Origin of the sequence: Streptococcus sp. 27098_8_186 (genome assembly GCF_041432055.1) — a bacterium.
Classification (GTDB): Bacteria; Bacillota; Bacilli; order Lactobacillales; family Streptococcaceae; genus Streptococcus; species Streptococcus dentalis.
Map to the genome: position 1 here is coordinate 1 of NZ_JAPVYV010000005.1, position 57,671 is coordinate 57,671.

The 57,671-nt window shown below is 40.5% G+C and carries 58 protein-coding genes and 1 other annotated feature (1 of these 59 running past the window's edge); of the genes, 50 read left to right on the top strand and 8 right to left on the bottom strand.

Going from position 1 to position 57,671, the window contains the following annotated elements; all coding sequences use genetic code 11:
- On the bottom strand, nucleotides 1-456 hold a 456-nt coding region (locus O3602_RS05745), incomplete at its 3' end, for a cation diffusion facilitator family transporter (RefSeq protein WP_371611323.1).
- Nucleotides 457-654: 198 nt separating this feature from the next.
- On the opposite strand from O3602_RS05745, the gene pcrA reads away from it, so the two are divergent.
- The 3 genes from pcrA (at nucleotide 655) to O3602_RS05760 (ending at nucleotide 5,355) form a co-directional block, all read left to right on the top strand.
- The gene (gene pcrA, locus O3602_RS05750; protein WP_371611324.1) at nucleotides 655-2,940 is read left to right on the top strand and encodes a DNA helicase PcrA; all 2,286 of its coding nucleotides are present in this window, start codon (nucleotides 655-657) and stop codon (nucleotides 2,938-2,940) included.
- A 336-nt stretch (nucleotides 2,941-3,276) separates the two neighbouring features.
- Complete coding sequence (locus O3602_RS05755; protein ID WP_371611325.1) at nucleotides 3,277-4,551, top strand: DUF2130 domain-containing protein; 1,275 nt, start codon at nucleotides 3,277-3,279, stop codon at nucleotides 4,549-4,551.
- A 3-nt stretch (nucleotides 4,552-4,554) separates the two neighbouring features.
- Nucleotides 4,555-5,355, top strand: a complete 801-nt coding sequence (locus tag O3602_RS05760; RefSeq protein ID WP_371611326.1) for an alpha/beta fold hydrolase — start codon at nucleotides 4,555-4,557, stop codon at nucleotides 5,353-5,355.
- A 37-nt stretch (nucleotides 5,356-5,392) separates the two neighbouring features.
- Here the strand turns inward: O3602_RS05760 and O3602_RS05765 are convergent, their stop codons facing one another.
- Complete coding sequence (locus O3602_RS05765) at nucleotides 5,393-6,709, bottom strand: FAD-containing oxidoreductase (protein ID WP_371611327.1); 1,317 nt, start codon at nucleotides 6,707-6,709, stop codon at nucleotides 5,393-5,395.
- 180 nt (nucleotides 6,710-6,889) lie between these two features.
- Between O3602_RS05765 and truB the strand changes: the two genes are divergently transcribed.
- The 13 genes from truB (at nucleotide 6,890) to O3602_RS05830 (ending at nucleotide 19,358) form a co-directional block, all read left to right on the top strand.
- Nucleotides 6,890-7,786, top strand: a complete 897-nt coding sequence (gene truB / locus O3602_RS05770; RefSeq protein WP_371611328.1) for a tRNA pseudouridine(55) synthase TruB — start codon at nucleotides 6,890-6,892, stop codon at nucleotides 7,784-7,786.
- A gap of 4 nt (nucleotides 7,787-7,790) precedes the next feature.
- Complete coding sequence (locus O3602_RS05775; RefSeq protein WP_003011981.1) at nucleotides 7,791-8,711, top strand: bifunctional riboflavin kinase/FAD synthetase; 921 nt, start codon at nucleotides 7,791-7,793, stop codon at nucleotides 8,709-8,711.
- A gap of 171 nt (nucleotides 8,712-8,882) precedes the next feature.
- Nucleotides 8,883-9,284 carry a Spx/MgsR family RNA polymerase-binding regulatory protein gene (locus tag O3602_RS05780; RefSeq protein WP_021152971.1) on the top strand — a complete coding sequence of 134 codons (402 nt, stop codon included), beginning with the start codon at nucleotides 8,883-8,885 and terminating at the stop codon, nucleotides 9,282-9,284.
- A gap of 12 nt (nucleotides 9,285-9,296) precedes the next feature.
- Nucleotides 9,297-9,575 carry a UPF0223 family protein gene (locus O3602_RS05785; protein ID WP_003003480.1) on the top strand — a complete coding sequence of 93 codons (279 nt, stop codon included), beginning with the start codon at nucleotides 9,297-9,299 and terminating at the stop codon, nucleotides 9,573-9,575.
- Nucleotides 9,565-10,335 (top strand): inositol monophosphatase family protein, encoded by a 771-nt coding sequence (locus O3602_RS05790; protein WP_371611329.1) that lies wholly within the window; start codon nucleotides 9,565-9,567, stop codon nucleotides 10,333-10,335. Before O3602_RS05785 ends, O3602_RS05790 begins: the two co-directional genes overlap by 11 nt.
- Nucleotides 10,336-11,640, top strand: coding sequence for an RsmF rRNA methyltransferase first C-terminal domain-containing protein (locus O3602_RS05795; protein WP_371611330.1), 1,305 nt, complete (start codon nucleotides 10,336-10,338; stop codon nucleotides 11,638-11,640).
- Between the two features lie 107 nt (nucleotides 11,641-11,747).
- On the top strand, nucleotides 11,748-12,614 hold the full coding sequence (locus tag O3602_RS05800) for a phosphate ABC transporter substrate-binding protein PstS family protein (RefSeq protein WP_003011620.1): 867 nt from the start codon (nucleotides 11,748-11,750) through the stop codon (nucleotides 12,612-12,614).
- A gap of 16 nt (nucleotides 12,615-12,630) precedes the next feature.
- Nucleotides 12,631-13,542, top strand: a complete 912-nt coding sequence (gene pstC, locus O3602_RS05805) for a phosphate ABC transporter permease subunit PstC (RefSeq protein WP_003003307.1) — start codon at nucleotides 12,631-12,633, stop codon at nucleotides 13,540-13,542.
- Nucleotides 13,532-14,416 carry a phosphate ABC transporter permease PstA gene (gene pstA / locus O3602_RS05810; protein WP_003006597.1) on the top strand — a complete coding sequence of 295 codons (885 nt, stop codon included), beginning with the start codon at nucleotides 13,532-13,534 and terminating at the stop codon, nucleotides 14,414-14,416. Before pstC ends, pstA begins: the two co-directional genes overlap by 11 nt.
- A gap of 10 nt (nucleotides 14,417-14,426) precedes the next feature.
- Nucleotides 14,427-15,230: a phosphate ABC transporter ATP-binding protein PstB gene (pstB, locus tag O3602_RS05815; RefSeq protein WP_003006600.1), complete on the top strand. Its 804-nt coding sequence runs from the start codon at nucleotides 14,427-14,429 to the stop codon at nucleotides 15,228-15,230.
- A 29-nt stretch (nucleotides 15,231-15,259) separates the two neighbouring features.
- Nucleotides 15,260-16,018, top strand: coding sequence for a phosphate ABC transporter ATP-binding protein PstB (pstB, locus tag O3602_RS05820; protein ID WP_003003393.1), 759 nt, complete (start codon nucleotides 15,260-15,262; stop codon nucleotides 16,016-16,018).
- Nucleotides 16,019-16,030: 12 nt separating this feature from the next.
- On the top strand, nucleotides 16,031-16,684 hold the full coding sequence (phoU, locus tag O3602_RS05825; protein WP_003006603.1) for a phosphate signaling complex protein PhoU: 654 nt from the start codon (nucleotides 16,031-16,033) through the stop codon (nucleotides 16,682-16,684).
- Nucleotides 16,685-16,814: 130 nt separating this feature from the next.
- A complete protein-coding gene (locus tag O3602_RS05830) occupies nucleotides 16,815-19,358 on the top strand; it encodes a M1 family metallopeptidase (RefSeq protein WP_371611331.1) in 2,544 nt (847 codons plus the stop codon).
- 97 nt (nucleotides 19,359-19,455) lie between these two features.
- Here O3602_RS05830 and O3602_RS05835 read toward each other — a convergent pair whose 3' ends face one another.
- Both O3602_RS05835 and O3602_RS05840 read right to left on the bottom strand, forming a co-directional pair.
- Nucleotides 19,456-20,733 (bottom strand): sensor histidine kinase, encoded by a 1,278-nt coding sequence (locus O3602_RS05835; RefSeq protein WP_371611332.1) that lies wholly within the window; start codon nucleotides 20,731-20,733, stop codon nucleotides 19,456-19,458.
- Complete coding sequence (locus O3602_RS05840) at nucleotides 20,733-21,443, bottom strand: LytR/AlgR family response regulator transcription factor (protein WP_371611333.1); 711 nt, start codon at nucleotides 21,441-21,443, stop codon at nucleotides 20,733-20,735. Before O3602_RS05840 ends, O3602_RS05835 begins: the two co-directional genes overlap by 1 nt.
- Before the next feature lie 147 nt (nucleotides 21,444-21,590).
- On the opposite strand from O3602_RS05840, the gene O3602_RS05845 reads away from it, so the two are divergent.
- Both O3602_RS05845 and O3602_RS05850 read left to right on the top strand, forming a co-directional pair.
- Nucleotides 21,591-22,505, top strand: coding sequence for an ABC transporter ATP-binding protein (locus tag O3602_RS05845; RefSeq protein WP_371611334.1), 915 nt, complete (start codon nucleotides 21,591-21,593; stop codon nucleotides 22,503-22,505).
- A 1-nt stretch (nucleotide 22,506) separates the two neighbouring features.
- Nucleotides 22,507-23,229: an ABC transporter permease gene (locus O3602_RS05850; RefSeq protein ID WP_347101861.1), complete on the top strand. Its 723-nt coding sequence runs from the start codon at nucleotides 22,507-22,509 to the stop codon at nucleotides 23,227-23,229.
- Nucleotides 23,230-23,383: 154 nt separating this feature from the next.
- Here the strand turns inward: O3602_RS05850 and O3602_RS05855 are convergent, their stop codons facing one another.
- A complete protein-coding gene (locus O3602_RS05855; RefSeq protein ID WP_129824198.1) occupies nucleotides 23,384-23,917 on the bottom strand; it encodes a biotin transporter BioY in 534 nt (177 codons plus the stop codon).
- A gap of 205 nt (nucleotides 23,918-24,122) precedes the next feature.
- Between O3602_RS05855 and O3602_RS05860 the strand changes: the two genes are divergently transcribed.
- From O3602_RS05860 to O3602_RS05880, 5 genes are all read left to right on the top strand, one after another.
- Nucleotides 24,123-24,662 carry a hypothetical protein gene (locus tag O3602_RS05860; RefSeq protein ID WP_371611335.1) on the top strand — a complete coding sequence of 180 codons (540 nt, stop codon included), beginning with the start codon at nucleotides 24,123-24,125 and terminating at the stop codon, nucleotides 24,660-24,662.
- 135 nt (nucleotides 24,663-24,797) lie between these two features.
- On the top strand, nucleotides 24,798-25,478 hold the full coding sequence (locus tag O3602_RS05865; RefSeq protein WP_003011876.1) for a response regulator transcription factor: 681 nt from the start codon (nucleotides 24,798-24,800) through the stop codon (nucleotides 25,476-25,478).
- On the top strand, nucleotides 25,462-26,823 hold the full coding sequence (locus tag O3602_RS05870; RefSeq protein WP_118228283.1) for a cell wall metabolism sensor histidine kinase WalK: 1,362 nt from the start codon (nucleotides 25,462-25,464) through the stop codon (nucleotides 26,821-26,823). Before O3602_RS05865 ends, O3602_RS05870 begins: the two co-directional genes overlap by 17 nt.
- 29 nt (nucleotides 26,824-26,852) lie before the next feature.
- Nucleotides 26,853-27,233, top strand: a complete 381-nt coding sequence (locus O3602_RS05875; RefSeq protein WP_003006623.1) for a VOC family protein — start codon at nucleotides 26,853-26,855, stop codon at nucleotides 27,231-27,233.
- A 109-nt stretch (nucleotides 27,234-27,342) separates the two neighbouring features.
- On the top strand, nucleotides 27,343-28,725 hold the full coding sequence (locus O3602_RS05880; RefSeq protein WP_003011911.1) for a polysaccharide deacetylase family protein: 1,383 nt from the start codon (nucleotides 27,343-27,345) through the stop codon (nucleotides 28,723-28,725).
- Nucleotides 28,726-28,767: 42 nt separating this feature from the next.
- On the opposite strand, the gene O3602_RS05885 is transcribed toward O3602_RS05880, so the two are convergent.
- Together O3602_RS05885 and O3602_RS05890 are read right to left on the bottom strand one after the other, a co-directional pair.
- Nucleotides 28,768-29,853, bottom strand: a complete 1,086-nt coding sequence (locus O3602_RS05885) for a DEAD/DEAH box helicase (RefSeq protein WP_371611336.1) — start codon at nucleotides 29,851-29,853, stop codon at nucleotides 28,768-28,770.
- Nucleotides 29,850-30,830: a Gfo/Idh/MocA family protein gene (locus O3602_RS05890; protein ID WP_371611337.1), complete on the bottom strand. Its 981-nt coding sequence runs from the start codon at nucleotides 30,828-30,830 to the stop codon at nucleotides 29,850-29,852. Before O3602_RS05890 ends, O3602_RS05885 begins: the two co-directional genes overlap by 4 nt.
- Nucleotides 30,831-30,969: 139 nt before the next feature.
- Here O3602_RS05890 and galE point away from each other — a divergent pair, with 139 nt between their 5' ends.
- The 16 genes from galE (at nucleotide 30,970) to O3602_RS05970 (ending at nucleotide 49,767) form a co-directional block, all read left to right on the top strand.
- Nucleotides 30,970-31,986, top strand: coding sequence for a UDP-glucose 4-epimerase GalE (galE, locus tag O3602_RS05895; RefSeq protein WP_371611383.1), 1,017 nt, complete (start codon nucleotides 30,970-30,972; stop codon nucleotides 31,984-31,986).
- A gap of 161 nt (nucleotides 31,987-32,147) precedes the next feature.
- Nucleotides 32,148-32,846, top strand: coding sequence for a glycosyltransferase family 2 protein (locus O3602_RS05900; protein ID WP_003012036.1), 699 nt, complete (start codon nucleotides 32,148-32,150; stop codon nucleotides 32,844-32,846).
- A gap of 1 nt (nucleotide 32,847) precedes the next feature.
- Nucleotides 32,848-33,189, top strand: a complete 342-nt coding sequence (locus O3602_RS05905; RefSeq protein ID WP_003011836.1) for a DUF2304 domain-containing protein — start codon at nucleotides 32,848-32,850, stop codon at nucleotides 33,187-33,189.
- A complete protein-coding gene (locus tag O3602_RS05910; RefSeq protein WP_371611338.1) occupies nucleotides 33,182-34,441 on the top strand; it encodes a lipopolysaccharide biosynthesis protein in 1,260 nt (419 codons plus the stop codon). The genes O3602_RS05905 and O3602_RS05910 overlap by 8 nt, the downstream gene beginning before the upstream one ends.
- Before the next feature lie 3 nt (nucleotides 34,442-34,444).
- On the top strand, nucleotides 34,445-35,599 hold the full coding sequence (locus tag O3602_RS05915) for a glycosyltransferase (RefSeq protein ID WP_151379025.1): 1,155 nt from the start codon (nucleotides 34,445-34,447) through the stop codon (nucleotides 35,597-35,599).
- Nucleotides 35,596-37,110: a DUF2142 domain-containing protein gene (locus O3602_RS05920; RefSeq protein ID WP_003011937.1), complete on the top strand. Its 1,515-nt coding sequence runs from the start codon at nucleotides 35,596-35,598 to the stop codon at nucleotides 37,108-37,110. The genes O3602_RS05915 and O3602_RS05920 overlap by 4 nt, the downstream gene beginning before the upstream one ends.
- A 90-nt stretch (nucleotides 37,111-37,200) precedes the next feature.
- A complete protein-coding gene (locus O3602_RS05925; protein WP_155125735.1) occupies nucleotides 37,201-38,127 on the top strand; it encodes a glycosyltransferase family 2 protein in 927 nt (308 codons plus the stop codon).
- 65 nt (nucleotides 38,128-38,192) lie between these two features.
- Nucleotides 38,193-39,044, top strand: a complete 852-nt coding sequence (rfbD, locus tag O3602_RS05930; RefSeq protein ID WP_003012326.1) for a dTDP-4-dehydrorhamnose reductase — start codon at nucleotides 38,193-38,195, stop codon at nucleotides 39,042-39,044.
- Between the two features lie 107 nt (nucleotides 39,045-39,151).
- Nucleotides 39,152-40,300, top strand: a complete 1,149-nt coding sequence (gene cps2T / locus O3602_RS05935; RefSeq protein ID WP_037606594.1) for a beta 1-4 rhamnosyltransferase Cps2T — start codon at nucleotides 39,152-39,154, stop codon at nucleotides 40,298-40,300.
- Nucleotides 40,297-41,238, top strand: a complete 942-nt coding sequence (locus O3602_RS05940) for a glycosyltransferase family 2 protein (protein ID WP_003011992.1) — start codon at nucleotides 40,297-40,299, stop codon at nucleotides 41,236-41,238. The genes cps2T and O3602_RS05940 overlap by 4 nt, the downstream gene beginning before the upstream one ends.
- A complete protein-coding gene (locus O3602_RS05945; protein ID WP_003003247.1) occupies nucleotides 41,238-42,044 on the top strand; it encodes an ABC transporter permease in 807 nt (268 codons plus the stop codon). The genes O3602_RS05940 and O3602_RS05945 overlap by 1 nt, the downstream gene beginning before the upstream one ends.
- Nucleotides 42,044-43,246 (top strand): ABC transporter ATP-binding protein, encoded by a 1,203-nt coding sequence (locus tag O3602_RS05950; RefSeq protein WP_003011803.1) that lies wholly within the window; start codon nucleotides 42,044-42,046, stop codon nucleotides 43,244-43,246. The genes O3602_RS05945 and O3602_RS05950 overlap by 1 nt, the downstream gene beginning before the upstream one ends.
- Nucleotides 43,247-43,263: 17 nt before the next feature.
- Nucleotides 43,264-44,922, top strand: coding sequence for a glycosyltransferase family 4 protein (locus O3602_RS05955; protein WP_371611339.1), 1,659 nt, complete (start codon nucleotides 43,264-43,266; stop codon nucleotides 44,920-44,922).
- A gap of 1 nt (nucleotide 44,923) precedes the next feature.
- Nucleotides 44,924-46,672 (top strand): rhamnan synthesis F family protein, encoded by a 1,749-nt coding sequence (locus O3602_RS05960; RefSeq protein WP_270298563.1) that lies wholly within the window; start codon nucleotides 44,924-44,926, stop codon nucleotides 46,670-46,672.
- Nucleotides 46,672-49,197, top strand: coding sequence for an LTA synthase family protein (locus O3602_RS05965; RefSeq protein ID WP_270298561.1), 2,526 nt, complete (start codon nucleotides 46,672-46,674; stop codon nucleotides 49,195-49,197). The genes O3602_RS05960 and O3602_RS05965 overlap by 1 nt, the downstream gene beginning before the upstream one ends.
- A gap of 93 nt (nucleotides 49,198-49,290) precedes the next feature.
- Nucleotides 49,291-49,767, top strand: coding sequence for an EbsA family protein (locus O3602_RS05970; protein ID WP_003003650.1), 477 nt, complete (start codon nucleotides 49,291-49,293; stop codon nucleotides 49,765-49,767).
- Between the two features lie 9 nt (nucleotides 49,768-49,776).
- Here the strand turns inward: O3602_RS05970 and O3602_RS05975 are convergent, their stop codons facing one another.
- Complete coding sequence (locus tag O3602_RS05975) at nucleotides 49,777-49,977, bottom strand: ferredoxin (protein WP_371611340.1); 201 nt, start codon at nucleotides 49,975-49,977, stop codon at nucleotides 49,777-49,779.
- Between the two features lie 45 nt (nucleotides 49,978-50,022).
- Between O3602_RS05975 and O3602_RS05980 the strand changes: the two genes are divergently transcribed.
- From O3602_RS05980 to O3602_RS06030, 11 genes are all read left to right on the top strand, one after another.
- Nucleotides 50,023-50,478: an SAG1386/EF1546 family surface-associated protein gene (locus O3602_RS05980; RefSeq protein WP_003003714.1), complete on the top strand. Its 456-nt coding sequence runs from the start codon at nucleotides 50,023-50,025 to the stop codon at nucleotides 50,476-50,478.
- A gap of 14 nt (nucleotides 50,479-50,492) precedes the next feature.
- Complete coding sequence (gene cmk, locus O3602_RS05985) at nucleotides 50,493-51,173, top strand: (d)CMP kinase (RefSeq protein ID WP_003012065.1); 681 nt, start codon at nucleotides 50,493-50,495, stop codon at nucleotides 51,171-51,173.
- 23 nt (nucleotides 51,174-51,196) lie between these two features.
- Nucleotides 51,197-51,325, top strand: a sequence feature (ribosomal protein L20 leader region).
- Nucleotides 51,326-51,341: 16 nt separating this feature from the next.
- The gene (gene infC / locus O3602_RS05990; RefSeq protein WP_003003721.1) at nucleotides 51,342-51,872 is read left to right on the top strand and encodes a translation initiation factor IF-3; all 531 of its coding nucleotides are present in this window, start codon (nucleotides 51,342-51,344) and stop codon (nucleotides 51,870-51,872) included.
- Between the two features lie 33 nt (nucleotides 51,873-51,905).
- A complete protein-coding gene (rpmI, locus tag O3602_RS05995; RefSeq protein ID WP_003003453.1) occupies nucleotides 51,906-52,106 on the top strand; it encodes a 50S ribosomal protein L35 in 201 nt (66 codons plus the stop codon).
- 49 nt (nucleotides 52,107-52,155) lie between these two features.
- Nucleotides 52,156-52,515, top strand: a complete 360-nt coding sequence (rplT, locus tag O3602_RS06000; protein WP_270298554.1) for a 50S ribosomal protein L20 — start codon at nucleotides 52,156-52,158, stop codon at nucleotides 52,513-52,515.
- Nucleotides 52,516-52,619: 104 nt separating this feature from the next.
- Nucleotides 52,620-53,087 carry a deaminase gene (locus O3602_RS06005; RefSeq protein WP_049490930.1) on the top strand — a complete coding sequence of 156 codons (468 nt, stop codon included), beginning with the start codon at nucleotides 52,620-52,622 and terminating at the stop codon, nucleotides 53,085-53,087.
- A gap of 170 nt (nucleotides 53,088-53,257) precedes the next feature.
- A complete protein-coding gene (locus tag O3602_RS06010; protein WP_003003531.1) occupies nucleotides 53,258-53,698 on the top strand; it encodes a hypothetical protein in 441 nt (146 codons plus the stop codon).
- Between the two features lie 135 nt (nucleotides 53,699-53,833).
- The gene (locus O3602_RS06015; RefSeq protein ID WP_003003750.1) at nucleotides 53,834-54,265 is read left to right on the top strand and encodes a hypothetical protein; all 432 of its coding nucleotides are present in this window, start codon (nucleotides 53,834-53,836) and stop codon (nucleotides 54,263-54,265) included.
- A 389-nt stretch (nucleotides 54,266-54,654) separates the two neighbouring features.
- The gene (gene metK, locus O3602_RS06020; RefSeq protein WP_151379013.1) at nucleotides 54,655-55,845 is read left to right on the top strand and encodes a methionine adenosyltransferase; all 1,191 of its coding nucleotides are present in this window, start codon (nucleotides 54,655-54,657) and stop codon (nucleotides 55,843-55,845) included.
- A 191-nt stretch (nucleotides 55,846-56,036) separates the two neighbouring features.
- Nucleotides 56,037-57,296 carry a UDP-N-acetylglucosamine 1-carboxyvinyltransferase gene (locus O3602_RS06025; RefSeq protein WP_003003362.1) on the top strand — a complete coding sequence of 420 codons (1,260 nt, stop codon included), beginning with the start codon at nucleotides 56,037-56,039 and terminating at the stop codon, nucleotides 57,294-57,296.
- Between the two features lie 56 nt (nucleotides 57,297-57,352).
- A protein-coding gene (locus O3602_RS06030; RefSeq protein WP_371611341.1) for a GNAT family N-acetyltransferase crosses the window boundary here: on the top strand, nucleotides 57,353-57,671 show its 5' portion. 233 nt of this gene lie beyond the right edge of the window; the window shows 319 of its 552 coding nt (coding positions 1-319); the start codon lies at nucleotides 57,353-57,355; its stop codon lies beyond the right edge, outside the window.

Genomic DNA, 57,671 nt, shown 5'->3' on the forward strand with positions numbered 1-57,671 from the left:
AGCTGCCTTGAGGGCCTTGGATTGGGCTTTCTTAGCTAAGGTGCGGTTGTAAAGATAGACTGCAAACATGACAAGGGCTGAGCCAACTCCGACAATAGCTCCTAAAGGATCAATGACAGTTGTTTCTCTACTGAGGATTTTCTGAACGGTATCTCGTAGGACATCGAAGCCCACATAAAACATGATGATGGAAGTTACCAGGCTAGCTAGATCTTCAATCTTCCAATGACCAAATCGGTGGTCGCGGTCAGCTGGCTGGCGGGCCATGCGAATGCCAATGAGAAGGGCGACATTACTGATAATATCTGATAAGTTATTAAAACCATCGGCGACCAAACTGGAGGAGTGAAGGAGATGTCCCGTTGCTAATTTAGCTGCGGAAAGAATCAGGTAGGCGACAATACTGATCAGGGCTCCACGTTCGGCTAGTTTTAAATTACTTTGTGATTGATTCACTGATAACTCCTCCAGACTTCTGTAGATTTCCTCCTAAGCGAAAAACTTAGATCGTTGTTGATGAGGAAATATTCGTTCTTCTTAAGCCTTTATTATAGCCTTTTTGAGTGCAAAATTCAAATGATGCCAACTGTTTCCAGAAGGAGAAAGGGCGAAAATATGGTATAATAGAACGATTGAATGAATGAGGAGTATGAGATGAATCCTTTATTGAATGGTATGAATGATCGCCAAGCAGAGGCGGTCCAAACGACAGAAGGTCCCCTCTTGATCATGGCGGGGGCCGGTTCTGGTAAGACACGTGTCTTGACCCACCGTATCGCTTACTTGATCGATGAAAAAATGGTCAATCCTTGGAATATTTTGGCCATTACCTTTACCAATAAAGCTGCTCGGGAGATGAAGGAGAGGGCTTATCAATTGAATCCAGCAACCCAAGACTGCTTGATTGCCACCTTCCACTCCATGTGTGTGCGTATCCTCCGTCGAGATGCGGATCATATTGGATACAATCGTAACTTCACCATTGTCGATCCAGGTGAGCAACGGACCTTGATGAAGCGGATCTTGAAGTCCTTGAATTTGGATCCTAAGAAATGGAATGAACGGACCATCTTAGGGACTATTTCCAATGCTAAAAATGACCTGATCGATGAAGTAGCCTATGCTGCCCAGGCGGGAGATATGTACACCCAGATCGTCGCCAAGTGTTATGAGGCTTACCAAAAGGAACTCCGTCAGTCAGAAGCAGTGGACTTTGATGATTTGATTATGCTGACCTTGCGTCTTTTTGATCAGCATCCAGATGTGCTGACCTATTACCAGCAGAAGTTCCAATACATCCACGTAGACGAGTATCAAGATACCAACCATGCCCAATACCAGTTGGTCAAACTCTTGGCTTCACGTTTTAAAAATATCTGTGTCGTTGGGGATGCGGACCAGTCTATTTATGGCTGGCGGGGAGCAGATATGCAGAATATCCTGGACTTTGAGAAGGATTATCCTGATGCCAAGGTCGTTTTGTTAGAGGAAAATTATCGTTCTACTAAAACTATCCTGCAAGCAGCCAATGATGTCATCAAAAACAATCGCCACCGCCGTCCGAAAAATCTCTGGACACAAAATGAAGACGGGGAAGAGATTGTCTATTACCGGGCTAATGACGAGCAGGATGAAGCGGTCTTTGTTGCTAAAACCATTGAAGAGCTGAGTCGCGAAGCTGGCTACAAACACCGTGATTTTGCAGTTCTCTACCGGACCAATGCCCAGTCCCGGACCATTGAAGAAGCCCTGCTCAAGTCCAACATTCCCTACACCATGGTAGGGGGAACCAAGTTCTACAGCCGGAAGGAAATTCGGGATGTCATTGCTTATCTGAACTTGATTGCCAACCTCAGTGACAATATCAGTTTTGAACGCATTATCAATGAACCCAAGCGGGGAATCGGGCCAGGTACAGTGGATAAGATTCGTGCCTTTGCTCAAATGCAAGAGTCCTCACTCCTGGATGCTTCAGCCAATATCATGCTCTCTGGCATCAAAGGAAAGGCTGCCCAAGCCATCTGGGACTTTGCCAATCTCATTCTTGATTTGAGAGAAAGATTGGACCAGCTGACCATTACAGAGTTGGTCGAAGAAGTCCTTGACAAGACGGGCTATATGACGGCCCTAACCAATCAGGGAAATTTGGAAAGTCAGGCCCGCATCGAGAATATCCAAGAGTTCCTATCTGTTACCAAGAATTTTGATGAAAATGGAGAGACCGTCGAAGACGAATCAGGTGTGGAAACCTTGAGTCGTTTCTTGAACGATTTGGCTTTGATTGCCGATACAGATGATGGGGCCCAAGAAACTTCAGAAGTCACCTTGATGACTCTTCATGCAGCAAAGGGATTGGAGTTCCCAGTCGTCTTCTTGATTGGAATGGAAGAAAATGTCTTTCCTCTTACTCGTGCAGCAGAGGATCCAGATGAGTTGGAAGAAGAGCGTCGCTTGGCTTATGTAGGGATCACGCGGGCAGAGAAGGTTCTCATCTTGACCAATGCCAACTCTCGTTTGCTCTTTGGACGGACCAGCTACAACCGGCCGACGCGTTTCATCAATGAAATTAGCTCGGATTTATTGACCTACCAAGGATTAGCCCGTCCAGTCAACACTAGCTTTAAGGCTTCTTATAGCAATGGAGGCGGAACGACCTTTGGAAAAGGAATGAGCCTGTCACAAGCCCTTCAAGAGCGCAAGAGACAAGCAGCTCCAAGTACTCTCACATCATCAAGTCTCCCCTTTGGCAATAGCAACCGTTCTAGCGCTAAAGAAAGCATTGCTTGGTCCATTGGCGACATTGCCATTCACAAGAAGTGGGGCGAAGGAACTGTGCTTGAAGTATCTGGTAGTGGTAGTACCCAAGAACTCAAGATCAACTTCCCAGAAGTGGGTCTCAAAAAACTCTTAGCCAGTGTCGCTCCGATTGAAAAGAAATAAACTGAAACCAGTAAGCCTAGCTTGCTGGTTTTGTCCTTTTATCAACTTCCCTTTGGTGAGGACGGACGGTAGCGACTCCCTTTGGGATTCCATACCTTAGATTTGAGCCTTCCGTCTCAAATCTACCGAGCAGGAGAAATAGATTTGTTTCTCCTGCTTTTCTCACGGCGGGAAGTTTTAATGGTCATCGTTCTGTTTTTCAAATCCTCTCACTTACTCTATTCACAGTCATTAACTAAATTGTGAAGGGAAATAGTAGGAGCAAGCCTCGTTTGTTGGTTTTGATTTTACTGGTGGCATGATATAATATACTAAGAATAGAGAAAGAGGCATGCTATGAACGAAATCAAGTGCCCCAACTGTGGGGAAGTCTTTACAGTCAATGAAAGTCAATACAGCGAACTCTTGTCACAGGTACGGACAGCAGAGTTTGACAAAGAAATTCATGAGCGAATTCGGCAGGAGTTGGCTTTAGCTGAACAAAAGGCCCTTAATGAGCAGCAAGAGAAGTTAGCTAAGAAGGACCAAGAAATTGCCCGGTTACAAAACCAGATTCAACAGTTTGATACTGAAAAAGAATTGGCTAAAAAAGAGGTGGAGCAAACAGCTAGCCAAAGCTTGCTAGAGAAAGAAAAAGAAGTGCAAGCACTGGAGAATCAATTGGCCACCTTGCGCTTGGAGCATGAGAATCAGCTTCAAAAAACACTGTCTGATCTAGAGAAAGAAAGAGATCAGGTCAAAAATCAGCTCCTATTACAAGAAAAAGAAAACGAGCTTTCTCTGACTTCTGTTAAGCAAAACTATGAAGCCCAGCTTAAAGCGGCTAATGAACAGGTCGAGTTCTACAAGAATTTTAAGGCCCAACAGTCGACCAAGGCCATCGGGGAAAGTCTGGAACAGTATGCGGAAAGTGAATTCAACAAGGTTCGCAGTTTTGCCTTCCCAAATGCCTATTTTGAAAAGGACAACAAGGTCTCTGCACGTGGGTCTAAAGGCGACTTTATTTTCCGCGAGTGCGATGAAAATGGGGTGGAGATTATCTCCATTATGTTCGAGATGAAGAATGAAGCTGACGGGACAGAGAAGAAGCATAAGAATGCGGATTTCTACAAGGAATTGGACAAGGATCGTCGAGAAAAGAACTGTGAATATGCGGTTTTAGTGACCATGCTTGAGGCAGATAACGACTACTTCAATACAGGGATTGTCGATGTTAGCCACGAGTATGAGAAGATGTATGTTGTGCGTCCTCAATTCTTTATCCAATTGATTGGTCTCTTGCGCAATGCGGCCCTTAATTCCCTTAAATACAAGCAGGAATTGGCGCTTGTCCGTGAACAAAATATTGATATTACCCACTTTGAAGAAGACCTAGACGCCTTCAAGGTTGCCTTTGCTAAGAACTACAATTCAGCCTCAGTCAACTTTGGCAAGGCCATCGATGAAATCGACAAAGCCATCAAACGCATGGAAGAGGTCAAGAAATTCTTGACCACATCAGAAAATCAACTCCGACTTGCCAATAACAAGCTGGATGATGTTTCTGTTAAAAAATTGACTCGGAAGAATCCGACCATGAAGGCTAAGTTTGATGCCTTGAAGGGGGAATAACCTTTGTATTCAGCTAAGAACGCTACCTTGTCCATGAATGGGAAAACCATGGACTATGTGACATTTGGAAAAGGAAAGAAGCCTCTCGTTATCATACCAGGCTTGGGGGATGGGGTGCAGACGGTTAAAGGAAAGGCCCAGCTCTTTTCCCTCTCTTATCGTCTACTTGCTAAGCGCTATAAAATCTATGTTTTTTCTCGAATTAATGAGTTGAGGCAGGGTTATACGACACGGGATATGGCAGCAGATCTAGCAGAAGCAATGGAGACACTAAACCTCGATACCGCTTATGTTATGGGGATTTCACAAGGTGGAATGATTGCTCAATGGTTAGCTGTAGATTTTCCAGGAAGGGTTCAAAGGCTCATCCTAGCTGTGACAACAGCGGAGCCTAGTCAACTTGCTAGAGAACGAATTGAGCATTGGCAAAAACTCAGTCAATCTGGAAATTTTAAGCATCTCATGCTGGATATTGCAAAGCATTCCTATACGCAAAAGAGCTATCAAAAGTCGCGGTTGCTTTATAATATCATGGGTCGCTTGGGACGAATCAAAGATGAAAAACGAATTGCTATTCAGTCTCAATCATGCCTTACTCACGATAGCCTTGAGGTCTTAAAGGAAATTCATTGTCCGACCCTGATCCTTGGTGCCCTTGAAGATGATGTGGTCGGTGTGGACGGATCTAAGGAACTAGCAAAAGCGATTTCAGGTTGTCAACTCCTCATTCTTAAGCACTCTGGTCATGCTCTTTATGAAGAAAATAAAGTATTTCAAGAGGCTGTCTGTGAATTCTTAAACTAAAAAACGCTGGAAAAATTTTCCAGCGTTTTTATTCTATTTAAATCGCAAAGAGATCGTTTAGGTTTTCTGCCATGGTTGGGTGGGTAAAGATTTGTTGTGCGATGTAAGTATAAGGGATCTTGTTGTCCATGGCCATGGTGATCTGGTTGATGATTTCGCCTGCAGCTTCTCCAAAGAGCGTCACTCCAAGGATTTCTTTGGTTTCTGGGTTGACCACGGCTTTGAAAGCACCTCGAAGGTCTGCATTGACGTGTCCGCGTGGCATGGCAGCAACTGGCAATTCTTTAACAGCAACTGGAAGTCCTTTGTCACGTGCTTCTTGCTCGGTCAAGCCGACTTGGGCAAGTGGAGGAGCAATAAAGAGTGTTGTTGCATAATTTCTACGAGTCTCGAGATTGTAGCTACCATCACCTGTAAGGTAGTTGAAGACAATGCGGAAGTCATCGAGTGACATGTAGGTGAATTGAGGACCACCATTGACATCCCCAACTGCAAAGACACCAGGGACGCTGGTTTCCAAATGACGGTTGACTTGAATCGCTCCACGATCAGTGACTTGGATGTCTGTGTTTTCAAGACCAAGTCCAGCTGTGTTTGGCTTCCGTCCTGTTGCGTAGAGAAGGATATCGAACTCAAAGTCTCCCTTATCTGTGACAACCGTTAAGCTGTTTTGGCCATCTTTGATTTCTTGGGTATGAACGCCTTGCAAGAATTGAATACCGTCTTCTTCAAGGTAGCTTTTTGCAAGAGCTGCAATACTTGGCTCGATCCGTGGCAAGAATGTTTCAGAAGCATCCAGCACCGTTACTTGGCTACCCAAGGTATTATAGAGATGAGCAAATTCCAATCCGATTGGTCCACCACCAAGGACGCCGAGGCGTTTAGGTAGATTTTCCAAACGTTGAATACCGGTTGAATCCACAGCAAATTTACTTTCAGCCAAACCTGGGATCGGAAGGACATTTGGCACTGCACCAGTATTAATAATAATGGTTTCAGCTGTCAATTCTTCCTTTTCATCTCCAGCTTGAATTTCGATGACCTTGTTAGAAACGAAACGAGCCGTCGCGTCGATAATGTCTACACCAGTTCCAGCAATGGTTGCGTAGTTCTTGCCATTGAGACGAGTAGTGACTGCATTTTTCTCATTCATGGCTTGCTCAAAATCCAAGCCTTTTTCTGCTGCAACAATCAAGGTCTTGGTGGGAATACAAGCGATATTGATACAAGTACCACCGTACATAGATTTGCTCTTTTCAATCAGAGCGACTTTTTTTCCTTGGCTTGATAATTTCGCTGCGAGTGTTTTACCAGCTTTACCAAATCCAATCACAATAACATCATACATTAACATATGTTACACCTTCTTTCGGTTTCTATTGTATCAAACCCATTTTAAAAAGTCTGAAATCTGCTACGGGATTTTTTAGGAGCTCATGGGAAGGGGGAAAGAGGGACAAGAAGTCTTGTTTCGTGGTATAATAAAGGGTCGGTGACCCGGATGGTTACACAAGAGTTAGAAAGAGCAAATCAGATGGACGGAATTATCAATGTTAAAAAAGAAGCAGGCATGACCTCACATGATGTGGTCTTTAAACTGCGGAAAATCCTAGGTACCAAGAAGATTGGCCATGGGGGAACGCTGGATCCAGATGTGGTGGGAGTGCTTCCGATTGCAGTTGGCAAGGCGACACGGATGGTCGAATTCATGCAAGATGAAGGCAAGGTCTATGAAGGAGAAATCACTCTGGGATTTTCTACCACGACGGAGGATGCCAGTGGGGAAGTCGTAGAGCGGACTCCAGTGGAAGCCCCTTTAGATGCAACAGAGGTGGACCGCATGATTGCGCAGATGGTGGGAGAAATGGAGCAGGTACCGCCTATGTACTCAGCGGTCAAGGTCAATGGACGTAAGCTCTATGAATATGCACGGGCTGGAGAAGAAGTGGAACGCCCTGTCCGACAGGTAACCATTTATGAATTCACGCGCACCAGTGAGATTAGCTATGAAGAAAGTCTAGCCCGTTTTCGTTTCCGGGTTAAATGCAGTAAGGGCACCTATATCCGGACCTTGTCGGTGGATTTGGGTCAAAAACTGGGCTACGCAGCCCATATGTCTCATCTGACACGGACCAGTGCTGCCGGTTTGTCACTGGAAGAGGCTCTGACCTTAGAAGAAGTGGCTGAAAAAGTAGCCCAAGGAGATTTGAGCTTCCTTTACCCACTTGAAATTGGCACCGGAGATCTTGAAAAAGTAGAGCTGACAGTCGAAGAGGTTGGCGAAGTCCAAGTGGGACGCTTTATTCCAGTTGAGAGTGACTCCAAAGAGTTAGCTGCTTTTTACCAAGGAAAATTAGTGGCCATTTTAGAAAAAAGAGAAGAACTTTACAAACCTCGAAAAGTTTTTCTCACAGAAAGTGTGTTACAATAAATTCATGAATATTCGTACGATAACTACTGCTAACCAGATCCATTTGGAGAATGAGACAGTTTTGGTTCTGGGCTACTTTGATGGCCTGCATCTGGGGCATCAAGAACTCTTTAAGAAGGCGCGTCAGATAGCGGATGAAAAAGGCTTGAAGGTTGCTTTGTTAACCTTCCCTGAATCTCCTAAGTTAGCCTTTGTTCGCTACCAACCAGAATTACTACTTCATTTGCAGAGCCCTGAGGATCGGTTCCAAAAATTAAACGAACTAGGTGTGGATGAGCTCTTCCTCATTGATTTTACGACCGATTTTGCTTCTAAAACCGCCAAAGAATTTGTCGATCAATTTGTCAAAGCCTTGAGGGCCCGAGTTTTAATTGCTGGATTTGATTATAGTTTTGGCTCTGATAAGAAAAATGCCTCTGACTTAGCTGTTTATTTTGATGGTCAAGTGGAAGTCATTTCTCCTGTATTGGATCAGGGGGAAAAGATTAGTTCAACCCGCATTCGTCAGGCTGTCCTGGAAGGACGCGTCAAAGAAGCTGCACGTCTACTTGGTCACCCTTTATCCAGTCGGGGAATCGTCGTGCATGGGGATGCGCGTGGCCGCACCATTGGCTATCCTACCGCCAATCTAGCACCGATTGACCGGACCTATCTCCCATCAGATGGGGTTTATGTAGTCGATGTCGATTTTAAAGGGCAGACCTACCGTGGGATGGCTTCTGTCGGGAAAAATGTCACCTTTGATGGAAAAGAGCTTCGTTTCGAAGTCAATCTCTTTGATTTTACTGGAGATATCTACGGTCATACCCTGACCATTCATTGGTTAGATAAGATTCGAGAAATGGTCAAATTCGATGGGATCGATCAACTAGTGGCGCAACTAGAAGAAGATGAAGCAGTTTCACGAAACTGGAACGAGGATTAGGAGCTTTCCTAATCCTTTTTTTGGTGCCTCTTCTTGGGAAAAATGAAAGGGATTTCTTTTTTCCACTGAAATTCAGAAAAATCGTCGAGAAATCAAAAAAGCGCTTTTCAAGCACCTAATTTTTTTGTATAATAGAGTCAGATAGTTATATATAAAAAAGAAGTGAACCACATGATTACATTATTTTTATCACCGAGTTGTACATCATGTCGAAAAGCTCGGGCTTGGTTAAAAAAGCACGATGTTCCATTTAAAGAACACAATATTATGACAAGTCCTTTGAGCAAACAGGAGTTGACAAGTATATTGGCCTTGACTGAAAACGGAACAGACGACATTATTTCAACTCGTTCAAAAATTTTTCAAAAATTGGATGTTGATGTTGAAGATTTATCCATCTCAGCCTTGATCCGTCTGATTGAGGAAAATCCAAGTCTCTTGCGGAGACCGATTATTTTAGATAACAAACGCATGCAGATTGGCTTTAACGAAGATGAAATTCGGGCCTTCTTGCCACGGAGTTATCGCAAACAAGAGTTACGCTCTGCCACTCTAAGAGCAGAAATAAACTAAGAAGTATGTCGAATGCAAAAAAATTATAGTTACCCACTGGACTTATCGTGGAGCACTGAAGAGCTTGCTTCAGTGCTTTCTTTTTTCAATAAAGTTGAAGAAGCCTATGAAAGTAAGGTAGAGGCCAAAGAATACATGGAAGCCTACCGCGCTTTTAAGAAGGTCGTGCCTAGTATCGGAGAAGAAAAGCGTCTTGGACGGGAGTTCGAAGAAGTGAGCGGTTATTCTCTCTATCGTGCGACCCAGGCTGCAAAGCAAAAAGAGGAAGGATGGTTTTCTCTTGAAGAATAAATTAGAGTTTGCTAAACAAATCGTTTTAGAGGCTGGAGACTATTTGCGTCTTCATCTCCATGATGACTTGATGATCTCAAAAAAGACTGGGCCGACAGATTTAGTAACCCAGATGGACCAACATGTTCAAAAGGATTTGGTTGAAAAAATCACAAATCGCTACCCAGAAGATCGGATTTTTGCGGAGGAAGATGGCCTTCGTTCACCGATTTCAGAAGGATCCGTTTGGGTGATTGATCCCATTGATGGGACAAATAATTTTGTGACCCAAAAGGAAGATTTTGCGGTGATGGTGGCCTATTTTGAAGACGGAATTGGTCAGTTTGGCCTGATCTACGATGTGATGCGGGATCACCTTTTTTACGGGGGTGGAGAATTCCCTGTTTATCGCAATGAGGTTGAACTGACCCCCTTTGTGGACCAACCTCTGGAAAACTTTTTGATTGCTTCAAATGTCGGCATGCTTGAGAAAAATGACTGGGGCATGGCCGATCTTGGCATGGATTCTCTTGGAATTCGGGTTTACGGTAGTGCCGGTATTAGTTTTTCAAAAATTCTCTCAGGTGGGATTCTAGCTTATTTTAGCTACATCTGGCCATGGGATTATGCTGCAGCTGCGATCATGGGGGAACAGTTGGGCTATACCGTTTTAAATCTAAATGGAGATAAACCTAATTACCAGTCAGTGGAACCCATTATGATGGTTCCAAAAGTGAAGTTAACAGAAATTCAAACCTATCTTAAGAAAGGGAGAAGTTAAATGAATTTTCCCAATGGTTTTAAAGAAAAATACCAGCATCTTCTAGGTGAGGATGCTGCTGCTTTTTTTGCGACTTTTGAACAAGAAGCAGTATCGGCCTTTCGCACTAATCCCTTGAAAGAAGCTCAAAAAGCATTTGATGATCCGATTCCCAATACTCCTTGGGGACATTATGGAAAGGTCTCAGGAAAATCCATCGAGCACGCAACGGGTTTGGTCTATTCGCAAGAGCCAGCTGCACAGATAGTGGCCCAAGTCGCTCAGCCGAAGCCAGGGATGAAGGTCTTAGACTTGGCCGCAGCTCCTGGCGGAAAGACCACCCAACTCTTGTCTTATTTGGACAATCAGGGACTCTTGGTCTCCAATGAGATCCACAAGGGCCGCTCGAAAATTCTTGTAGAGAATGTCGAACGCTTTGGTGCGCGAAATGTGCTAGTAACCAATGAGTCTGCCGATCGTCTGGCCAAAGTTTTCTCAGGCTTTTTTGATCTGATTGTACTAGACGCCCCGTGTTCAGGTGAGGGGATGTTTCGCAAGCAACCAGATGCCATGGACTATTGGTCTGTCGATTATCCTCGAGAGTGTAGTCTCCTTCAAAGAGAGATTCTAGAGGATGCTCTCAAGATGTTGCTTCCAGGTGGTTACTTGGTTTATTCAACCTGTACCTGGGCTCCTGAGGAAAATGAAGAGATTGTATCCTGGCTTTTGGAAAACTATGAGCTGGAATTGGAAACGATCGAGAAGATCAATGGTATGGCAGAAGGCATTGACCATCCAGAAACGGCGCGCATGTATCCTCATCTCTTTAAAGGGGAGGGCCAATTTGTTGCTAAGTTCCGTTATCTAGGAGAGAACCGACCTGCCAAAATCCCTTCCAAAAAGGACCAATTATCTGCAGAACAAAAGAAATGGTGGCAGGAGTTTGCTAAGAAACACTTGAAGATCACTCTAGAAGGTGTCCTCGAAACCTTTGGAGATGAACTCTACTTGGTTCCACTTGGTTTACCAGATTTGCGCAAAGTAAAAATCGCCCGAAATGGCTTGCACCTAGGGACCTTCAAGAAAAATCGATTTGAACCTAGTTTTGCCCTTGGTCTAGCATTGAGACCGAGTGAAGTCAAAGAGACCGTTTCGATCACGCCTGAGGACTTTGTTCATTATGTGGCGGGAGAGACGGTTCAATTGAAGGAAACGCATCCAAATGGATGGTACCAGGTCCTTGTTGAAGGCAATGGTTTGGGCTTTGCCAAAGTGACCGGACAGACCCTGAAAAATTTCTATCCAAAGGGGCTTCGTTTTAGGTAAAATGCTGGGCAAAGAACCCGTTCTATGATATAGTGGAAGTACAGGTTTTTTTGAAAAAAACTTGTCAAAATCATAAGTGAAATAGTGAAATATCAAGGAGACATGATTTGAAAAAGTCTAAAAAGCTGATCCTAGGACTAGCGACGATCGCATTAGCAGGAAGTTTATCTGCTTGTGCTTCTTGGATCAATCGCGGAGAATCCATCACTGCTGTTGGATCGACTGCCTTGCAACCCTTGGTTGAAGGAGTAGTAGATCGCTACATTGAAGAACATCCTGGTAAGATTGTGAATGTACAAGGAGGAGGTTCTGGTACAGGACTTTCACAAGTTCAATCAGGCGCTGTGGATATTGGGAATAGTGACCTTTTTGCAGAGGAAAAATCTGGAATTGATGCCTCTAGTCTGGTCGACCATCAGGTAGCCGTAGCAGGGACAGCCATCATTGCCAATAAAAATATCTCAATCGACAATTTGACAACAGAGCAATTGCGAAAGATCTTTACGGGTGAATATACCAACTGGAAGCAATTGGGAGGTCCAGATCTTGAAATCACGATTGTGAACCGGGCAGTTGGTTCTGGTAGCCGAGCTGTCTTTGATGCCATTATCATGGATGGCAAACAACCCAAGCAGGCTCAAGAGCAAGACTCAAACGGAATGGTGAAAAATATTGTTTCTCAAACGCCAGGAGCCATCTCTTATCTTGCCTTTACCTACTTGGACAGCAGTGTCAAAACCATGAAGCTCAATGGCTATCAACCAACCAAATCCAATGTCGTCAACAATAACTGGCCGATCTGGTCTTACGAACACATGTATACGAAAGGGAAACCCAATGAGTTATCTAAAAAATTCATTGACTACATGATGACCGATGAGGTTCAGCAAAAGGTTGTTGGCAAGATGGGTTATATCCCGATCAATGACATGAAAGTCACCCGTGATTTAAAAGGGAATGTGTCAAAAAAATAAAAGAATTAGGTAAAAAATGAACGAAGTAGCAAAAAAAATGCTGACGAAATCAAAAAACTCCCGCCTAGAAAAATTTGGGAAAACCATTACCTTTCTATGCATGAGTTTGATTGTCGTGGTCGTTGCCATGATTTTGATTTTCGTGGCCCAAAAAGGTTTATCGACTTTCTTTGTCAATAAAGTCAATATCTTTAGTTTTCTATTTGGGAGTACTTGGAATCCTGCTGCAAAGGAATTCGGAGCCCTACCAATGATTCTAGGTTCCTTTATTGTAACCTTGCTTTCTGCCCTCTTGGCAACGCCGTTTGCCATTGGTGCAGCAGTTTTCATGACAGAAGTCTCTCCTAAAGGAGCTCGTTTCTTGCAACCAGCCATTGAGCTCCTAGTGGGGATTCCTTCAGTTGTTTATGGATTCATTGGCCTTCAAGTGGTCGTCCCATTTACGCGTAGTCTCTTTGGAGGGACTGGTTTTGGGATTCTCTCAGGGGTCTTTGTCCTCTTTGTTATGATCCTGCCAACTGTCACCTTTATGACGACCGATAGCCTCCGAGCTGTTCCCCGTCATTACCGGGAAGCTAGTATGGCCATGGGTGCGACACGCTGGCAAACCATTTGGCATGTCACACTCAAGGCAGCCCGCTCAGGAATTTTTACAGCGGTTGTCTTTGGTATGGCGCGTGCCTTCGGGGAAGCCTTGGCTATTCAGATGGTGGTCGGAAACTCGGCAGTGGTACCAACCTCGCTCACAACACCAGCTTCCACCCTCACCTCTATTTTGACTATGGGAATCGGAAATACCGTCATGGGTACGGTCAATAACAATGTTCTTTGGTCACTCGCCTTGGTATTGCTCCTCATGAGTCTTGCCTTTAACAGTGTGATTAAACTGATTACGAAAGAAAGAGGTAAGAAGAACTATGCACGCTAAACGAATGGATAAAATTGCAACAGGAGTGCTGTATGCTATTTCAGGGATCATCGTTGCGATTCTTGCCTCATTGATCCTTTATATCTTGGTCCGTGGCTTGCCCCATGTATCTTGGCACTTCTTGACTGGGAAATCTTCTTCTTACCAAGCAGGAGGAGGGATCGGAATTCAATTGTATAATTCCTTTTTCCTCTTGGTCATTACCTTGGTGATTTCCTTCCCACTTTCTCTTGGGGCTGGGATTTACCTCTCTGAGTACGCTAAAAAAGGTCGTTTGACCAATTTGGTTCGTACCTGTATTGAGATCTTGTCTTCTTTGCCATCTGTCGTTGTAGGTCTTTTTGGTTACCTGGTCTTCGTTGTCCAGTTCAAATATGGATTTTCGATCATTTCAGGGGCCTTGGCCTTGACTGTCTTTAACCTGCCACAGATGACCCGCAATATCGAAGATAGCTTACAGCACGTCCACCATACGCAGCGCGAAGCAGGTCTAGCATTGGGCTTGTCTCGCTGGGAAACTGTGATTCATGTCGTGGTACCAGAAGCTCTTCCAAGTATTATCACTGGGGTCGTTTTAGCCTCAGGACGGATCTTTGGGGAAGCTGCAGCTTTGATCTATACAGCAGGTCAATCGGCTCCAGCTCTTGATTGGTCAAACTGGAATATCTTTAGTGTGACCAGTCCGATTTCGATCTTCCGTCAGGCTGAAACCTTGGCCGTCCATATCTGGAAGGTCAACAGTGAAGGAACTATTCCAGACTCGATCGAAGTCTCAGCCGGTTCTGCCGCCGTTCTTTTGATCTTTATCTTGATCTTTAACTTTGGAGCGCGCAAACTCGGAAGTTACCTCCATAAAAAACTAACATCTGCTTAAAGGAGAAGAAATGTCAAAATACAATTGGGATGAGAGACACATCATTACTTTTCCTGAAGAAAAGGTGGTCCTATCGACCAAAGATTTGCATGTCTATTATGGAACGAACGAGTCCATTAAAGGCGTCGACATGCAGTTTGAAAAGAATAAGATTACAGCCTTGATCGGTCCTTCAGGATCTGGGAAATCAACCTATCTCCGTAGTTTGAACCGGATGAATGATACCATCGATATTGCGCGTGTAACGGGTGAAATTTGGTATGAAGGAATCGATGTCAATCGTCCAGATATCAATGTTTATGAAATGCGCAAGCACATTGGGATGGTTTTCCAACGGCCCAATCCTTTTGCCAAATCGATTTATAAAAACATCACCTTCCCGCATGAACGTGCTGGGGTGAAAGACAAGAAGATCTTGGACGAATTGGTCGAAACTTCTTTGAAACAGGCAGCTCTGTGGGATCAGGTCAAGGATGACCTTCATAAATCAGCCCTGACACTTTCAGGTGGCCAACAGCAACGACTTTGTATCGCACGGGCCATCTCTGTGAAGCCAGATATCTTACTTATGGATGAGCCAGCATCAGCGCTTGATCCGATCGCGACAGCGCAATTAGAAGAAACCATGCTTGAGTTGAAGAAGGATTATACGATTGTCATCGTGACCCACAGCATGCAGCAAGCAGCCCGTGCTAGTGATTATACTGGTTTCTTCTACCTTGGAAACCTCATCGAGTACGATAAGACTTCGAATATTTTCCAAAATGCGAAATTGCAATCGACCAACGATTATGTATCGGGTCACTTTGGATAAAGTAAAATGACAACAAAAAGGAAAATAGAATGACAGAACCAATTTTGCAAGTCAAGGACTTGTCGGTTTATTACAATAAAAAGAAGGCTCTAAATAGCGTCTCCTTGGACTTTGCTCCAAAGGAAATTACAGCCTTGATTGGTCCTTCAGGATCAGGGAAATCTACCCTTTTAAAAGCCATTAACCGCATGGGCGACCTCAACCATGAGGTCACCACCACAGGAACCATCCTCTACAATGGACATAATATCTACGGACCACGGACCGATACGGTCGAATTGCGTAAGGAAATCGGAATGGTCTTCCAACAGCCCAATCCATTCCCAATGTCCATTTATGATAATGTGACCTATGGATTGATGATTAATGGTGTCAAGGACAAGGCTGTCTTGGATGAAGCAGTTGAAACCTCTTTGAAACGCGCTTCCATCTGGGATGAAGTCAAGGATCGCCTGCATGATTCAGCGATCGGACTTTCCGGTGGTCAGCAGCAGCGGGTCTGTGTGGCGCGGGTTCTTGCGACCAGTCCAAAGATTATTCTTTTGGATGAGCCAACTTCAGCGCTAGACCCTATTTCAGCTGGGAAGATTGAAGAAACCTTGTATGGACTAAAAGACCGCTACACCATGCTCTTGGTGACACGCTCCATGCAACAAGCAAGTCGGATTTCCGATAAAACAGCCTTTTTCTTGGATGGGGATTTGATCGAGTACAATGATACCAATGAAATGTTCTTGAACCCAGCTAAGAAAGAAACAGAAGACTATGTCTCTGGTAAATTTGGATAGGAAGAAAATAAAATGTTACGAGTTCAATTTGAAGAAGATTTAGAGAAGTTGCATAACCAATTTTATGCAATGGGAAATGAAGTGTTGAGTCAGATCAACCGTACGGTTCGTGCTTTCGTGACCCATGACCGTGAATTGGCCCGTCAGGTCATCGAAGATGATGCGGAGATCAACGAATACGAAGTGAAGCTAGAGCGCAAATCTTTTGAGATTATCGCCCTTCAACAGCCTGTTTCACAAGACCTTCGTGTCGTGATGACCGTCTTAAAAGCAGTTTCTGACTTGGAGCGGATGGGGGACCACGCAGTATCGATTGCCAAGGCAACGATTCGCATGAAAGGGGAAGTCCGTATCCAATCTGTTGAGGAAGAAATCAGCAAGATGGGCCGTGAAGTCAAAGATTTTGTCGAAGCGACACTAGATGTTTACCTCAAAGGCGATGTGGATTTGGCCTATGAAGTTGCTTCACGAGATGAAGTCATCAACCATTACTTCGATAGCATCCAAGAATTAGCAACAGAAGAAATTCGGAAAAATCCAGAGTCCATCGTGACGGGACGTGATTATTTCCAAGTGATCAACTTCTTGGAACGCATCGGAGATTATGCAAAAAATATCTGTGAATGGGTGGTTTACTTTGAAACAGGTAAAATTATCGAAATGTAAGATCATGGAGTCTTTTCGATCTCAGACAGGCATTGTTATGCTTGTCTTTTCTTTTATCCCAACTTTGTGATAAAATAGTTTTATTAGGGCTTTTGATTGGAAAAGCGTGAAACATTTAAAGGAGGAAATTATGCAAGCAGTTGCACATTTTGTAGAAACATTCGTTCCAGAACATTATGAAGTGTTTTTGGATTTAAGTCGTAAAACTAAGACCTTTAGCGGTCGTGTGATGATCACAGGTCAAGCCAAGGCGGACAAGATCTCGCTTCATCAAAAGGATTTGACCATTGAAACAGTAGAAGTAGCAGGTCAAGCACGTCCATTTACGGTTGATGATGCCAATGAAGCAGTTTATGTTGAATTGGAAGGCACAGGTCAAGTGACAGTTACCCTGACCTATTCTGGTAAGATCACAGACAATATGACAGGGATTTACCCATCTTACTACAGTATTGATGGTGTGAAGAAGGAAGTCCTCTCAACTCAGTTTGAGAGCCATTTTGCGCGTGAAGCCTTTCCAAGTGTGGACGAGCCTGAAGCTAAAGCAACGTTTGATCTTTCTTTGAAATTTGACCAAGAAGAAGGGGAAATTGCCCTTTCAAATATGCCTGAAATTGATGTGGAAAACCGCAAAGAAACAGGCATTTGGAAATTTGCTACGACTCCACGGATGTCTTCTTACCTCCTTGCTTTTGCTGCTGGAGATCTTCAAGGAGTGACAGCTAAGACTAAGAATGGAACCCTAGTCGGTGTCTACTCTACCAAAGCTCACCCATTAGAAAACTTGGACTTCTCATTGGATATTGCCGTTCGTGCTATTGAATTTTATGAAGACTACTATGGCGTGAAGTATCCAATCCCTCAATCCCTTCATATCGCTCTTCCAGACTTCTCTTCCGGAGCGATGGAAAACTGGGGCTTGGTAACCTACCGTGAAGTCTACCTTCTAGTAGATGAAAACTCTACGGCCCAAAGCCGTCAAACAGTAGCCTTGGTAGTGGCTCACGAATTGGCTCACCAATGGTTCGGAAACCTTGTGACCATGAAGTGGTGGGATGATCTCTGGTTGAATGAAAGCTTTGCCAATATGATGGAATATGTCAGCTTGGATGCCATTGAACCAAGCTGGAATATCTTTGAAGACTTCCAAACAACTGGAGTGCCTGCTGCCTTGAAACGCGATGCTACAGATGGCGTTCAATCCGTCCATGTGGAAGTCAAACACCCTGATGAGATCAACACCCTCTTTGACCCAGCAATCGTTTACGCCAAAGGTAGCCGTCTCATGCACATGCTTCGCCGTTGGTTAGGCGATGACGCCTTCCGTAAAGGGTTGAAGATCTACTTTGAAAAACACCAATACAGCAATACCATCGGTCGTGACCTTTGGGATGCTCTTGGGCAGGCTTCAGGTCGTGATGTCGCAGCCTTTATGGATTCATGGTTGGAGCAACCAGGATACCCTGTTGTCTCAGCTTCTGTGGAGAACGATACCTTGATCATCCGTCAAGAGCAGTTCTTCATCGGAGAAAGAGAAGAAAAAGGTCGCAAGTGGGTTGTTCCTTTAAATAGCAACTGGACAGGTATTCCAGATACTTTGGAAACTGAAGTCTTAGAAATTCCAAACTACAGTGCCTTGAAAGCAGCTAACAGCGGAGCTCTTCGCTTCAATACAGAAAATACAGCTCATTATATCAGTGACTACCGTGGGGAATTGTTGGAAGACATCCTTGCTGAACTTGCTAGCTTGGATAGCACTTCGAAACTACAAGTGGTTCAAGAACGCCGTCTCTTAGCGGAAAGTGGTCAAATTTCTTATGCAAGCCTCTTGCCAGTGATTGAACACTTGACAGAAGAAAGTTCCTACTTGGTTGTTTCAGCTGTTTCGAGCGTCTTAGCTGGAATCAGTCTCTTTGTGGATGAAGGAACTGAAACAGAAGCGGCCTTCCATGAGTTGTTGAAACGCCTGAACCGTTACAACTTTGAACGCTTGGGTCTAGAAGCTAAGCCTGGTGAAACAGAAGAAGACGAAAAAGTTCGTCAACTAATGATTGCTAATATGATCAAGGCCAATGATGAAGCTGCAAAAGCTCAAGCGAGCGCTATCTTTGAAGCGCATGCAGATGATTTGGAAAAACTTCCAGCGGCCATCCGCTTGCAAATCTTGGTCAACCAAATCAAGCACCAGGAAACCAAGGAGCTTAGCCAACAATACCTGGATACTTATGTTAAGACAGTTGATGGAAACTTTAAACGCCAGTTGGCGGCTGCACTTTCTTATACCAAGGATAAGGAAACTTTGGAAGCTCTATTGAAGGAGTGGAAGAACAAGGATGTGGTGAAACCTCAGGACTTGGCTATGAGCTGGTATTACAACTTCTTGCATGATGACTTTACCCAAGGTAGAACCTGGACTTGGGCGCGTGAAAACTGGGATTGGATCAAGAAAGCCCTCGGTGGTGATATGAGCTTTGATAAGTTTGTCATCTACCCAGCTAACTGTTTCAAGACCCGTGAACGGTTGAATGAATACAAGGCCTTCTTTGAGCCTCAATTGGATGATATGGCGATCAGCCGTAATATCAAGATGGGAATTAAAGAAATTGCAGCTCGTATTGATCTTATCGAGCGGGAGAAAGCAGCAGTAGAAGCCGCTATCCTTGCTACGAAATAAATGAAATAAATTTATAAAAGATGCTACAGAATTCATTCTGTAGCATCTTTTGTTTTTCAATGAATCATTTGTATTGGATATCGAAGGAGAAGGATTATTAGTTTATTGGACTTGGTAAGAGAATCTCCGTTCGATAGTGGCCATTTTCTTTGAAACGCTTGACAGTTCCTTGGTATTCTTGTACTAGAGCATCAACGTTTCGTAAGCCCCAACCATCTCTTTGACGTGTTTTACGAGTCTCTTGTTCTTGTTCATTAAAGGTATTGTTGATCGAAATAAATAGGTTTTGTTGAAAATAACGTATATTCAGAGCCAAGGTTCTATCCGATTTATCAGTTAATCGAAGACAGGCTGAAATACTATTATCTAAACAATTTCCTAAAATAACAGCTAGAATATCAGGCTGAATAGATAATTCTTGAGGGACAAAGCAGTCAATTTCCAATTCAATTTCATCTTCCACATCGTGCAGTTTTTGATTCAGTAAAAAATTAATTGTTGGATTTTTGGAGTAAAAGGTTTGTTTTCCTGAAATACTATCGGTTAACGAGTGAAGATACTCTCTAGCCTCATCTGGATTTTCTTCTAGAAGTGCCAATAGAGTTAAATGTTTATTTTTTAAGTCATGTCGAAGACTTTGCAATCGTTGGTATTCCTCTTGAGACTGTTGTGTTTCTCTTAATTGGAATTGAAGCTGTTCTTTATCTAATTTATTTTGATAATAAGCGTGCTGTTGTTGAGAAAGATGTAGGGTAAAATAAAGCGAGGAAAACGACAATACAATAAGAGACAAGAGTGAAATGACAGAAAGATAATCTGGTCCAAATACTTGCCCTTGAATAGCTGATACAGTAAAGGCGAAAATAATCGATAAAATCGGCACAATAAATTGATACAGCCAACTTCTTCTAGATGTTAGCATGGTTAACTTTTGATGTGTTCGAAATAACTGTCGAAGAACAAGTGTTATGATGGTTGAAAAAAGAAAACTGATGACAAGGTAACCACTAATCAGTCCTAAATTTTTCGATACTTTTGACAGTGGAAGAAAAAGTTGGATAGCTTGATTGAGGACAGCTCCTGCTAACAATGTCAGGCTTGTTTGTAAGAATATCCAAAAGGAAGAATCACGAAAGGAGTAGCCAAAATAGAGTCCTACAAGAGAGGATTCTACAATACTAAGGAGGAGATTGCTCACTAAAAAAACGCGACTTTCTAAAAAAACAAACACAAGTGCCACATGAAAAAGAAAGCAACAACAAAGGAGTAAAAGTGTCTCTTTTGATTGTTTACTTTTGGATATTGGCCTAAAAAATAAAATAATTGCCAGAAATAAGTCGAACAAGATACTAATGATCCGTAATCCTATTAGCATTAGAAATTCCTTTCACTGAGGTAGTTATAGTATTTTTCTTTAAAAGAAGACTGGAACTTACGACTAATTGGAAGTGAATGCTCCTCGGTTCCATTTAGCAAAATAGTCACTGTTTTCGCATCAAAATTTTTGATATATTTGGGATTTACAATATAAGAAGCATGAATTTGAATAAAATAATCAGGTAGTTTATCTAAAATGTCTTGAGTTTTCAGTAAGGACTTATAGGTATCTACTAGTGTGTAAATAAAAACGGAACGCTTATCTTTCTCAAAATAGGTAATGTCACTTAAAGGAATAGTGTAACTTTGTTTTCCAAATGAGAAGTTAAAGATGGTTTGTCCTAAATCTAAATAACGTAAAATTCTGTCTACTACCTTATTTAGCCTTTGAGGTTCAATTGGTTTTACTAAGTAATCAAAAGTCTGTACTTCAAATACTTGTTCCATGTAATCACGATAGCTGGTCACAAAAATAATGGGGATAAAAGGATTGAACTGACGAATTTCACGTGCAAGGTCAATTCCAGTAATTTGTGGCATATCAATATCCAAAAAAACACAATGTGTATCCCTTGTTAACTGTTCTAGCATTCTTTGTGGATTTGTATATAGTTTTGTTTCTACAGGAACCTTGTCGTAAGAAAGTAAATACTGTTCTAACTGACTAGCATCTCTAGTTGAGTCATCACAAATAACGACGTTTAACATAAGTCCCCCTTATCAAATTGAGTTGGCTAATTATGACACTAAAATGGTAAATCATGACGTAAACCATGGAAAGTCATATGTTTATTATACAATAATCTTATCAAAAATGAAGGAAGCTGGGAAAACTTCTCAGTCTTGAGTGATGAGATGAAGACATTTGCGACACTGACTATTAGAGATTTGACAAAATCATTCGATAAGCAACATTTTGCTAATAACCATATTTCCTTAGAAATAGAAGCTGCTAAAATTACAGCTTTTTTAGGACACAATGGTGCGGGTAAGTCCACCCTCTTAAATCAAATGATTGGTTTTACCAAACCCGATAAAGGAGATGTATGCTATGGAGATATTTCTTTTGTTCAAAATCGTAAACAAGCTCGCTCAATGATGAGCTATATGTCGCAACAGTATGCACCACTTGAAAAATTAACGGTGGAACAAAACTTAGAAATGCTTGGAAGAATGAGAGGGTTAAATACCTTAGATTTACAAAAAGAAATGGATCAGCTCTTAACCGACTTGGAAATTAAGGAGTACCGGGCAAAACAAGGAAAGGACCTTTCAGGTGGTTTAAAGCGTCTGACCTCTTTTGCAATGGCTTTGATTGGATCTCCGACCATCATTCTTCTTGATGAACCCACGAACGATGTTGATCCAATACGTCGTGAAAAACAGTGGCAATTATTACAGAAGCTGGCGCATAAAGGTCATACCATTATTATTGTGACACATAACTTGTTGGAAGTTGAAAAATATGCAGACAACTATGCCTTATTTAACCATGGGAAGTTAATCAAATCAGGACCAGTTCAGCAAATAAGCTATCAAAAGCAGTATCAAATCTCTTTTGAGTTTAGGAATGAAGATAGCTTAGCTCTATTCCAAGATTATACCATTATCAATGGTTCGATTTGCCAGATTGAAATAGAAGAGGAGGAGTTAACAAGACTGCTACCAAAAATAACACAGGAATTGGATAGAAAGAATATTTTTAATCTTTCACTTACTCAGAAAAACATATCCATATCAGATCTTTATAGAGAGGAGTTGACAAACTGATATGACTCAATTTTTTTACTTACTTCGTTGGAACTATCTTCGTCAAAAAGATCTATTTCTACTCTTTACGCTAGCTCAGGTTCTGTTATCCATTTCACTTCTTTTTGGTTATCCACTAGTGATCGGTGAGATTGATACGACAGCTGCCTACTATCTCTCTTCTGGTTCAGTTCTGATAGGAATCATTTCTATTGGCTGTACGATCTCATCACCTGTTATAGCAAATGCGAAGTCAGAAGGACATGTAGACTATGTACGAGCCCTTCCAATACCTCGAATTCTGATTTCCTTAGCAGATCTTTGGATGTGGATGATTGCTATTTTGCCTGGAGTATTCATTTCTGTTATACTAGGCTATTTTCGTTTTTCTGTCCGCTTAAATGTATCTGTTCTGGCTGTTTTCATCCTATTTCTGATCTGTCTTACGATGATCAGTCTTGGATTTGCCATTGCTTATACTTTTTCTCCTAATATTGTCACGCTGATGTCTCAGTTGATTCTCATGATTGGTTTGATGTTTTCACCAATCATGTACCCTGCGAGTCGTCTTCCAGATTGGATAAACCATCTCTACCATGTTCTTCCATTTGTCCCTTCTGTAAACCTCCTACGAGCTTGTGTCTATAGTCATGGTCACGTCTCATTTTTTGACTTCACTATTCTGATCATCTGGATTTTGCTAACACAGTTACTGATCTTGAGAGTTCTTTATAAGGAAAAATAAAGGAAGGAGGCTAGATAGAAGGTTCTTCTTCGAAACAGTAATCCATTTAAAAGTAGTTTAATTGAAGAGATTTATAAATGTATCCCTACAACAAAAATCAACATCTGAGTTCAGATGTTGATTTTTTTTATATATCCACTAAGTCATTTGCATCTTATTTGAAATACCAGTGGTGTTTGAGGCTGGCGAAAATAGCCTTGCTGGTGATCGTAATGATGATCAATTTGATGAGGTCAGCAAGGATAAAGGGAGCAACGACCAAAGCAAATGCTTTTTGGAGATCAGTATGCGTAACCAGCATAAAGCCGATAGCTCCTGATACAAAGAGGAGAGCACTACTGAGGAGATTGGCAAAAAAGATAGTGAAAATACTGGATTTAGCATTGGTAAATAGAGATGTAATCCATGCTCGGAATGGGAAGAAGAGGAGGAAACCAGCAGTAGGACCAAGGAAATGCGAAGCGCCACCAGCACCGCCGGCAAATACTGGAAAACCTAAGAAGCCTAAAAGTAGGTAGAGACAGACTGTGACAAAGGCATGGCTGGGTTTATAGATGGTCCCGATGATCCCGATCATGAGTGTCTGCAGGGTCAAAGGAATTGGACCAAAGGGAATGGTGAATTGAGATAGGACGGAGATCATGGCCACTCCAATGGAGATGAGAACTAAGGGAAAGATTTTCTTCATAACAGTTAACCTCGTATTTATTTTATGGTAACTATTCTACAATAAGGGGTTCATCCTGTCAATAGCCCACGCTTGTTTTAGGATTTTTTAAGTAAAAATTTAGGCAGGCTTAAGACTCCTGAAGTATAATCGCCTTACTAAAGGATCGAGCTCCCTTTAAATTTTAAAAGACAAGTACTTGTACAAAAAGATAAAAGGTAAAAAGATGAATCAAAAAGAAACAAAACAAGTAGTCGAAACGCAAGAATCCAAAGAAAGAATGGTTGTCCTAAAACGAAGTCCTAAGTGGTGGATTGGCATGGCAGCAGTTGGTGGATTGTTGGTTGGTGCTGGAAGCGGCTTTGGTGTCGGTGTCATCGCCTCTCAATCCTCCAATAACCAACAATTTTCTCAACCGGTCCAAACGGGTCAAAACCAAGGATCTAATCAGCAACAAAATAGTCAAAATGGCCATGCTTCACAAGGAAACCAGCAAAATGGTGGCCCACAGGATGGCGGACCTCAAGGCGGTGGTCCACAAGGTGGTGGCCAAGGCCAAGGTGGCCCGCAAGGTGGCGGACCTGGTCAGATGCCACAGGAAGGCAATGGTGGCCCACAAGGGAATGGTCCAGAAAATGGCATGAACGAATCTGGCGGACAAGAAGGGAACCAGGGTTCCTCTAAAAAGTCCAATAAGAAGAATTCAAAAAATAAAAATAAGACGAGTGATAGTCAAAGTAACAAAGAAAACACGACAAACTCATAGAATAAACCTTCCTCAGGCAGGCTGAATTTGATCATAAAACCGGGTTCTAAACTATAGGAAATGAAGGCAAGTCGTGTTATAATGGTTAAGAATAGATTAGAAAGACTCACTCACGAAAGAGAAGAGGATACGACGATGATTAAAATTCTATTGGTCGAAGATGACCTTGGTTTGTCAAATTCAGTATTTGATTTTTTAGATGATTTTGCGGATGTCATGCAGGTCTTTGACGGAGAAGAAGGTCTCTACGAAGCAGAAAGCGGGATCTATGATTTGATTTTGCTGGACCTCATGCTTCCTGAAAAAGACGGCTTCCATGTCTTAAAAGAATTGCGTGAAAAAGGCGTGACAACCCCTGTTTTGATCATGACAGCCAAAGAAAGTCTGGATGACAAGGGACACGGATTTGAGCTAGGGGCAGACGATTACCTCACCAAGCCTTTCTACCTAGAAGAGCTTAAGATGCGGATTCAAGCCCTCTTGAAGCGCTCAGGAAAGGTCAATGAAAATACCCTCAATTATGGCAATTTGAAGGTTAATTTATCCACTAATTCGACTTACGTGGACGATAAGGAAGTGGAACTTCTTGGGAAGGAATTTGATCTCTTGGTCTACTTCCTTCAAAACCAAAATGTCATCCTTCCAAAAACACAGATTTTCGATCGTCTCTGGGGCTTTGATAGTGACACAACCATCTCAGTGGTTGAAGTCTATGTTTCAAAAATCCGTAAGAAATTAAAAGGTACTGATTTCGTTGAGAACTTGCAAACATTGCGCAGTGTGGGGTATATCTTAAAAGATGCTAACCAGAATTAAGAAAACCGTCGGGGAAGATGATTTTTCCTACTTCATCCGATATTTTGGGCTCTTTACTTTGATATTCTCAGCCATGACCCTGATTATCATCCAGGTCATGCGCTCGAGTCTCTATACAACGGTCGATGAAAACCTCAAGACTCTCAGTCAGGATCCCTACTCACTTGTAGCGATTGCTTATCGAGACCAGCGACAGTCAAATACCAAAAGAGATGATAATGATCATGAGATGATGATCCCAGATCATGATAAATCAGAACCTAAAGGGGATGTCACATCCAATACCACTGTTGTTTTGCTCAATAAAAAATATGAAAACTTGACAACCGGTAATGGGTTTTTAAACTTCAAAACGGTGACGTTTGGTCGAAAGCTCCTCAACAAGGTTTCCCAGCTTCAAATTACAAATAGCTATGGGAAAAAAGAAAGTTACCGGGCCTATATGGCAGAGTTGAGTTTATCTGATGATGAAAGTGATAGTGATATCAAGTATGCGGTTGTCATGACCAATATCAGTCAGCTAGAGCAGACCAGTGAAGAGCACGAAAGCCAAATCGCCCTTGTCATGATCTGCTTCTGGGGAATCTCTTTATTCGCTAGCCTCTTCTTAGCACGTCTTAGTGTTAAGCCTCTACTTGAGAGTATGCAAAAGCAAAAGGCTTTCGTGGAAAATGCTTCCCATGAGTTGCGGACGCCTTTAGCAGTCCTGCAAAATCGCCTCGAAACGCTTTTTAGAAAGCCTGAAGCGACCATTATGGAATCGAGTGAGAATATTGCATCCAGCTTGGATGAAGTTCGAAATATGAAGCTCTTAACCACTAACCTTCTTAACATTGCCCGAAGAGATGATGGTTTGAAGCCGGAGATGGAAGATATCGAACCAAGCTTTTTCGATCAGACCTTCTCGAATTTTGAGATCATTGCAGAAGAAAATGGCAAAATCTTCCGAGGAGACAATCAGGTGGACAAAGTCATTTGTTCTGATAGAACGCTCCTCAAGCAATTGATGACCATTCTCTATGACAATGCCTTGAAGTATACCGATGAAGATGGCGAGATCCAATTTGAAGTTCAATTGAAGGATAAAAATCTTCTTTTGAGAGTACTGGATAATGGTCCAGGGATTCGAGATGAGGATAAGAAACGGATTTTTGATCGTTTTTACCGGGTCGACAAGGCCAGAACCCGTCAAAAAGGTGGATTTGGTTTGGGGTTATCCCTCGCTAAGCAGATCGTAGAAGCCTTTAAAGGGACCATTCAAGTCAAAGATAATAAACCAAAAGGGACCATCTTTGAAGTGAAATTATCCATTAAGACGGAAAGTCGTAAAAAAAATCGTTCATAATCTTTAAAAAATAGAAAAGAGGAAAATCTATGAGTTCAAAAATGTTGCACACTTGCCTTCGTGTAGAAAACTTAGAAAAATCAATCGCTTTTTACCAAGATGCTTTTGGTTTTGAAGAAAAACGTCGGAAAGATTTTCCAGACTACAAGTTCACGATTGTCTATTTGGCCTTGCCTGGAGATGACTATGAGTTGGAATTGACTTACAATTATGATCATGGTCCATATGTCATCGGAGATGGCTATGCTCACGTTGCCTTGAGTACTCCTGATCTAGAAGGTTTGAATGCTGAACACAAGGCTAAAGGCTATGAAGTGACGGAACCAAAAGGTCTTCCAGGAACGCAACCGAATTACTATTTCGTTGTAGATCCGGATGGATATAAAGTAGAAGTCATTCGCGAAAAATAAGAGGGACTAAAAACAAGGGCCGCTGTCGGCGACGACAGTCGCCCTCTTTTTATGAAACCATTTACAAAAAAGGAATGTTTTTTCGAGAGAAATTTGCTATAATAAAGTTATGAGATTCAAACACACGAAAACTATTTTATTAATCATTACAAATCTCCTTTTACTGAGTCTTTTGTATATCGGCTATCAAAAGATTCAAAGGGTTCGTGAACAAAAAGCCTATCAGGATCAGTTTGCCAAGGTCACCCAACTCGAGAAAAGCTCTGAAAAAGGGAAAGATGTTCAAGTTCAGGAAGGGATTTTAGGAACTTCTTATGTGACAGCTTATTATCCTACTAAAGATGGACAGCCTGTTGAGATTGTGAAAGAGAAGATCCAAGAAGACCTTCAACGTTTAGGATCCGATGAGAAAACCAAAGAGCCTAAGCACCTGACCTTCTACCATAGTGAAGAAGCAGAAGGGCCTTTTGTTGGCTATCACCCTATCCAGATTAAACGGGCTGAATACCAATACAAAAAAGGGAAATTCATCAAAGATGAGACGGTGAAGTTGCCCCTCTTTTACTTGGATGATGACAGTAACCCTCTGACCCTCAGCCAAGTTTTTGCGGATCCAGACGGAGCTAAGCAGATCTTTTTGGAGGAATTGCGAGGGAATCTAGACTTTCGTCAGCTGGATGAGGAGAGCATTGATCAAATGGTTGCCCACTTCTCAGAGTTGGATTTGAGCCAATGGGAATTCCAATATGAAAAAGGAAATTTCACCATTCCATTTCCAACCAAGGTTAAGGGAGATGATACCTTCACTGTTCCCTTGTCTAAATTCTATGACGTGATTGATACAGATCGCTTGCTTCCTGATGATCTCGAAACTTACCAATCCTATATAGAAGAACGCCACCGTAAGATGATTGCCCTGACCTTTGATGATGGACCAGATCCAACCACGACTCCTCAGGCGCTGGCCATCTTAAAGAAATACAATGCCAAAGCCACCTTCTTTATGGTCGGAAAAAATGTCAGTGCGAATCCTGATATTGCTAAGCAAGTCCGCAAAGAAGGTCATCAAATCGGGAACCATACCTGGGATCACCCTCAATTACCAAAATTGAGCTTGGATAATGCTAAAAAAGAGATCTTGGATACCCAAGAAGCTATTCAAAAAGCGACAGGCGTCCAATCCAAGATTACCCGTCCTCCGTATGGAGCCATCAATAACGCCATCCAATACGGTGTCGACCAATCCTTCATCATGTGGGATGTGGATAGCCTAGATTGGAAGACACATAATACGACGGCCATTCTCAATGAAGTGAAAAAAGGAGTCAAACCGGGTTCGATTATCCTCATGCATGATATCCATCAAACCACGATTGACGCTCTACCGACCGTCCTTGACTACCTCAAATCACAAGGCTATACCTTTGTAACGGTGGATGAATTGTTGGATTATCAACTTGAAAGTCATCGTATTTATTACAATGGAAATTAACGTAAAAATCCTCTGCAGTTCATTCACTAGCAGAGGATTTTCTTATTCATTTAAAAAGAGTTGAGAATTTTTTAAAACAAGTTCACGTACAGAAGCGTATATTTTTAAGGATTTGAGTTCTTCTGGGTGGGTGATAAAGGTAATCACATAGCCATCACGCCCCATTCGTCCTGTTCGACCAGCACGGTGGGTATAGGTCTCCACATCACGGGGAATATCGTAGTTAATCACACACTCAAGATGTTCAATATCGATGCCACGAGCGACCAAATCGGTGGCCAGCAAGAGGGTTAGCTGATGGTCTTTGAAGCGTTCCAGAATGACCTTGCGGTATTTGACATTGACATCGCTGGCCAGCGACACGGCTTCGACACCCCGGTATTGTAGTTTTTCTTCAGCACTACCCAGATCTGATAGGCTGTTGAAAAAAGCCAGACCACGAAAATCTTCGACGTAGGCGAGTTTGCGGAGCAACTCAACCTTGTCCCGCTTATCCACTTGCATATAAAAATGTTGGATATTGTTCAAAGAAACTCCATCAACCGTAACGCGAAGAGTATTTTCCTCTAATTGGTCTGGATCGACCTTGGCTGTGGCGCTCATGTAGATATATTGGTGGTCACGGGGAGCATAGTGGCTGATCTTGTCGACGAAGTGGTACTGAGAATCGCTCAGTAATTGGTCGAATTCATCTAAAATGATGGTTTCTACATTCATCATTTTGATCTTTTTCAGCTTGATCAGTTCAAAGATCCGACCAGGCGTCCCAACCAGGATTTCGGGTCCTTTTTTGAGGCGTTCGATTTGCCGTTTTTGACTAGATCCTGAAAGGAAGAGTTGTGTCTGGAGACCGAGAGGCTCTGCCCATTGTTTGGTGACATCAAAAATTTGTCCTGCTAACTCTGTATTAGGAGCCAAAATCAAGAGTTGTTGGGCCTTCTTCGGTTTGAGTTTGAGCAAACTCGGAAAGAGGTAGGCGAGAGTCTTACCAGTACCGGTAGGACTGATCCCGAGGACATTTTCTCCTTCATAGATAGGGGAGAAGATCTGTTCCTGAATTTCAGTGAATGTATCAAATCCGAGTGTTTCTAACTGGTCTTTCCAGCTTTGTGGAAATTGTTCTTTCATTCTTTTTCATCCTTAAATTGTATTCCAGCGCTTTGACGCATCTGGTAGAGAGTTTCATGGACCTGCTCAGCTGTTTGTAACCATTCGAGATAAGCGTCTGGCTTTTGATGAGCGATGGCAAGGGCAAAGGCTTCCGCCTCTTCTTGCATTTGGTGTGGGCAGGGCTGGATCGGAAGGTCGATGACCTCACCAGAATGACTGACGAAGCGGGCCTGGTTGATGGCTGCTACAGCATTGAGAGTCAGCGTTCCATTCTTGGTGTAGATCTCAGCAGGTAGATGGCTGGTGATATTTTTCCCTGCCTGAATAGCAACCTGAAAATCTGGATAAATCAAGACACCTTGACCATAGAGATCAACCGAATTGGGTAATTGCTGAGCGGTGTAGTGGCTGGAGATCGGTTCTCCAAAGAAGCCGATCGCCAAGTAGAGGCAGTAGACTCCCAGATCCATCAAGGCTCCACCTGCATAGACATCTGAGAAAATATTGGGCATCTCACCTGCAAGAAGGGCCGGCAATTTAGAAGAATATTTGGCAAAGGTGAAGTTGGCGCCCAGTATTTCCTGGTTAGAGAGGAAGTTTTTAACTACTTGAAAGGCTGCTTCTTGGTAATTTCTGGCAGCTTCAAAGAGATAGACCTGGTTCTCATTAGCGAGTTTGACCAATTCCTTCCATTCAGAAGGGTTTGTCACAGCCGGTTTTTCAATGATGACATGCTTCTTGGCCAGAATAGCCAGCTTGGCCTGAGCGAAGTGAAGAGAATTAGGGCTGGCAATGTAGACCACATCCAGATCACTGTCTAAGAAGTCGATGACATCCGTGTAGCAAGAGATCGCCCCATAAGGCTCACAAAACTCTTGAGCCGTCTTCATCTTTCTCGAATACATAGCCTGCAAGTGATAGTGCCCTGTCTGATGAGCAGCTTTAATAAATTCATGTGAAATCCAACTTGTACCAATAATTCCCAGCTTTAACATAAGGTGTCCTTCCGCAATCAATTCACTCTATTATACCATGAAAAGGGGGAGGGGCGGGGGGAAAAATATCCCACAACTTTTGAAATTATTTATGAAATATGGGATAATGAAAGAGATTTATTTAGTTGAGGATAAAATAATGAAACATAAAATTTTAGTAACGGGTGGTGCAGGCTTTATTGGTTCTCATACACTGATTGAATTGACCAAAGCTGGTCATGAAGTAGTTGTTGTAGATAACTTTGTGAATAGTAGTAAAAAGAGTGTACGGGAAGTCGAAAAGATTATTGGTAAATCTATTACATTATACGATATAGATGTTCGAGACAAAGAGAAGTTATTGGAAGTATTCATAAAAGAACAACCTACAGGGGTGATTCACTTTGCTGCATTGAAAGCCGTTGGAGAATCGGTTCAAATCCCTCTCACATATTATGAAAACAATATAACCGGAACATTGACCTTGCTTCGAGTTATGGAAGAAGTCCAGTGTAAAAACATTATTTTTAGCTCGTCAGCGACAGTATACGGAGATCCACATACTGTTCCTATCTTAGAGGATTTTTCGCTATCAGTAACCAATCCATATGGAAGAACAAAATTGATGATTGAAGAGATGCTTCAAGATATATACAAGGCAGATTCTTCATGGAACATCGTATTATTACGCTATTTCAATCCAATTGGTGCTCATGAAAGTGGTGATATCGGTGAAAATCCAAATGGAATCCCAAATAATCTTTTACCTTATGTAACACAGGTAGCTGTTGGAAAGCTAGAATATGTTAATGTGTTTGGAAACGATTATCCAACTCCAGATGGAACTGGAGTCCGCGATTATATCCATGTGGTTGATTTAGCAAAGGGACACGTGGCGGCATTAAAGAAACTTGAAAAAGATTCAGGATTAAATATCTATAACTTAGGTACCGGTAGAGGATACTCTGTTCTTGAAATCATTCAAAATATGGAAGAAGTGGTAGAAAAAACAATTCCTTATAAGATTGTTGAAAGACGTGCTGGAGATATTGCAACCTGTTACGCAGATCCATCGAAAGCAAATGAGGAGTTAGGTTGGAAAGCTCAATATGATATTCATCGCATGTGCCAAGATGCCTGGAGATGGCAAAGGAAACATCCAAATGGATTTGAATAATAACTAAGTTTAACGAATTGCTTGATATTTATAACTAATATCGAGCTTTTTTATGCTTACAACAATTGTTATTGATGGTATAAAGTTCTGAGATTAGTGGATAAAATATTTTGGTTATTGTATAATGGATAAAAAAGAATTTTAATGGAGGAAGAAGGATATTGAAATCCTCAGATTTATTGATTATTATACCTGCATATAATGAGGAAGGTTCGATTCAGTCAGTAGTAAATAATATTATTCAAAATTATTCTCAGTATGATTATGTGATTATCAATGACGGTTCAAGAGATCAAACCTCAGAAATTTGTCATAACAATGGCTATAATATTATTGATTTACCAGTCAATCTTGGACTAGCTGGAGCATTTCAAACTGGATTATTGTATGCTTACCAATACGGTTATGAAAAAGCAGTTCAATTTGATGCAGATGGTCAGCATCTTCCAGAGTATATTGCTGCTTTAGAAGAAGAAATTGATAAAGGAAATAAAATGGTGATTGGTTCTCGATTTGTAACAGATAAAAGACCAAATTCATTTCGTATGTTAGGGAATACCCTTATTAGTTTTGCTATTAAATTAACAACTGGTAAAACGATCAATGATCCAACATCTGGAATGAGAATGTTTTCTAAAGATTTAATACAAGTTTTTGCAAGAAATATTAACTATGGTCCTGAACCAGATACTGTTTCTTATTTATTAAGAAATGGTGTTCCAATTTCAGAAGTTCAAGTTCGAATGGAAGAGAGACAAGCAGGAGAAAGCTATCTAACGTTTTCACGTTCCATTAAGTACATGATTCATATGTTCGTATCTATTTTATTCATTCAGAATTTTAGGGAGAGAGGAAAATAGAATGTCAATCTGGTTTCAAGTTGTATTAGTGTTTGTTTCATTGGGAACATGCGGCTTCATCCTTCAGAATATTAGAAAATCTCGTGTACAAATTAATGACGCTTTGTTTTGGATCTTCTTCTCATTAATTTTATTAGTTTTTAGTATTTTTCCAAAGTTAGCAGAGTTTATTGCAGCATCCTTAGGGATTGCATCTGCTGTTAATTTTATTTTTCTTTTTATTATTTTCTTGCTACTGATGAATCAGTTTCAGTTAACTGTACGAGTGTCAAAATTAGATACCAAATTTAAAAATCTTGTTCAAGTCATTGCTTTAAACAAGAATGAGGAGAAAGATGAATAACACTCCTTCTCAAAAAAGTATTTACATATGGAATCTGCTAGGGAATTTTGCAGCAGCAGCAGTTTCTGTTTTATATTTATTAATCGTATCTAGAATGCAAACAAGTGAGGTGGCAGATCAATTTAGTCTAGCTACCTCAATTGGTAATTTATGGATTATTATCGGACAATTTCAAGTTCGAAATTACCAAGCTACAGATGTCAAATCAAGTCACCCTTTTTCAGCATACTTTTATACAAGATTGCTGACTGTTACCATGATGGTGATTAGTTTATTTCCATATTTATGGACAATAAACTATGATTTTACGAATAATTCTGTGATGATTATTACTTGGATTATTGTGTATCGTGTAGCAGATGCTTTTTCTGACTTATTTCAAGGCTATTTTCAACAGCATGGTCGTTTAGATATTGCTGGGAAGGCCATGGTTTATCGATATGCTTTAAGTGTGCTCATTCTTCTATTTGGACTCTTGTTGTCTCATTCTATGGTTCTAACCTTATTGGCCCTAGCTCTCTTTAATTTATTTTTTGTATTTAGTTATGATTATGCTCATTTCAAATTATTTGACAAGCTAAGTTTTAGGAATAGTTTTTCAAGAAATACGATAGATGAATCTTTTAAAATTATTAGAGTTTGCTTTTCTTTGTTTATTTACGGGTTTTTATTAACACTCGTTTTTAATGAGGCAAAATTATCAATTTCTGGCGCATATGCAAAAGGAATAGTGGAGGCTGGTGCTCAAAGGGATTACAATATTCTGTTTATGCCAGTATTTTTTATGAGCCTGTGTATTTTAGTGGTAAGACCACTCATTACACAAATGGCCGAATTGTGGCAGAGGAAAAAATTTCAGGTATTTTACAAAATGTTTTTAAAAATCCTGCTTCTTACTCTCTCAATAGGCATAGTTATTACTTTTTTAACTTATTTAATAGGTGTCAACGTATTAAGTTTGATATTTGGATTGGATTTATTGAAGTATAAGTTGGAATTGACTATTCTTGTCCTTTCTGGTGTTCTATATTCTTTTTCGATTATACTTGAGAATATACTAATTATCATGAGGAAACACTATTATTTATTGTCTGTGTATATCCTGATGTTTATCGTTACTAAAATGATTACAACTGAGTTAGTTAATAAGTACCAGATTATGGGAGCTTCTATTAGTTTTTGTATTGCAATGATAGTATATGCAATTGGAAGTTTAACAATTTTTAGTATCATAAAATTCAGAAGGAAATAGAAAATGAAAAGAGATATTATTTTTGTCACTCATCATCTAGGTGGAATCGGTGGCGTTCAGAGGGTTGTGGATCAGCTGGCTACACGATTTGCTGAAGATGGGAATAAGGTGACTGTTGTCGGCTGTGCTATCCAATCACAGGAAAAGTATGTAAAAGTACAGGAGAAATATCAAGAAATTTTATTATACCAGGAAGATATTTTTTTTGAAAAACCGTGGTTATTTTTAAAAGAGAAGTTTTTCTCAAAAAAATTAGATACGATTTTATCAGATTTATTAGCAAAATCTAAAAATCCAATGGTCATCTTGGCAAACCCAATTGTTTATCTCCTGATGGAAAAAAGTTTGAAGAAATTCTCTAATCATGCTTTCTTCATTGGACAAATGCATTCTTCTGCTGATTTTGTATTGGAATGCAAAGGACTCTACAAAGTTTATCCATATATTATTAAAAATAAGTATCCAAAATTGGATTGTATCATGTTCTTATCAGATTCCTATTCAGAGTTAATCAGTCAGCATTATAAGATTCCATTGGAAAAATTTGTTGCGATTACAAATCCACTACCAAGATATATAGAAGCATCAGAAAATGATTATCAAGAGAAGTCAAAGATTATTTCATTTGTTGGTAGATTAGATCCTGTTAAGCAAATTGATCATCAAATTCAGGCCTTTGCACAAGTAGCTGATGAATTTCCGGATGTGAGTTTTAATATATACGGATCTGGAAATTTGAAGGAAACTCTCCAATTACTTATTGATCAATTAGGAATGACAAAACGTATTACCTTAAAAGGGAAAACGACTCAGGTTAAGGAAGTTTACCAAAAATCTTTGTTTACGTTATTAACTTCTAAATCGGAAGCTTTTGGTATGTCGGTTGTAGAGTCAATGGTTTTAGGAACTCCAGTATTAACTTATAACTGTTCGCAAGGAGTTGCTGATCTGCAATCTGCTACCCCCGAAATGCTTTTTAATCCAAGTGTTGGAGAATTGACGAATAAAATGAGGTATTTTCTAACGAATCCTGAGATACTAGAGGGGATTGGAAGAAGAGGACAGGACTATGTTATAGGAAATTATGCAGAGGATGTTATCGTTCAAAAGTGGTATGCTTTGTTTAAGAAGTTAGAGGATAAAAAAGGTATTACATGACAGATTATATTTCAAAAAAAGGTTTAAATTTCTTTCACAATATTTGGCAAAAGAAGTTTTATATTTTGCTCATTTGGTTTGTGATGTTTGGTACGTATTTCTATTTCGATGGTCCTTTTAAAAATACACCAATCAAAACGTTCCTTATTATTGGGGGAATTTTCACATTTCTATCACTAGTAAATATGAAGTTATACAATAAAATCTTCTCAATAATCTTATTTACAGGACTAGTATTTTGTGTCTATACTCCAAATATGGATAGTCCAGATGAAAACTTCCATTATTCTAGGGCCTTATATATAAGTGATGGTCACTTATATTTGCCATCTTCGGTTGAGGAAATGAAGGTGTCATCTGATATATCTGAGGTTGAAGGAGAATTTAAAAAGCCTCTATTACAAACGGAACTTGAAGATAAACAAGTTTCTGATAAAAAAGTTGTTTATTCTAATTTAGGGAATACAAATGGCTATTCTTTTGTTAGTTACTTACCACAAACCTTAGGGATTATCCTTGCTCGTATCCTACATTTAAGTGTATTTGCTTCGATTTTTCTAGGTAGATTTTTCAATCTACTTGTTTTTGCCTTACTGGTTCGATTAGCTGTTAAGAAATCAGGAGATAAGCAATTATTCTTTTCCTTACTGGCGATTATTCCTATTAATATTTATATTGCTGCATCGTTTAATCAGGATGCATTTGCTAATGGTCTCATCTTTTTAGTTATTGGTTTATTTTTATCTTATTTTGAAAAAGATAAAATTAGTAATAGTGATATACTCTCCTATAGTCTCCTATGTATTTTAATAGCTTTTTCCAAATTGCCTTATGTGTTATTGATCTGTTTATTAGCTTTTTTACCAAAAGAGAAACTCAATAAAAAACAATATCTTCTAATTGCTGGTTCTATTCTTATGGTAGCTCTAACCAGTGTAATTTGGTTGAAGGTGACAAGTGGGATTAATGCAACGGTTGTGCATCCGAATCCAGCAGTTAATCCAATGAAAAAGATTATATTTACCTTGCATCATTTTTCTGACTTCACGAGAATGATGATTAAAGAAGTTGTGAATTTTATTCCATTTAAATTACAATCATTATTTACTTTTGGTTGGTTGACTTATGATGCGAAAGCTTTTATGTGGTTTTATTTGATATTCATCTCAGTTACATTAGTTGTACTTCCAAATGGAAAACCACTAAAAACTTTTGCGAAGTTTGGGGTAGTTCTCGTCTCAATGGGGATTGTTTTTGGAATTCTAATGACAGCCTATCTAATGTGGGGTGAGGTTGCTGATATTTCTATTAAAGGTATTCAGGGGAGATATTTTGCAGGAATTTTTATACTCCTTGGTTGTATAACTAATTTTTCAAGAAGACTGTTTTGGAATCAGAATAGAACAGAACCGCTTGAATACAATCAGAATGAAGTAGAATATACATTTAGTTACATTGCTACTTTGTTTATTCTTGTCTCAATCATTGCAACTATTAGTCAATACTATTAACTTCATGTTTCAATATACAATAAAGTTATATACTAGGGAAAATCAAAGCTTTTTGTTACAATAGAAAGTGAATAAGTCAAGGAGTAAGAGATGACCATATCAGTTGTAGTCCCATGTTTTAACGAAGAAGAATCGATTCCATTGTTTTATAAAGAGATGGAACGTGTTCGGATGGAGATGGGAGAAAAGGTTGAGTATATTTTTATAAATGATGGCTCTTCAGATGGTACGCTATCAGTTCTTCGAAAGCTACATGTTACAGATTCAAATGTGCACTACCTTTCTTTTTCTCGAAATTTCGGGAAAGAGGCTGCACTATATGCTGGGCTTGAGGCTGCTAGTGGTGAATATGTGACGGTCATGGATGTAGATTTGCAGGACCCTCCGGAGTTATTGATTGAAATGAAGCAGATGTTGGAGGAACAGCCGGATTTAGACTGTGTCGGAACGAGACGCGTAACCCGTGATGGGGAACCACCGATTCGTTCTTTCTTTGCACGGATGTTTTATAAATTGATCAATCATATTAGCCAAGTGGAAATGGTTGATGGTGCGCGTGATTTTCGTTTGATGCGTCGTCCCATGGTCGATGCTATTATGGAGTTATCGGAGTACAATCGTTTTTCAAAAGGGATTTTTGTCTGGGTAGGATTTGAAACAGAATATCTAGAATATAAGAATATAGAGCGCGTGGCAGGAGAAACATCTTGGAATTTTTGGTCCCTCTTTAAATACTCCATTGAAGGGATTGTCAATTTTTCAGATACTCCACTAAATATTGCCTTTTTTGGTGGACTTTTATCTTGGATATTGGCTTTTATTATGATGATTCTAATTGTGATCCGTACCTTAGTCATTGGGGATCCCACTTCTGGATGGCCATCCCTCATGACAGTAATTCTTTTTTTGGGAGGGTTTCAATTACTAACCATTGGAATTTTAGGGAAATATATCGGTAAGATCTTCATGGAGACTAAGAAACGTCCAATCTATGTCATCAAAGAGAAAAGTGAGTAAAAAGCAGAAAACTTCTGCTTTTTTTGCTATAATGATAGGGATAAAGCAATTGAAAGGAAAGTACCATGATTTTAATTACAGGTGCAAATGGTCAACTTGGAACGGAGCTTCGCCATTTACTAGATGAACGAAATGAAGAATATGTAGCTGTTGATGTGGCTGAAATGGATATCACAAATGCAGAGAAAGTAGACGAGGTATTTGCGGAAGTAAAACCAACCTTGGTTTATCACTGTGCTGCCTACACAGCTGTTGATGCTGCAGAAGATGAAGGAAAAGAGTTGGACTATGCCATCAACGTGACGGGTACAGAAAATGTAGCAAAAGCATCTGAAAAGCATGGTGCAACCTTGGTCTATATCTCAACCGACTACGTTTTTGATGGGAATAAACCAGTGGGACAAGAATGGGAAGTAGACGATCAACCAGATCCTCAAACAGAGTACGGTCGTACCAAACGTATGGGGGAAGAATTAGTTGAGAAGTATGTGTCTAGCTTTTATATCATCCGTACGGCTTGGGTCTTTGGAAACTACGGTAAGAACTTTGTCTTCACCATGCAGAACTTAGCCAAGACTCACAAAACACTTACAGTTGTTAATGACCAACATGGTCGTCCGACCTGGACCCGTACTCTTGCAGAGTTTATGACTTATTTGGCTGAAAACCGTAAGGAATATGGTTATTACCACCTTTCAAATGATGCAGCAGAAGATACAACTTGGTATGACTTTGCAGTTGAGATCCTCAAAGATATGGATGTAGAAGTGAAGCCAGTGGATTCCAGCCAATTCCCTGCTAAAGCTAAACGCCCACTTAACTCCACAATGAGTTTGGCAAAAGCGAAAGCTACAGGATTCGTTATTCCAACCTGGAAGGATGCCTTGAAAGAATTTTATAAACAAGAAGTGAAATAAGATCAAATGGAAGCGGCCCTTGAGGGTCGCTTTTCTGTTTGGATTAGGCAAAAAGCCTAGAAAATGGTATAATTGAATAGACTGTGAATGATTTGAAAGGGAACTCTATGCAACATGTTTTTATTATCGGAAGTCGTGGACTTCCGGCTCAATATGGCGGTTTTGAGACTTTTGTGGACCAATTGGTTTCGCATCAAGTGTCTCCAGATATCCAGTACCATGTTGCCTGCCTTTCTAATGATCAAGCTTATCAACATTTTGACTACCAGGGTGTCGATTGTTTTACCATTAACCCCCTTAAGCTTGGGCCTGCGCGTGTCATTGCCTATGATATGATGGCCATCAACTATGCTTTGAAGCTTATTAAGAAACAAGGAATTGAACAGCCGATTTTTTACGTCTTGGGCAATACAATCGGAGCCTTTGTGGCGCCTTTTGCGCGCAAGATCCATAAATTGGGCGGGCAATTCTATATCAACCCAGATGGACTGGAGTGGAAGCGGGCCAAGTGGGCCAAACCGATTCAAGCTTATCTCAAATATTCTGAAAAGATCATGACGCGCCACGCTGACTTGGTAATATCTGACAATCCGGGCATTGAGTCCTATATCAAGGAAGCCTATCCTTGGTCCCAGACGACCTATATTGCCTATGGAACGGACTTGTCTCCGACTAGCCTAACCAGTCAGGATTGGAAGGTCAGAGAACTTTATCAGAAGTGGCAGACACAAGAGAAGAACTATTACTTGATCTTGGGTCGCTTTGTCCCAGAAAATAATTATGAGACTGCCATTCGTGAATTTATGGCCTCTTCAAGCAAACGCGATTTAGTGATCATTTGTAACAATGAAGGTAATCCTTATTTTGAAGAGTTACGAACTTGGACTGGATTTGATCAGGATCCGCGCGTCAAGTTCGTAGGGACGGTCTATGATCAAGACCTGTTGAAGTATATCCGTAAAGAAGCCTTTGCTTATATCCATGGTCATGAAGTGGGCGGAACCAATCCTGGTCTTTTAGAGGCTCTCGCTCAGACGGATCTGAATTTAGTTTTGGGAGTCTCCTTTAACCAAACGGTCGCTAAGGACACGGCTCACTATTGGACTAAAGAAACTGGGAATTTGGCGCATTTGATTAACCATGTCGATTCTTTAGAAGATGTATCTGAATGGGGTCAACGAGCCAAAGCCAATATGAAGCAAAACTTTACCTGGGAAAAAATTGTAGGTGAGTACGAGGAATTATTCTTATCATGAAAGTAAATATCTTGTTGTCCACCTATAATGGTGAACAGTATCTAAAAGAGCAGGTCAAAAGTATCAAAGGCCAGACTTATCAAGACTGGCAACTCTTGATCCGAGATGATGGGTCAACAGACGGTACGGTGGAGATCATTCAAGAGTTGGTGGCCCAGGATGAGCGTATTCACTTTATTAACCAGGGTGCTATCGAAAATCTCGGTGTTATCAAGAGCTTCCATGCGCTTCTGAAATATGAAAAAGCAGATTTTTATTGCTTCAGTGACCAAGATGATGTCTGGTTACCAGATAAGATTGCACTTCAGGTAGCAGAAGCCGAGAAGCACCCTCAAGAAGTGCCTTTGCTGGTCTACACAGATTTAAAAGTGGTCGATGAAAACTTGAATGTTCAACATGAGAGCATGATTCGCACCCAGTCTGATCATGCCAATACAGAACTGATTCAAGAGCTGACGGAAAATACGGTAACTGGTGGTGTAGCCATGATTAATCACGCGTTGGCGGAGTTATGGACGGGTCAAGAAAAACATGCCCTCCTTATGCATGATTGGTATTTGGCCTTGTTGGCAACGGCCTTTGGGAAGTTGATCTATATCGATCAGCCGACAGAATTGTACCGGCAGCACAGTAGCAACGTTCTGGGGGCTCGCACCCTCAGAAAACGGGTTAAAAACTGGGTTCGCCCTCATATTCTGTTTGCTAAATATTGGAATCTCATCGAGTCCAGTCAAGAACAAGCAAAAAATTTATTGGATCTGCCTGTCAGTTCCCAAACTAATGAAATTATTGAAAACTTTGTCACCATTATGGACGTTCCACTAAAAGAACGTCTGAGACGTATTCGTCAGTATGGTTACCGTAAGAACCGGGCTTTTCACACCTTTGTGTTTACCAGCTTGATTCTGACAAAGTTTGCATATCGAGGTAAAAAATAATGTTTGACGTTTTTAGTCAGAAAAATCGAATTTTATTAAGAGAATTAATCAAAACAGACTTTAAATTACGCTACCAAGGATCAGCAATTGGTTATCTTTGGTCGATTTTAAAGCCCTTGATGACCTTTACGATCATGTATATTGTCTTCATCCGATTCTTACGTTTGGGTGGAGATGTGCCCCATTTCCCAGTTGCCCTCTTGTTGGCCAATGTAATCTGGGGATTCTTCTCAGAAGCAACATCCATGGGGATGGTGTCGATCGTTAGTCGAGGCGACCTATTGCGGAAGTTGAATTTCTCCAAACATATCATTGTCTTGTCAGCGATTTCAGGAGCAGCCATCAACTTTGTCATTAACCTTGTAGTGGTCTTGATTTTTTCATTCTTTAATGGGGTGACATTTTCTTGGACAGCTTTGATGGTGATTCCGTTGTTCTTTGAGTTATTCTTGATGGCAACAGGGTGCGCTTTGATCTTAGCGACATTTTTTGTTCGTTTCCGCGATCTTGGACAAGTCTGGGAAGTACTCTTGCAAGCCGGCTTGTATGCGACGCCAATTATCTATCCGATAACCTTTATTGCAGACCGCAATCCATGGGCCGCTAAGTTGGTCATGATGAATCCCTTGGCTCAGATTATTCAAGACATGCGTTACTTCTTGATTGATAAGGCCAATACTCCTGTATGGCTTTTGGTGGAAAATAAGTTCTTGGTTTTGATTCCTTATGTTTTACCAATTCTTATTTTTGTTGCTGGCTTTGCTTACTTTAACAAACATGCTAAGAAATTTGCGGAGATTCTCTAATGACAGATAAACAAATTGCAGTAAAAGTAGACCATGTCAGCAAGTACTTTAAGTTGCCAACAGAGGCGACCAATAGTCTTCGAACTGCCCTGGTCAATCGCTTCAAAGGAATCAAAGGCTATAAAGAACAACATGTGCTTAAGGATATTTCTTTTGAAGTAGAAAAAGGAGACTTTTTCGGGATCCTCGGAAGAAATGGTTCTGGAAAATCGACTCTCTTGAAAATTATTTCTGAAATCTATGTGCCAGAAAAAGGCACCGTCACCATCGATGGGAAACTGGTGTCTTTTATTGAGCTTGGAGTGGGCTTTAACCCAGAACTGACGGGTCGAGAAAATGTCTATATGAATGGAGCTATGCTGGGCTTCTCGACAGCTGAAATTGATGCCATGTATGATGATATCGTAGATTTTGCCGAGTTGCATGAATTCATGAACCAAAAGCTTAAGAACTACTCATCAGGGATGCAGGTTCGGTTAGCCTTTTCAGTTGCCATTAAGGCCCAAGGAGATATCTTGATTTTGGACGAGGTCCTAGCAGTAGGAGATGAGGCCTTCCAGCGCAAGTGTAATGATTACTTCCAAGAACGCAAGAAATCAGGGAAGACCACGATCCTGGTTACCCATGATATGGGAGCTGTCAAGAAATATTGTAACAAGGCTGTTTTAATTGAAAATGGTTTGGTGAAGGCCATTGGTGATCCTTTTGACGTTTCTGATCAATATAGTTTTGACAATTTGGAATCGAACTCCCATCATAATGGAAATGAAGATGAGGGCTTGGTTACAACGGAAGTTGAAGGTTTCACAGCTAGATTGCTTTCTCCTAAGAAAGTAGCTCCTGATGATGAGGTGGTGATTGAGTTTTCATTTAATCTATTAGATGAGTCTGTTAATCCTCATATAGCCTTTTCATTTGTTGATATTTCTACTGGAAATGGACTGTATAACGATAATTCCATGGATATTCCATTATCTGGCATTGGTCCCAAAAAAGTTACCTATAAATGTAAGTTACCGTACTTTAATCATGTGAAGTTAAGATTAGTAGCATTTTTAAGAGATGAAAATCAAGAAAACTTAGCAATATTATCGACAACGAACCCTCCTATCTTTTCAATTGATCGGGTTGTGGATCGAACAAATCGTTCGGAGTTGGATTCTTCTACCGGATTGTTAATTCGTCAAGGCAAGTGGGAATAATTTCTTTGGTATAGGCTATGAAAATTTTATTTGTTTCTCCTGTTGGAGCCATGTTTAGTGGAGCAGAAGTAGCGATTGTGAACTTAATGAAATTGTTGGTTCAGCAAGGTCACGAAGTTTACAATGTGATACCGGATAATGCTCCGAACATTGATAAAGACTATCTCCGTCATATGGATATAACTGGAATTAAACTATTTCAGTTAAAAACGAATCAGTGGTGGTGGCCTGAGTCTAAAACGCTAGATATTTTGGATTTAGAAATTCAAGCTTCTCAACAAAAGAATATTGAGGAAGTAAGAGAAATCATCCAGAATGAACAAATCGAACTGGTTATTTCGAATACAGTCAATGTGTTTCAGGGTGCTATTGCAGCTGCATGTGAAAAGGTCAGACATTTTTATATTATTCATGAATTTCCTTTTGGTGAGTTCGGTTATTATAAGGAATTAATTCCTTTAATCGATGATTTGTCTGATAAAATTTTTGTAGTAGAAGGGGAATTGTACCAGACTCTAACGAATTATTTTACGACTGATAAATTGATTCCGTTTATCCCCTATACAGAAGTTCAAGAGCGACCTCTCAAGAATTCTACTATTTCTCGTTTTGTATCCATTGGTGGGATTAATGAACGGAAAAATCAGCTTGAGTTGCTCACTGCTTATAATCAGTTAAATCGGAAAGATATTGAACTGGTCTTTATCGGAGGATGGGATGAGCAGTACAAAAGGTTGATGGATGACTATATTCAAAATCATCATCTAGATCATGTAACTTTTGTTGGTTTTCACTCAGATCCATGGTCTTTGGTGACAGAGAAAGATATCCTCGTCTTGCCTGCTAAATTAGAAACATTTTCTTTAGTATTTGTGGAATCAGTTTTAAATGGTGTTCCGGCAATTATTTCTGATAATTTAGGTCATTTGTCTTCGAGTAAATTTTTAGAATCTGGGAATTTATATCCACTAGGAGAAAGAGATCTGCTAAGTCAACAAATGGCTACAGTGATTGAGAATTTTGATAGCTTTAAAGAAAAACAATTACTGGATCAAGAACTCGCTCGAAAGAAATATAATCTTAAGACGATCTATGCTGTTTTTAAAGATAACATTGAAGTAGAAACGCCAATTGGTAACCAAAAGCTTTCCTCTAAGTATGCTCGATTTTTGGGGATGAAATTCAATAATCGTGATCTCGAAGTGATTGGTAAATCTCAAGTGGTGATTTCAGCTTCACACGATGGACTCCACTCAGCCTACCATGAAATAACAAAAGAGAGAATGGAAAATAAGGGCTCTATTATCTTCCAGCTTGAAAAGGAAAAGAGTCTAAAAATATTACTTTCAGAATTTCCGGGATCCTATAATAAATTGTCATTGATTGCATTGGAGGATCAAAGAGAAATTCCTCTTGTAACTTCAAACGGAATTGATTTCGAGGATGTTCTGGTTTTCTTTAATACCCATCCACATATTCTGTTTGATCTTTCGAATAGTTCGGGTAATCAATTTCAATTCTCCTATGAAAAAGAAAGTGACGAAGAATTTAGCAGACACCTATTCAACTTACATGAGAATCATAAAAAATTATCTCATGAATACAATTCCGTCATCCATTCTCGCCGTTGGACCATTCCAACAAAAATCTTGAAATTCTTTAGAATAAGGAAATAATATGCAACGTTTACTTTTATATGTTCACTACAATAAGTTTAATTTTATTAGTGGGCATGTACTCTATCAATTAGAGAAGATTCGCCCCTTGTATTCACGGGTGGTCTTTATCTCCAATAGTCAGCTACCAGAAGATGTGAAGTCTAATTTAGTAGCACAGCATCTGGTAGACGATATTCTAGAGCGCCAAAATAGTGGCTTTGACTTTGCGGCTTGGCGGGATGGAATGAAGACAGTTGGCTTTGACCAACTGGCTCATTTTGATTCGGTTACCCTCATGAATGATACCTGTTTTGGACCGCTTTGGGATCTAGACCCCATTTATCAGCAGTTTGAACATGATGATGAAGTGGATTTCTGGGGAATGACCAATTACCGGAAAGACAAGGATTTTAACGAGCATATTCAGAGTTATTATCTCAGTTTTAAAAAACAGGTGTTGACATCAAGCGCCTTCCTAGAATTTTGGCAGGGTGTTCAAGACTTTACCAATGTTCAAGATGTGATTGATAACTATGAAACCAAGGTCACAACGAATTTCTTGGATGCTGGTTTTCGCTATACGACGGTCTTTGATACCATTCATGAAGACACCACAGGGATGCTCTATCCGGACTTTTCTTACTACAATCCTACAGCGATTCTCCGTCATAAGGTTCCTTTTATCAAAGTCAAAACTATTGCGAATAATGAAGGAATCATCCCTTACATTTTTGACGAATTGGAACGTATATCGGACTATCCATTAGATTTGATCCTCAACCACATGTCTATGATTGATCGTCCGGACTATCCGTATTTGTTATCGCGTAAGTACGTGAAAAACCAAGAATTGGCAGAGAATTTCGATAGAAAAGTTGCGGTTCATCTCCATGTCTTTTATGTGGACCTCTTGGAAGAATTTCTAGATGCTTTCCAAGCATTTCATTTCACCTATGACTTATGGATTACGACAGATGTAGAAGAGAAGAAGCAGGCTATTGAGAAAATTCTTTCTCATCGAGCACAAGATGCCACGGTTGTGGTGACTGGAAACATTGGACGGGATGTGTTGCCAATGTTGCTCCTAAAAGAGCACCTCTCCCGTTATGATTATGTAGGTCATTTCCATACCAAAAAATCCAAAGAAGCAGATTTTTGGGCAGGTGAATCTTGGCGGAAAGAATTGATCGAGATGTTGGTCAAGCCGGCTGATCAAATCCTAGCCAATATGGAAGCCAATCCAAAAGTCGGAATTACTATTGCAGATATTCCAACTTTCTTCCGTTACAATCGAATAGTGGTTGCCTGGAATGAAGCTCTTATTTCACCAGAGATGAACAAGCTCTGGGAACAGATGAATGCTACCAAGACAATTGATTTCAAGAATCTCAATACCTTTGTCATGAGCTATGGGACCTTTGTTTGGTTTAAATATGATGCTTTGAAACCACTCTTTGATTTGAATTTGACAGCAGCAGATGTCCCGGCTGAACCTCTTCCTCAAAATTCGATCCTTCATGCGATCGAACGTTTGTTGATCTATATTGCTTGGGATCAAAAGTACGACTTTAGAATCTCCCAAAACCCACATGTTCTCACACCATTTATTGATAATAAGCAATTGAACAATCGCGAAGATCTTCAACCCCATACCTTTGTAGACTTTAATCAAATCGGTGGGATCAAAGGAGCCTTGAAGTATATCGTAATCGGTCCAGCAAGAGCTGTGAAATATATAGTAAAAAGAATGATAAAGAAAGTGAAATAATGAAACGGAAAGAAGAGTTTAATATTAAGGAATTTATCCTCTCAGTTTTATCGAAAGTCTCAAGAACCCAGTGGTATTATGTGATTACTTTCGTTCTATTTTCTTTTTTTAATTTTTATCTAGCCCAGAATAATCTTGCTGTTCACAACAAGGCAACTGGTACAGTCTTACAATATGTCAATTTTTTAGGAATTTTATTTGGAATAAGTTTCCTACTATTAGTTCCAATATTATCCCAGTTCAATTTTAAAAAATGGTTTCCATTCAAACTGGTTGTAAGTTATTTGGTTTACAATACTCTATCTTATTTGACGGAAATCACGATCTATTTGAATAATCCAAAATACAAGGTTTGGAATTTTGATCAGAATCCATTCTTTAGAACGGATTCCTTCCTTGTCATTTTCCTTTTGTTTGCTTCTACAGGTGGTTTGGTTCTATTGCGACAGCGTTATGATAAGTTGCCTAGTCGGAAAAAAGGAGTAGAAGAGATAGGCGAGAACTACCAGTATCTGGTTTTGTCACAACTCTTGATCACTTTTATCGTAACAGATAAAAATTTTTCTACCCTTATTTACAGGACGGATAATTTTTTGTATAAGGCGTTTGAAATTGGCAAATACTCAGCCCAACAATTCTGGTTGACGAATGAATTCTTATACTTTCTATTCCCGTTGATTTCCTTGCTTGGATTTTTATACACAAAAGGGCAGCGAGATTTTGTCAAGAACAAACCGAGTTTCTCTTTAGTGTTCTTCTCTAGTACCACTATTGCAATCGTATTGAATTATTTTATCCAATTTAGTTTAGGTCGAACAGAACCCTTCTTAGGCGTTCATTACACGATTCCAGATGCCATCATATTTCAAATTCTCATTCTGACAGCGATCCTCATCTTAGTTTATTTTTGTATCAATCAATATTGGATCGCTACCTGTCTCATTTCCATTGTTTCCATAGCTTTTGTGGTTGCTAATTCCATTAAGTTTGGAATGAGGAATGAACCAGTTTTACCGAGTGATTTAACTTGGCTAAGTAAACCAATGACCCTTTTGAGTTTTGTGGACAAAGCGCAAATGTTCTACATCCTTTTATTGGTGGTCTTTCTGGTTTGTCTACTAATTGTTGGGAAAAAGTACCTGTTCAAGGGAAGAATTATTTCCTCATGGAAAATTCAAATTGTAGCTATCGCTATGATGCTCTTGTGTTTTAAGAGTGTCAATGGAATATTCAGTGATAAAGAAAACGGTAAGATCAAGGCCAATGTACCAATTATTAGCACCCTGAACAATTATCAGGATATTAATTGGCTAGGCAATACGACCAATGCACGTTATAAGGGCTTGTCCTATGTTTGGATGAATCAATTAACAACAGAAGTTATTCTAAAACCGGATGGTTATTCAAAAGAACGTCTTGAAAAGATAGTCAAAAAATATACTAATTTGTCGAATGAGATCAATAAGGAGAGAAGTAACTACTTAAACGATCAAACAGTCATCTATATACTGAGTGAAAGCTTTTCTGATCCTAGAAAAGTTGAGGGAGTAGAACTGACGCAAAATCCAATTCCAAATATTGAGAATATCATGAAGACCCATACGAGTGGGCAAATGCAATCGGATGGTTATGGGGGTGGAACTGCAAATATGGAGTTCCAGACTCTGACAGGTTTACCTTTCTACAATTTATCGCAAACTGTATCTGTCTTGTATACGGAAGTCCTTCCTAAGATCCATGATGTGCCATCTATCAGTAATGCATACTCGAAACAGAATAAGGTTGCTGTTCACTTGGCAGGTAAATCGAATTATTCTCGGGATATTGTGTATTCGCGGTTAGATTTCAAAGATTTCATTACGACCAATACAAAAGGGATCAAATATAGAAATGAAGGAATCAGTCCGAGTGATGAATCCACTTATAATATTGTTCTAGATAATTTAAACGACAAAACCGGACAATTCTTTTCTGTAATGACCATGCAAAATCATACACCGTGGTTGGAAGCAAATCCAGAATCTTTGGATGGTAAAGGTAAAGGGTTTAGTGATGAAGAAAATTCAAAACTAACCTTTTACAGTCGCTTGCTTTCACAAACAGACACCGCTACCCAATCCTTCCTGGAAAGTCTTTCTAAAATAGATAAGAAGATTACAGTGGTATTTTATGGGGATCACTTGCCAGGTCTCTATCCTGAGTCTGCCTTTAAGAATAATCCGGAGAGTCAGTATCAGACAGACTACTTCATTTGGAGTAATTTTGATGCACCAAAATTGAATTATCCTTTGGTCAATTCAAGTGATTTCTCTGCTTTGGTTTTTGAACAGACCAATTCAAAAGTTTCGCCTTACTATGCTTTGTTGACGGAAGTGTTGAAAAAAGCAAGTGTCGATAAAAAGGCTTTAGAAGGAGAAGCGTTAGAGATTGCGGATGATTTAAAAATGGTTGAATATGACTTGATTAGTGGGAAAGGTTACCTATCTAAAGACTTCTTTAAAGTTCCAACTAACCGATCAAATTAAAAGGAGGCTAGCAGGTAAAAATCTTTGTGATTTTAGCTGTCTAGCTCCCTTTTTTTTGTTTTTTATGCTAAACTATTAGATGGGGGTACGCTCATGATTAAGATATTTGGAAAGGTCCATTATCATTGGCAACCGGACTTATCAATACTTGTGACTTATTGGTCCATTGCAGTGATTCCGGTCTTTATTGGACTGGCCTTGATGTATGAGAGCTCTAGTGTGCCAACGCTAGTTTTGTTTTCGTTCTTTTTATTTATGGTCTTGCTCGCGATTGGAGTTCATCGTTACTTCACGATCTATGAAGACGGGATCTTGCGGATTATTACAGCTAATCCTTTTACTCCAATCAAGGTGAAGATTGACTCGATCGAAAAGGTCGAAGTAAATAAGAAATCAATCAAGCTCATTTTTAATGACGGTTCGCGCAGTCGGACATTCTGTATGCGCAAATGGCCGAAAAAATACTTTATCAATGCACTTGCCTTAAATCCTTATTTTAAGGGAGAAGTAATCCTGACGGATAACTTCATCCATGTGGATTACTACGAGATGTATTATGCAGACAAATAAAAAGCCCTCTTAATCTTTTAAGAGAGCATGAGTGGGGCATTCTTTAATAGCCTCGAGAACATCGTTTGTGACAGGAACTTCCTTTTCTAGGAGGTCGTCCTCTTCAGCAACAAATTTAACGATGCCATTGTCATGGTAATCAAATAATTCAGAATAGGTCTGACAGAGACCGCAAGCGATGCAACGATCTGGAATTAACGTAACTTTCATACTTCTATTGTAATGATTTTTACGAGAAAAAACAAGGAGGAAGTCATGGCAAAAGAACCATGGGAAGAAGATATTTACGATGATGGAGAAGAAACATTGAAAAGAACGAGTAAGTTAAACGGAATTAAGGCAGATCGTCTATTGACGATTTTAGCCATTATTTTCTTTGTAGTAGTAGTGGCGATGGTCTGCTTGTTGATTTTCCTTTCAACAGGTGGCAGCAACAAATCCAAACAAATGTCTGGATTCTATAATGGTGAGACCAAGGTTGAACAGAAATCATCCGCCCCTGCGGCAAAGAACAAACAAGAAGCTACCGAGGACAGTTCGAAAAATGAAAACTCTGAAGAAGGAACGATTACTGTTCAAGCAGGAGAAGGGGAAGCAGCTATTGCAGCGCGTGCCGGCATTTCCATTGCTCAATTGGAACAGTTAAATCCATCTCACATGTCTACAGGATCATGGTATGCCAATCCTGGTGATGTCGTTAAGATTCAGTAGGAGTTGAGCACAGCATGAAACAAATTCAAATTGCTATTGATGGACCGGCTTCTAGTGGAAAGTCAACGGTTGCGAAGATCATTGCTAAGGATCTAGACTATACGTATCTAGATACGGGGGCTATGTATCGTGCAGCGACTTATCTAGCTTTGCAAAATAAATTGACAGCCGAACAGGTTGATGACTTGTTAGACCTTTTAGATCAGTATCCGATTAGTTTTGGTCGTTCGGAAGACGGAGAACAGCTCGTTTTTGTAGCAGATGTGGATATTACCCACCCGATTCGCGATAACCAAGTGACCAATAATGTCTCATGGGTTGCAGCACTTGCGCCAGTCCGTGAAAAACTTGTCGCTCTACAGCAAGAGATTGCAGCAGAAGGTGGCATTGTTATGGATGGTCGTGATATTGGGACAGTTGTCCTTCCACATGCAGAATTAAAGATCTTTTTGGTTGCTTCTGTGGAGGAGAGGGCAGAACGTCGCTATAAGGAAAATGTTGAGAAGGGCATTACAGCGGATCTTGAATTGCTGAAAAAAGAAATCGCTGAGCGGGACTATAAGGACAGCCACCGTGCCGTTTCTCCTTTGAAACCTGCAGCAGATGCCATTCATTTTGACACCACGGGTGTTGGAATTGCAGACGTTGTTGCCTTTATTGAAGAAAAAGCAAAAAAACTTCTTGACAAAGAATAAAAAACTTGATATCATATAAAAGTTGAGAAAAGCAGAAGTGAGAACTTCTCGCCTTGTGACGCAAGTTGCCTGGCCCCTACGGATCAAGTTTCAGTAATGAAATACATCATGTAGTTCGGGCCTGTTTTGCAGGTCCGTTCTTTGTTTTTCTCGAATAATAAAAAAGAGGTGAAAACCATAGCAAAGCAAGACTTATTCATCAATGATGAAATTCGTGTACGTGAAGTTCGCTTAATCGGTCTTGAAGGTGAGCAATTGGGTATCAAACCACTTAGCGAAGCGCAAGCACTTGCGGACGACGCTAATGTTGACTTGGTTCTCATTCAACCTCAAGCTAAACCTCCTGTTGCGAAAATTATGGACTACGGTAAGTTCAAATTTGAGTACCAGAAGAAGCAAAAAGAACAACGCAAAAAACAAAGCGTTGTTACCGTGAAAGAAGTTCGTTTGAGCCCAGTGATTGACAAGGGTGATTTCGATACAAAACTTCGCAATGCTCGCAAATTCCTTGAAAAAGGAAATAAAGTGAAGGTATCCATTCGCTTTAAGGGTCGTATGATTACCCACAAAGAGATTGGTGCTAAAGTTTTAGCCGACTTCGCTGAAGCGACACAAGATGTGGCGATCATCGAACAACGAGCTAAGATGGATGGACGTCAAATGTTCATGCAGTTGGCGCCAGCAACTGACAAGAAATAATCTGTCAGAAAGTTAAAAAAAGGAGAAAATATCATGCCAAAACAAAAAACACACCGCGCATCAGCTAAACGTTTCAAACGTACAGGTTCTGGTGGACTTAAACGTTTCCGTGCTTACACTTCTCACCGTTTCCACGGAAAAACTAAGAAACAACGTCGTCATCTTCGTAAAGCATCTATGGTGCATGCAGGAGATTTCAAACGTATCAAAGCAATGCTTACTCGCTTGAAATAATCGCGTATTCGTAAGTAAAGAATTCTAGGAAATATTGGAGGAAATATAAATGGCACGTGTTAAAGGTGGCGTTGTATCACGCAAACGTCGTAAACGTATTCTTAAATTAGCTAAAGGTTACTATGGAGCTAAACATATCTTGTTCCGTACTGCAAAAGAACAAGTAATGAACTCTTACTACTATGCATACCGTGACCGTCGTCAAAAGAAACGTGACTTCCGTAAATTGTGGATCACACGTATCAATGCGGCAGCTCGTTTGAATGGACTTTCATACTCACAATTGATGCATGGTTTGAAATTGGCTGAGATCGAAGTTAACCGTAAAATGCTTGCTGACTTGGCTGTTAACGATGCAGTAGCTTTCACAGCTCTTGCAGATGCAGCGAAAGCAAAACTTGCTAAATAATATTTATAAGACTGGGAAGATTTTCTCAGTCTTTTTTTCTTGTTGATTTCATGCTATAATGAAAATAATCGTAAGCAATATGAGGAGAGATGGAGGATACAAAGGTGACACACAATCGACTAGCATGGGATGAATATTTTGCAGCACAGGCCTTACTGATTTCGAATCGAGCGACCTGTAATCGCGCTAAGGTAGGGGCCGTTCTGGTTAAGGATAATAAGGTCATTGCAACGGGTTATAATGGGTCCGTTTCTGGGACAGATCATTGTCTAGAGGATGGCTGCCTCATGGTCGAGGGACATTGTGTCCGGACAATTCATGCGGAAGTCAATGCGATTTTGCAAGGAGCTGAACGTGGAATTCCCAAGGGCTTTACAGCTTATGTGACGCATTTTCCTTGTCTCAATTGTACCAAGCAATTGCTTCAAGTCGGTTGCAAGAGAGTGGTATACATTCATCAGTATCGAATTGATGAATATGCCGAGTATCTCTACCGTGAAAAAGAAGTAGAACTGGTCAATTTACCAATTGAAGAAGTGAAACGAGCTATTGCAGAGGCTGATTTTATTTAGGGAAGATTTCCAGTCTATTTCATGATATGTTAGCAATCTAATTGGAAACCTGTCCAAATTAATGTTAAGAGATAGCATTGAATAGATGGATACCATGAAAGGAATGATGGAATCAAGAATAATGGTGTTAAAGGAAAAACATAAAAATATAAGAAAGGAAGGAGAAAGTGATGACAAACCAAGAGAAACATTTTGAGGAAAATAAAGAACATAGCAAGATCAGTGAAGATTATCCCAATTCTATATTTGTTCAGAATCCTCCAAAAGAAAATAGCTTACATTCTATTCTTCTTTCAGTAACCTTTTACCTATCCATTATCTATCTTGTATTGTTTTTCTTTTACTTTGCACCTTGGGGTGAAGGTTGGGGATTTGTCGTTTTGATTTTCCTTGGTCCAAACTTATTAAGTCTTGCGATTGGAGCCTCTCTAATTCGACTAGGGATGAAGAAGGGGAATAAAAGCCTTCTCTATGCGAGTGTTGGACTCTATCTGCTGTCTATCATCTTGGCTTTTGATCCGGACTGGGAAATATTTCGAATTGCTCCCTTATGTTTAGGTATTTTGGATTTAATCGGAACACTCCTGGTTAAAGAAGAGAAAAGCTCTTAATCAAAAAATAGGTATGGTCAACTCTACTCAATAAAAAGTATTCGGGTCGATCAAAGAGATAGTTAAATCAGTTCTTCCGCTCTATTTTTAAGCGCTATTATTTGAAAGAATAACTAAAAATGTTAGGAGAAAGTTATGACAGATCAACAAAAAAATCCTGAAGTAGATAAAGAAAATGAGGCATATGCTTCAGATGAAAGTCTTTTTCCGAACAATGAAATGAAGCCAGAGAAGAGAGTTGGGACTTCTGCAATACTTTCTTTTGCCTTGTTCATAGCCATTGCTTATACAGTTTTACTTTTATTAGGTCTCTTTTCAATGGGAGCGTGGGCTGGTGGCTTTTTGTACTTTTTGGGAATCCATATGATTAGCTTTGTTATTGCAACTATCCTCTTGTGGAATGGAAAAGCAAAGGGCAATAAAACAACTCTTTATATAGCAGCAGCTATTTATGTTTTTTCATTTATTGCTGCGGGTGATCCGGATTGGGTGATTAATCATATACCACCGCTTGTGGTAGGAGTGCTGGTATTGATTGGAACTGTGTTGTTTAAAAATGGAGAGTGACTAGTGTAGATGGGATTGAAGATTTTTATAAATATGTTGTAATTTAACTATGTAATAGCATCCATTGCTGTGCGGTTACCTACTATTTTTGAAGATAAAGAAGTACCGTGTGAGGGTGCTAGATCTTGCCTACTGGACTCGTTAATTGATAGATACCCTATGGGTATTTTTTTGTGAACTTTTTAGGAACTTTGAGAACTATATTCAAGTCGGTATAATTAGGTCGTTCATAGACTAAAAAAACTGATCTAATAGGCTTCTTACAAAATAATTTTCCATATCATTGGTAATGTGTTATAATGAAGTGTTATATGGTCCCGATAAGGTGATAGTCTATCTATCAGTACTTTGTAACTCTATAACAATATTTTTTAAGGGGGGACATTTTTATGTCAGAACGTAAACTTTTCACGTCTGAATCAGTATCTGAGGGGCATCCAGATAAGATTGCAGACCAAATTTCAGATGCTATTTTAGATGCTATTTTAGAGCAAGATCCTGAAGCTCACGTGGCTGCAGAAACAGCTGTTTATACTGGTTCCGTGCATGTCTTTGGTGAGATTTCAACGACGGCTTATGTGGATATTAACCGGGTTGTTCGAGATACGATTGCAGAGATTGGTTATACCAATACAGAATATGGATTCTCTGCTGAGACTGTAGGAGTACACCCATCTTTGGTGGAACAATCTCCTGATATTGCCCAAGGGGTAAACGAAGCCTTGGAAGTACGTGGAAATGCAGATCAAGATCCACTTGATTTGATTGGAGCAGGAGACCAAGGTCTCATGTTTGGGTTTGCGGTGGATGAGACAGAAGAACTTATGCCACTTCCAATCTCACTCAGCCACAAGTTGGTTCGTCGTTTGGCAGAGCTTCGTAAGTCTGGGGAAATCAGCTATCTTCGTCCAGATGCGAAATCTCAAGTTACGGTTGAGTACGATGAAAATGATCGTCCAGTGCGCGTGGATACGGTGGTTATTTCAACTCAACACGATCAAGATGTCAGCAACCAACAAATCCACGAAGATGTGATTAACAAGGTTATCAAGGAAGTGATTCCAGCTTCTTATATTGATGATGAGACCAAATTCTTCATCAACCCAACAGGTCGTTTCGTTATCGGTGGGCCTCAAGGAGACTCTGGTTTGACAGGTCGTAAGATCATTGTGGATACTTATGGTGGTTATTCACGTCACGGTGGTGGTGCCTTCTCTGGTAAGGATGCGACGAAGGTAGACCGTTCCGCTTCTTATGCAGCTCGCTACATTGCCAAGAATATCGTAGCAGCAGGTCTTGCTAAGAAGGCAGAAGTGCAATTGGCTTATGCGATCGGGGTGGCTCATCCAGTATCTGTTCGTATCGATACCTTTGGTACAAGTACTGTTGCTGAGAGCAAATTAGAGGCAGCAGCGCGTCAAATCTTTGATCTTCGTCCTGCAGGCATTATCCAAATGCTCGACCTCAAGCGTCCAATCTACCGTCAAACAGCAGCATATGGCCATATGGGACGGACAGATATCGACCTTCCATGGGAGCGTTTAGACAAGGTGGAAACCTTGAAAGAAGCTGTAAAATGATTAGTTGAAATGCAAAAGTTAGGGTCAAGATGATCCTAGCTTTTTTTCGTTTTGAAAATTCCTACAGATGGAAAAATAGGGCGATCTGTGGTATAATAGATGCAGTATTTTGAATACGTTGTCCCTTTTATTTCCGTTAAAAAAACGATAGTAAAAGGAAAAAGACTTGAAAGAACTAATAAATTAATAAGATGAAAAAAATTGTAATAAATGGTGGTCGCCCTCTAAAAGGAGAGGTGTCCATTAGTGGTGCAAAAAATAGCGTAGTAGCCCTGATTCCGGCGACCATTCTGGCGGATGATATCGTGACCCTTGACGGGGTACCGGATATCTCCGACGTGGCGAGTCTGATTGAAATCATGACCATCATGGGGGCTAAGATTGAGCGCAATGAAGACAGCTTGATCATTGATCCACGTGGAGTGAAGAATATGCCTATGCCATTTGGAAAGATCAATAGTCTGCGAGCTTCCTATTATTTCTATGGCAGCTTGTTAGGGCGCTATGGTCAAGCAACGGTTGGGCTTCCTGGTGGGTGTGACCTTGGCCCACGTCCGATTGATTTGCATTTGAAGGCCTTTGAAGCGATGGGAGCCACTATGACTATGGATGGCTCTAGTATGAAGCTTGCAACTGAAGGTCGGCCTCTTCAAGGAGCTAACATCTACATGGATACAGTTAGTGTCGGTGCAACGATCAATACGATTTTGGCGGCGGTCAAAGCTAAGGGACGGACAGTGATTGAAAATGCTGCGCGAGAACCTGAGATTATCGATGTGGTGACCTTGCTCAACAACATGGGAGCCCATATTCGGGGAGCAGGGACAGACATTATTATCATTGATGGTGTTCCACAGTTGCATGGAACTAGACATCAGGTGATTCCAGATCGCATCGAAGCTGGAACCTATATTGCCCTTGCAGCTGCTATCGGAGAAGGTATCCAGATCAACAATGTCCTGTATGAACATTTAGAGAGCTATATTGCCAAGTTAGAGGAAATGGGTGTGCGTATGACCATTTCTGAAGATAGCATCTTTGTAGAAAAGCAGACGGGCTTGAAGGCGATCCAGATCAAAACGTCTCCTTATCCTGGTTTTGCGACTGATTTGCAACAACCGATCACACCTTTGCTCTTAACAGCAGCAGGACGTGGTCGAATCGTTGATACGATTTATGAAAAGCGGGTCAACCATGTGCCAGAATTGGCTAAAATGGGGGCCACTATTTCGACCTTGAACGACCATATTATCTATGAAGGGCCAAATCAATTGACAGGATCCAGTGTGAAAGCGACGGATCTTCGAGCTGGTGCGGCTTTAGTGATCGCAGGTCTGATGGCTTCTGGAACAACAGAAATTACAAATGTGGAATACATCCTTCGCGGGTATTCAGATATTATTCATAAATTGACCCAACTTGGAGCAGATATCCAGTTGGTAGAGGAATAGTGACCGACCTAGGGGCCTGATAGTGGCGGCTGAATACACGAACAATGGAGTTTGACATGAATATTTGGACGCACTTAGCTGCCTATTCACTAATTGAAACACAAAGGTTGTATTTACGACCTTTTCTCTTTGAGGATGCGGAAGATTTTTATAAGATTGCTTCGAATCCTGATAACCTACAATTTATCTTTCCTGCACAAGCCGATCTTGCTGAAACTCAATATGTACTTGCCAACTATTTCATGAAAAATCCTTTGGGGGTTTGGGCCATCTGTGATAAGGAAACCAATCAGATGGTTGGCTCCATCAAGTTTGAAAAGTTGGATGAAATCAGGGGTGAGGCTGAGTTAGGCTACTTTTTACGCAAAGATTTAT

What these genes read in the sequence shown, in the direction of transcription:
- pcrA (WP_371611324.1), top strand. Translation starts at nt 655, where the DNA reads ATGAATCCTTTATTGAATGGTATGAATGATCGCCAAGCAGAGGCGGTC.
- O3602_RS05755 (WP_371611325.1), top strand. Translation starts at nt 3,277, where the DNA reads ATGAACGAAATCAAGTGCCCCAACTGTGGGGAAGTCTTTACAGTCAAT.
- O3602_RS05765 (WP_371611327.1), bottom strand. Translation starts at nt 6,709, where the DNA reads ATGTTAATGTATGATGTTATTGTGATTGGATTTGGTAAAGCTGGTAAA.
- truB (WP_371611328.1), top strand. Translation starts at nt 6,890, where the DNA reads ATGGACGGAATTATCAATGTTAAAAAAGAAGCAGGCATGACCTCACAT.
- O3602_RS05775 (WP_003011981.1), top strand. Translation starts at nt 7,791, where the DNA reads ATGAATATTCGTACGATAACTACTGCTAACCAGATCCATTTGGAGAAT.
- O3602_RS05780 (WP_021152971.1), top strand. Translation starts at nt 8,883, where the DNA reads ATGATTACATTATTTTTATCACCGAGTTGTACATCATGTCGAAAAGCT.
- O3602_RS05785 (WP_003003480.1), top strand. Translation starts at nt 9,297, where the DNA reads ATGCAAAAAAATTATAGTTACCCACTGGACTTATCGTGGAGCACTGAA.
- O3602_RS05795 (WP_371611330.1), top strand. Translation starts at nt 10,336, where the DNA reads ATGAATTTTCCCAATGGTTTTAAAGAAAAATACCAGCATCTTCTAGGT.
- pstC (WP_003003307.1), top strand. Translation starts at nt 12,631, where the DNA reads ATGAACGAAGTAGCAAAAAAAATGCTGACGAAATCAAAAAACTCCCGC.
- pstA (WP_003006597.1), top strand. Translation starts at nt 13,532, where the DNA reads ATGCACGCTAAACGAATGGATAAAATTGCAACAGGAGTGCTGTATGCT.
- pstB (WP_003006600.1), top strand. Translation starts at nt 14,427, where the DNA reads ATGTCAAAATACAATTGGGATGAGAGACACATCATTACTTTTCCTGAA.
- pstB (WP_003003393.1), top strand. Translation starts at nt 15,260, where the DNA reads ATGACAGAACCAATTTTGCAAGTCAAGGACTTGTCGGTTTATTACAAT.
- phoU (WP_003006603.1), top strand. Translation starts at nt 16,031, where the DNA reads ATGTTACGAGTTCAATTTGAAGAAGATTTAGAGAAGTTGCATAACCAA.
- O3602_RS05830 (WP_371611331.1), top strand. Translation starts at nt 16,815, where the DNA reads ATGCAAGCAGTTGCACATTTTGTAGAAACATTCGTTCCAGAACATTAT.
- O3602_RS05835 (WP_371611332.1), bottom strand. Translation starts at nt 20,733, where the DNA reads ATGCTAATAGGATTACGGATCATTAGTATCTTGTTCGACTTATTTCTG.
- O3602_RS05840 (WP_371611333.1), bottom strand. Translation starts at nt 21,443, where the DNA reads ATGTTAAACGTCGTTATTTGTGATGACTCAACTAGAGATGCTAGTCAG.
- O3602_RS05845 (WP_371611334.1), top strand. Translation starts at nt 21,591, where the DNA reads ATGAAGACATTTGCGACACTGACTATTAGAGATTTGACAAAATCATTC.
- O3602_RS05850 (WP_347101861.1), top strand. Translation starts at nt 22,507, where the DNA reads ATGACTCAATTTTTTTACTTACTTCGTTGGAACTATCTTCGTCAAAAA.
- O3602_RS05855 (WP_129824198.1), bottom strand. Translation starts at nt 23,917, where the DNA reads ATGAAGAAAATCTTTCCCTTAGTTCTCATCTCCATTGGAGTGGCCATG.
- O3602_RS05860 (WP_371611335.1), top strand. Translation starts at nt 24,123, where the DNA reads ATGAATCAAAAAGAAACAAAACAAGTAGTCGAAACGCAAGAATCCAAA.
- O3602_RS05865 (WP_003011876.1), top strand. Translation starts at nt 24,798, where the DNA reads ATGATTAAAATTCTATTGGTCGAAGATGACCTTGGTTTGTCAAATTCA.
- O3602_RS05870 (WP_118228283.1), top strand. Translation starts at nt 25,462, where the DNA reads ATGCTAACCAGAATTAAGAAAACCGTCGGGGAAGATGATTTTTCCTAC.
- O3602_RS05875 (WP_003006623.1), top strand. Translation starts at nt 26,853, where the DNA reads ATGAGTTCAAAAATGTTGCACACTTGCCTTCGTGTAGAAAACTTAGAA.
- O3602_RS05880 (WP_003011911.1), top strand. Translation starts at nt 27,343, where the DNA reads ATGAGATTCAAACACACGAAAACTATTTTATTAATCATTACAAATCTC.
- O3602_RS05885 (WP_371611336.1), bottom strand. Translation starts at nt 29,853, where the DNA reads ATGAAAGAACAATTTCCACAAAGCTGGAAAGACCAGTTAGAAACACTC.
- O3602_RS05890 (WP_371611337.1), bottom strand. Translation starts at nt 30,830, where the DNA reads ATGTTAAAGCTGGGAATTATTGGTACAAGTTGGATTTCACATGAATTT.
- galE (WP_371611383.1), top strand. Translation starts at nt 30,970, where the DNA reads ATGAAACATAAAATTTTAGTAACGGGTGGTGCAGGCTTTATTGGTTCT.
- O3602_RS05905 (WP_003011836.1), top strand. Translation starts at nt 32,848, where the DNA reads ATGTCAATCTGGTTTCAAGTTGTATTAGTGTTTGTTTCATTGGGAACA.
- O3602_RS05910 (WP_371611338.1), top strand. Translation starts at nt 33,182, where the DNA reads ATGAATAACACTCCTTCTCAAAAAAGTATTTACATATGGAATCTGCTA.
- O3602_RS05915 (WP_151379025.1), top strand. Translation starts at nt 34,445, where the DNA reads ATGAAAAGAGATATTATTTTTGTCACTCATCATCTAGGTGGAATCGGT.
- O3602_RS05920 (WP_003011937.1), top strand. Translation starts at nt 35,596, where the DNA reads ATGACAGATTATATTTCAAAAAAAGGTTTAAATTTCTTTCACAATATT.
- O3602_RS05925 (WP_155125735.1), top strand. Translation starts at nt 37,201, where the DNA reads ATGACCATATCAGTTGTAGTCCCATGTTTTAACGAAGAAGAATCGATT.
- rfbD (WP_003012326.1), top strand. Translation starts at nt 38,193, where the DNA reads ATGATTTTAATTACAGGTGCAAATGGTCAACTTGGAACGGAGCTTCGC.
- cps2T (WP_037606594.1), top strand. Translation starts at nt 39,152, where the DNA reads ATGCAACATGTTTTTATTATCGGAAGTCGTGGACTTCCGGCTCAATAT.
- O3602_RS05940 (WP_003011992.1), top strand. Translation starts at nt 40,297, where the DNA reads ATGAAAGTAAATATCTTGTTGTCCACCTATAATGGTGAACAGTATCTA.
- O3602_RS05945 (WP_003003247.1), top strand. Translation starts at nt 41,238, where the DNA reads ATGTTTGACGTTTTTAGTCAGAAAAATCGAATTTTATTAAGAGAATTA.
- O3602_RS05950 (WP_003011803.1), top strand. Translation starts at nt 42,044, where the DNA reads ATGACAGATAAACAAATTGCAGTAAAAGTAGACCATGTCAGCAAGTAC.
- O3602_RS05955 (WP_371611339.1), top strand. Translation starts at nt 43,264, where the DNA reads ATGAAAATTTTATTTGTTTCTCCTGTTGGAGCCATGTTTAGTGGAGCA.
- O3602_RS05960 (WP_270298563.1), top strand. Translation starts at nt 44,924, where the DNA reads ATGCAACGTTTACTTTTATATGTTCACTACAATAAGTTTAATTTTATT.
- O3602_RS05965 (WP_270298561.1), top strand. Translation starts at nt 46,672, where the DNA reads ATGAAACGGAAAGAAGAGTTTAATATTAAGGAATTTATCCTCTCAGTT.
- O3602_RS05970 (WP_003003650.1), top strand. Translation starts at nt 49,291, where the DNA reads ATGATTAAGATATTTGGAAAGGTCCATTATCATTGGCAACCGGACTTA.
- O3602_RS05975 (WP_371611340.1), bottom strand. Translation starts at nt 49,977, where the DNA reads ATGAAAGTTACGTTAATTCCAGATCGTTGCATCGCTTGCGGTCTCTGT.
- O3602_RS05980 (WP_003003714.1), top strand. Translation starts at nt 50,023, where the DNA reads ATGGCAAAAGAACCATGGGAAGAAGATATTTACGATGATGGAGAAGAA.
- cmk (WP_003012065.1), top strand. Translation starts at nt 50,493, where the DNA reads ATGAAACAAATTCAAATTGCTATTGATGGACCGGCTTCTAGTGGAAAG.
- rpmI (WP_003003453.1), top strand. Translation starts at nt 51,906, where the DNA reads ATGCCAAAACAAAAAACACACCGCGCATCAGCTAAACGTTTCAAACGT.
- rplT (WP_270298554.1), top strand. Translation starts at nt 52,156, where the DNA reads ATGGCACGTGTTAAAGGTGGCGTTGTATCACGCAAACGTCGTAAACGT.
- O3602_RS06010 (WP_003003531.1), top strand. Translation starts at nt 53,258, where the DNA reads ATGACAAACCAAGAGAAACATTTTGAGGAAAATAAAGAACATAGCAAG.
- O3602_RS06015 (WP_003003750.1), top strand. Translation starts at nt 53,834, where the DNA reads ATGACAGATCAACAAAAAAATCCTGAAGTAGATAAAGAAAATGAGGCA.
- metK (WP_151379013.1), top strand. Translation starts at nt 54,655, where the DNA reads ATGTCAGAACGTAAACTTTTCACGTCTGAATCAGTATCTGAGGGGCAT.
- O3602_RS06025 (WP_003003362.1), top strand. Translation starts at nt 56,037, where the DNA reads ATGAAAAAAATTGTAATAAATGGTGGTCGCCCTCTAAAAGGAGAGGTG.